The sequence below is a fragment of the Paenibacillus sp. CFBP 13594 genome, assembly GCF_014842675.1.
Classification (GTDB): Bacteria; Bacillota; Bacilli; order Paenibacillales; family Paenibacillaceae; genus Paenibacillus; species Paenibacillus amylolyticus_B.
Map to the genome: position 1 here is coordinate 114,187 of NZ_JACYVQ010000011.1, position 57,671 is coordinate 171,857.

Sequence of the window (57,671 nt, forward strand, 5' to 3'; positions counted from 1 at the left end):
GCCCTTTTAGGTGATCCAGATCCCCAGCTCGTTGTTGCGTTTTATGCAGCAGTTGGGATCGGTGCTATACCACTCGTGTCGTCTCCTTTGCTAACAGTACCTGAACTCGCTGCCATATTTCAGGACGCAGAACCACATATGGTTATTCATGATGACCAACATGCTGAAGCCGCTATCGCCACAGTAAAGCTTCTTGGTTATTGTCCAAAACTGTTCACGACTGAAGAAGAAGGGACGAATAGCAGTTCGCTCGCTGCTCTTTTACAGCAGGAACCCGCGTTCTATCCAAAGGACCATTTCAAACGAAGTGTGGACGATACGGCAGTCCTGATTTATACGGGCGGGACAACTGGTTGGCCAAAAGGGGTCATGCATTCGCATCGTGGTATGGCTGCTTGGAATCAACTTACGCCTTCTGCAGGCTTCGGTCATGATCTCAAGCGTCGTGTGTTAGTGCTCAACCTATCCCATCTGGTGGGCCAGTTCCAGTTGTGGGCGACCATGGCTGCGGGAGGTTGTCTTGTATTCCTAGACGAATACCCGGCGGATGTAAACCGCATTATGGAAGCTATTGAACGTGATCAGATTACACAACTCAGCACAGTAGGCCAACTGCTTCGGGATCTTACTCGTGAGGCATCTGTCGGGGGGAGAAACTTGAAGAGTCTATCGCTTATTGGCTGCGGAGGGTCCATTATTTCCCCGGATACACTACAGGAAGTCGTATCGCAATTTCCTGAAGTTATCATTGTGAACAACTACTCACAAGCGGAATGTGGAATGTCTATAAGCCGCCTTTTTCCTGCTCAGCATATAGGCGATCCTCATCGCCTTCGATCCGTAGGTCGTCCTGCTGACTTGGCTGCCCAAGGTGAGCAGGCCTTCGAAGTTCGGATATTAGATACGGACGGAAGTGAGACAGTTACGGGCGAGGCTGGAGAAATCGTTGTTCGAGGTGCACAGACCATGCAGGGGTATTGGCGCCAGTTGGAGGTTACTGCCGAGACCATGTCCGATGGCTGGATTCGAACTGGGGATGTCGGTTGTCTGGATGTCGAAGGTTATCTTTATGTGTTTGATCGCTTGAAGGATATGGTTATTGTGGACGGTTCCAATGTGTTTTGTGCCGAAGTTGAGCATGTTATTGTGAGCCATGAGGCGGTAAGCGAGGCGGCCGTAATCGGACTTCCTCTTCCTGACGAAGGCGAGGAACTCGTTGCTTTCATAGTATTACGGGAAGGTGACAGTTTGGATCTGACGCGGGTGCGGGCGTTTTGTGAGCTACACCTTGCTCCGTACAAATGGCCGACTCAACTGTTCATTGTGGATACTTTGCCGAGAACAGCCGTGGATAAAATAGACAAAAAGCAGTTGCGCAAGCATCTATCTTCAATTTTATCCGAAGGACTATGCTAACGGGAAATGCTGTTTAATAGGCTGTTGGGTAGAATATTTATTGTTAGATCAACAAGAACAGCCCTTCAACTTCCTTTTGGAAGTGAAGGGCTGTTTGTTTTCATTACTGTTATCCTGATGTATACAAAAAATACTTTGCAGTATTACCTCAGAATCGTAGTAGCCTGGTTACCTGCGTAATCCTCAATGACCAGCTTCAAAGAGCTGTTGCTGGACGCTGGTGTGAAGGTCAGTTCACTTAGCTTTGTTCTTCCCCGAATGATATACGGGAATTTCTGCGAAACGTAAGTGACTCCGAACTCGCGTGCCACCCCATTTTCATATACATAGATCTTGTACCAATCCTCCAGATCCGGCAGGGCAAGCGTGTACTTCCCATCTTTTACCGTGACCTTATCCTTGGCATATGGTGTAATCTGAAGATCTGCGAGCTGTCCGGTATGGGTAACCGGGTTCTGCCCGCCAATAGCAATGTTCAGCACGTAATGCTCACCATTGGTCGGAAGCCCGGTCAGAACGGCAGACTGTTTTCCTTTTTTGACTTGAATGGACTTAGTGAAAGGTTCTTTCGTGTATTCGGTTTGTAGTGTGAGTTGAATAGACTCATTACCTTTACCTTTATCTTTATCTTTATCTTTATCCTTGTCCTTATCCGTATGCTTATCTTTGTCTTTGCCCGAATCGTTTACTTTTTTCGGGTTTTTCCAGCTTACAATAGCATCGCCATTCTTTTTGAATTTCACATCGATATTCTGAACGGCTGCATTCAGATCATAAGGCAGGACCGCTGCTTCACTCTCGGTACCATCTGCACCAACAGCACGAATGGACAGTTCACCAGAAGGCTGTTTTAACGATTTGATATAAAAAGTAGAATCATACACGCCGCCAACATAGGCGCCATTTTCATATAAATTGTATTGCTTGACCTCTGAATAGTCCTTCATGTTCCATGCAACAACCAGTTCGTCGGTGTTGGTCAGTGCTTTGGCAATATGGAATCCGGTAGGTGCATCCGGTACAGCCGCTGAACCGTCGGAAATGCGGATCTCGCCAATATTCATCTGGTAATTCTCAATCGCTTTGCCATTCGGGTCAAAGGACAATCCCATAGCGGCAATGGTTTTGCCTTGATAGGCGCTCAAATCCAGCGAAGTTGTCTTCCAACCTGTAGTATGCTGGCCTGACTGAGGCACTTCCACATTGACCACGTTGGATGGATCGTCTTCGAAGATTAACCCAACATACAGGGAAGAAGCATCGCTAGTGGACGGTTTGTTATACGTCAGCTCCAGTTTGGATTGTACGTTGACGGACAGGTCGGTCTTGTACAGGCGAAGGAAGTTGTCCGTGTTCAATGTACCGTTCACCACGAGAGAGCTGCCGCCATTAAACGCACCGATGGAATTATAGTTGTACCTTGCGCCTTTCTCATAAGATGGACCGTAGTCAAAATCAACACTGAGCTTGTCACCTTCACTATCCATCCACCATTGCCAAGTGACAGGGATATCCTGAATGTTGATATTGGACCATTCCTTGTCGTTCGAGACAGCGCCATCTTCATAATATTTCAGACCGTGACCTGTATTGAAGCTGGTCGCAAAATTAGAGCCGTTGATGACGGATCGCTCGGTGAGATAAGCGGCAATCCCATCCCAATTCGCACCGGAAGCATACACATCCGACAGATCGGCAGACGCATTACGACGTGCATCTGTCGGGTCTTGATTTGGACCAGACCACCAGGCACGATCACGTACAAAGGTCATCCACTGGTACTCATCCTCAGCTCGGTGATTGGTACTGCCATCGCCCATCTCTTCATCCAGGGCGTTGTGGGTGAAGTCGGCACCCAGTGTCGCGATGCTGTTCATCGGTTGACCGTTCTCATCCAGGTTATGGCGCAGGTCATAGGATTGCTTCCAGCGGCCGAATTTGTCATGTCCACCTTCGACACCAGCAAATACGGTTTCCAGTGGATCCAGTCCCAGGCTAAGGGCATGATCACGGGAATCGCGGAGCATCTTGTGGTTCCATACATAATTCAGGAAGATGGAATCGGAGACTCTGCCGAGAACGGAATCTTGTACAAAGGGGCTGTTGAGCCCATTGAATTGGTTCTGGTATTGAATTTTGCCTGTTGTATTGATGGTGGAGTCATACCATTGAACGTACAGTCCCTTATCTCTTAGATACTTCATGAATTTCTTGTAGGAAGCGATATCCTCAGGGGCTACACCCCGGGCAACCTCTTCCTGATTGAAGAAATATCCATCGTAGTTGTAGTATTCCGCCATCTCGGCCAGTTTCTCGGCCACAGGGAAATTACCGTTTTCATCCTGGATCAGCATTTGTTTGTACGTCTGTGGTCCACGGTCATTGTCTGAGAAAAAAATGTTGGCAATGGATTTGACGCCATTTTTGTGGGCTGCGTTGGTATAGGCCGGATTCGGAATGTTCAAAATGCCAAACTCGAAGTATTTCTCCGTCCATTCTTTACTCGGATCGTACAGCTCCTCAGGTACTCCCGCAGAAGCCATGCCGTGCCAATAACTGTAGTAGTCTGTATATTGCCAATAATTAAACAGATACTGGCTGAATTCATTGGTATAAGGTGTGCTATCAAAGAATGCATTGCCGTAATCGCCGCTCATCGTGAATAGCTGGGTATCCGGACTAAGCTCAGGATAAGCCTGTGTTGCAGCGAACGCTTCATTACGGGGCTGCAAGGGAACATGGGCACGAAGTAAATCGCCATGGATATCACTTTCCGGTGTCCAGTTCAGAATCTGGGCCGAGGTGTATCCATGTTGATAGGGCTGATTCACCCCTTTGGCACTTTCACCGGTGTAAGGGAGCGTGTCTCCGGCATAAACGGATGATGCAACAACTTGTCCAAGCAGAGCCGTAGTCAGGACCATGGCGGTTACCTTAGGAATGATGCCTTTTGGTTTGAGTTTGCGTGTCATGCTGTTCCTCCTTGAAGTGGAATGAATGTAAGGTATTCTTTTACACAAAGCTAAACTTATGGTTAACGATAGTGGATGAAAGCGTTTTTAAATAGGGTGAAATTAAAGAAACACAGATATAAACTAAAGAAAAGTTGCAGGTGACAAGTTAATGTCAGAAGCCTAATGATATAATTCAAGTTAGGAAAACAGCATCGGAGGGAACATGCGATTTGAAAATTGTTAGCGTTTACAATAATTTCTTCAAAAATAATATGTTTATGAAAATGCTCCTGATCTTCTCGATGATATCGATTGTCACGATCATTACATTGTCTTATATCATCTTCCTGTCGGTGTCCGACTCCACGATTCGCCGGGAACTGGCGATCCAGAAAGCGGCGATGGAACATGTGGATCGGTACATTCATCAGCAGTATGAATCGGTGCAAAACATGGTGAGGGATATGCATCAGAATGAGGCGCTGTCCGCCAACATTACTTACCTGATGAATCATTCGTACGCTGAATATGTTCAGCATATGACAAATGGATATTACGCCAATCAGGATGACTATTCGGCCGATGTGTTGAAACATTTTCAGAACATTATGGATCGCAATTCGCAGATTAACCAACTCATGTTGTATAGCGCCGAACAGCAGGATCTGTCTACCTTTAATCAACACAAGCAGTTCCGCAAGCTGGACGCCAATGTAGCTCATTCCTATATTCCGGACGTGATGGCGATGGAAACGCCCAATATCAGTGCACCCAACTACTGGATACGCAAAGAGATTAATCAATGGGACCCTGCGCTCTACTCCATCCGCGTACCGATTAACAATACACAGACTCTACGGAATCTGGGCCAATTTCTTGTCTTCTTTGACTCAGAAGGAATCGGTAACGCGCTGGACAACTACGAGAGTAATCTCAAGGGAGAAATCGTGGTGTTATCGGCCAAAGGAACAGTCTTGTTCGACTCCAACAATCAGTATTACGGGAAAAAGTACCCTTACGTGAATGTGGCCGATTCCCTGTTTGATCAGACGGATATGGATTCGATGAAAAAGGAGCAGAACATGTATGTGAACAAGTTTGTCTCCGCGGATCAGGGTTATGTGGTCATGGGTACCGTTCCGGTAGAAGAGATGGCTGAAACCTATGCGGGCATTCGCAATACCATCATCTCGATCAGTATCGTCTGTATTTTATTTGCCGTGCTGGTTCCGGCATTTTTCATTATTAACTTTGCCAAGCGAACCCGTCGAATTATTCGCTTCACCCAAAAAGTGAAATACGGCAACTTCACGGCTCGCATCGACGATCCGCGTGATGATGAACTGGGGCAGATCTCACATAGTTTCAACGATATGTTGGACGAGCTAAATCTCTATATTGAACGAGTCTACAAAGCCGAGATCAAACAGAAGGAGACCGAGCTGGTCGCATTACAGGCGCGCATCAACCCTCATTTTCTCTACAATACGCTTGAAGTGATTCGGATGAGGGCGATATCCCAAGGGGCGAGAGATGTTGGCGAGATGATCTATAGTCTATCCGTATTGTTCAAGAGCCTGGTACAGCAGAAGAAAAATTATACGTTGAAGGACGAGATGGAAGCTTGTCGCTTGTATCTGGAGTTATTCCGAATCCGCTATAAGGATATTTTCATATATACGATCCAGATCGATGCTGCATATTATCAACATCCTGTGGTCAAACTTTCGCTGCAACCCATCATTGAGAATTATGTCGTACACGGCATTCAGACAGAACGTTCGGATAACCGATTATCGATTGTTGTAGAAGAGACAGATGATGTGGTGCAAGTGGAAGTTAAAGATAATGGCAAAGGCATTGAACCGGCACGCCTGACGGAAATCCTTGAAGAACTGGAACGTCCTGAAGAATCTGGTCAGATGTTTGGGCTGCGCAGTGTCCATAGTCGATTGCGCTTCCTGTATGGGCCAGAGTTCGGTATCACCATAGATAGCACCCTCGGAGAAGGAACACGGATCAGGGTGCGTTATCCACATACAGAAGGGACAGGTGTGTAATATGTACAAGGTGTTTATTGTGGACGATGAGCCATTCATCATTGAAGGGTTATACGATATTGTGGACTGGTCTTCGTTTGGAATGGAAATTGTGAGTCATGCGGGCAATGGGCAAGCAGCGTTACAAGCGCTCTCTTCTCAGCCTGTGGACATCCTGATTACGGATATATCCATGCCACTCATGAATGGTCTCGATCTGATTCGGGAAGCAAGGCGAGTACAACCTGAGCTTAAGGTCATTATCCTCAGTGGTTTCAATGAGTTCGAATATCTGAAGGAAGGCATGCAGCTGGGGATCGAAAATTATCTGCTTAAACCGATTAATGTGGAGGAATTGGAATCTACGCTGAGCAACACCGCGTCCAAGCTGGATCATACGGTATCACCTCAAGCCGATGATGCTTATGGCATTCAGATTCTGAAAGATAACATTCTTCATCGATGGCTTACAGGACAGATTGCAGCTACCGAATTTGAAGAACGTGCCCAGTTTATGGACCTTTCGTTGGATGCACCAGACGTTGCTGTGGCCATTCTGCGTGACAAAGGGCAAGTATCCGGCATGTTTGAACGCGTAGAAGAGATGCTCAGAGACAGACGACATCTGAACGTATTTCATGATATCGATGGAGACATCGTCATTATTGCCAATATTCAGGGTACGAGTGAAGAGGAACAGAAGTTGATGGATGGCTTGCAGGCATTATCTGATGAGATAACCGTAACCCATCCGGGGGCACGCATTGGAGCAGGCAGATTGATGAAGGGACTGTACCATGCGCCGACCAGTTATTCGGAGGCCAAAAAAGCACTCCAGTATGTGATGATTTATCCCGACCTTAAAGTCATCGACCATGCCATGCTGGAAAGGTGCGGAAATTCAAACGCGACCTTTTTCATTGAATGGAGGGAGTATGCCAAACTCATTCTGTCCCGCAATACAGAACAACTTGCCGACCGGATTCGTATGGATTTTGAACAGCATCGCGATGGGCTTACACCTGGGGAGTTACAGAATACCGCACTGGAAGTGGTGATTCGCTTCAAGATGGAACTGGAGAGCATCAAACACTCGGATGAGTCTGCGATATACCAACAAGGGCTTCAACTTGTCCTGGACAGTGGCACTTTTGATGAACTCGTGCTGGCACTTCAGCAGGTTGGGTCTCAGACGATCCAATCCCTATTGCAGGATTTGAAAAATCCGATTGTAAACCAGGTGCTTCAGCATATCGACAAACACTACGCAGAAGAGCTTTCTCTGAAACTGCTGGGTGCCCACTATCATCTGCATCCGGTGTATTTGGGACAATTGTTCCATAAGGAGACCGGAGAGACGTTTGCCGAATATATCAACAAATACCGGATTGAACGTGCGAAGGAGCAACTGCGCAATTCCAATCTGAAGGTACATGAGATCGCCCGAAATGTGGGGTATTGGGAGACGGGATATTTCTATAAACAGTTCCGCAAATATGTGGGGATTTCACCGACTGATTACAAGGTGTTTGGTTAATTCGGTGACGGGTAGATCCAACCATGCGGACAGAGAGCCAAGAGACATATCGGGAACAGGAATGGCATGGATGAAAATCATGGCATACGTTACCCGGCATGTCTCTTTCATGTAAGCGATTTATTTAAACAGGTACAAAATAGATGCCCAAGGAAGATTTCTCTTTAATTTGTACCTCGAAAACTTAAGTTTATCTTCTTTTTGTAAATGCTTTCATTCGATAAGGTTAAAGCAGTTAGTAAGTAGAGCCTAAGGGAACACGAAAAGGGAGGATCAAAGAAATGAGTAAACAAAGAAAACGCTTCTCACTCGTTCTTGCATTGTTAATGGCCGTTACACTTGTTCTTAGTGCCTGTGGAGGAAGCAAAGATGCTTCAGAATCCGGGGGAGCTGGAGATGACGCGGTAGAGTTGATCTGGTATACCATCGGTACCCCTCAGAAAGACGTCAACAAAGTGATGGAAGAAGTGAGCAAGTATACCAAAGAGAAAATTAATGCCACGGTAACGATGAAGATGGTTGACTGGGGTGACTACCCGCAGAAGATGCAGGTTAACGTAGCATCCGGTGAGCCAATGGACATTCTGTTCACCTCTTCCGGTGGATTCGATTATGTACAAAATGCCAGAAAAGGTGCATTCCTTGAACTGGATGACCTGCTTAATGAATACGGTCAGGATCTTACCAAGACCATTGATCCTGCATTCCTCAGCGGTTCGAAGGTAGATGGACACAATTACGGAATTCCAGCCAACAAAGAGTTGCCACAACAAGAGGTATGGCGCTTTAACCAAATGCTGGTTGATAAATACAAGTTGGACATCTCTGGCGTTCGTACGTTAGACAGTCTGGAGCCTCTGCTCAAAACAATTAAGGAAAACGAGGCGAGTGTAACACCATTCGCCATGGATAAAAACTATGTTCCTTACGTGCCTTATGACTATGTCATTCAGAATCTGCCCATGGCAATCAAGCTGGATACAACAGACTATAAGCTTGTAAACATACTGGAAACACCTGAAATGAAAGAAGCACTTACCACGATGCACAAATACTACAAGGCTGGTTATGTATCAGCAGAAGCGGCAACAACAGGTTCAACGAACGACCTGACAACATCGGGCAACTGGTTCCTGGACCGTGCACAGACTCAGCCGCTCGCGGACAATCAATGGTCTGCAAGTTACGGTTATCAAGTCGTTTCAACACCTGCAAGTGAAGCAATTATAACGAATACATCTGTACAAGGTTCCATCATGGCCATCTCGGCCAACTCGGAATATCCGGAGAAAGCAATGGAATTCCTGAACCTGCTGAATACAGATCCTGTGCTGCGTAATATGGTGGACTCCGGCATTGAGGGCACACACTACAAAAAAGTGGATGACACACATATGGAAAATCTGCCTGAATCGAAAAACTACGATATGCCTTCATACTCCCTTGGGAACAACATGCTGCTCTATCTGAACAGCAATGACCCGGATAACAAATGGGATGAGTTCAAGAAGTTTAACGCTGAAGGTGTCAATTCCCCGATCCTCAGCTTTAACTTTGATGCAAGCAATGTATCGTCCGAACTGACAGCGGTACAGAACGTGAAAGAGCAATACTGGGCAGCACTGATGACAGGTACACTGGACCCGGCAGCCAATCTGGATCAAGTGATTGAGAAGTTCAATCAAGCCGGACTGGAGAAAGTAATGGCTGAAGCCCAAAGCCAGCTGGATGCCTGGAGAGCAGAGAACAAGTAACAGTACATCGTAAGGATCGGGCGGCTGCTTATCGCGTCCGGTCCTTTTTCATTCAAGCCTGAAGGAGGAACTCCACAATGACTACATTTTTGAAAAACCTGCTTAGAAACCGGGTCATGCTGCTCATGGTGCTGCCAGGCGCCATCTGGTTCTTCTTCTTCTCCTACTTGCCTCTTGTGGGTACAGTGGCTGCCTTTAAGGAATATCGCTTCAGCCGTGAAGGGTTCTGGGCAAGTCTGATGAAGAGTGAATGGGTTGGCTGGGACAATTTCAAATTCCTGTTCAGCACAAGTGACGCATGGCTCATTACACGCAACACCCTCTTTTATAACATCGCGATTATCTTCCTGGGACTGGTATTCTCTGTAGCATTGGCAATCCTGCTCTCGGAACTAGTGAATAAACGACTCGCCAAACTGTATCAAACCGGTATGTTTCTGCCGTATTTTCTATCCTGGGTTATCGTTGGTTACTTCGCATTCAGCTTCTTGAGCATGGACCGCGGGATGTTGAATCAGATTATTGGCTGGTTCGGGGTGGAACCGATTCAATGGTACTCCGAGGCAAAATATTGGCCGTATATTCTGGTGTTCGTAGCGTTATGGAAAACCATCGGTTATAGCAGCGTTGTCTATCTGGCTTCCATTCTGGGGATTGATAAATCGCTGTATGAAGCAGCCATGATTGATGGAGCAAGCAAATGGCAGCAGATTCGTAACATTACGATTCCGTTACTGTCGCCCATCATCACGATTATGACTTTGCTGGCCGTAGGCCGCATTTTCTATGCCGACTTTGGACTCTTTTATCAGGTGCCAAGGGACTCAGGTACGCTCTATTCCGTTACGAATGTTATTGATACGTATGTATATCGTGGTTTGAAAACGAGTGGTGAGATTGGCATGAGTACAGCTGCGGGATTGTATCAATCCGTCGTAGGCTTTGTTCTCGTTATCATCTCCAACTATGTTGTGCGCAAAGTAGATAAAGACAGTAGCCTATTCTAGAACAGGGAAAGGAGTGAACCACCATGGCTCAAGCAGGGCTTGTTAAAAAACGCGACTTCCACCACGTATCCAGCGGATGGAACGTGATCATGAACATTATCGCCGGTCTATTCGCTCTGATCTGTGTATTTCCTTTTATATTTGTAGTTATTATCTCGTTTACAGACGAGAAAGCACTGGCCCGTGATGGGTATCGTCTGATTCCGGCAGAATGGAGTCTCGCGGCATATCAGTTTGTCTGGCAGAGTGGGGACACGCTGCTGCGTGCGTATGGAGTTACCATTCTGGTGACAGTACTCGGTACCATTATCAGTTTGATTCTCATGTCGCTGTATGCGTATGCGATTTCTCGCAAGAGCTTCAGATATCGGAGATTTTTCTCCATCTTTGCGATTCTGACCATGTTGTTTAACGGCGGGATGATTCCAACCTATATGGTTGTATCCCAGCTGCTTGGATTGAAAGATACGTTATGGGCACTGATTCTGCCGCTGGCGATGAATGCCTTCTATATTATGATCCTGCGTACATTCTACTCCACCAGTGTGCCGGATGCAGTCATTGAATCTGCGAAAATTGATGGTGCCGGTGAGTTCTATACCTTTATGAAAATCGTGATTCCACTCTCCTTGCCGGGACTGGCAACCATCGGGTTGTTCAGTACACTCGGTTACTGGAATGATTGGTTCAATGCGCTATTATACATCGATAATCCGAATCTGGTACCGCTGCAATCCATGTTAATGCGGATTGAGTCGAGTATCCAGTTTATCCAGCAGAACTCTGCTAACAGTTCGATGAGTCTGGCAGCCATGCAGTCCATTCCGCAGGATACGTCCCGAATGGCGATGGTTGTGCTTGCTACGTTGCCAATTATATTCGCTTATCCGTTCTTCCAGCGTTATTTCGTACAGGGTCTGACGGTGGGTGCGGTCAAAGAATAACCGGATCACGTTATAGGATTGGAGAGATGTAGAGTGATGACTTATAAGGATCAAAGGAAATCCGTAGAGGAACGGGTGCAACACCTGCTGAGCCTGATGACTACGGAAGAAAAGGTAGGTCAACTTACGCAGCCATTTGGCTGGCAGACCTATACGAATGATCAAGGGAACATCATGTTAAACGAATCCTTTAAGCAGCAAGTGGAAAATGGGGGCATCGGTTCGCTTTACGGTGCGCTTCGGGCAGATCCATGGACTGGCGTCACGCTGGAAAATGGACTATCGGCCAGAGAAGGCGCTGAGGCGGTCAATCTGATTCAACGTTATGTGATAGAACATTCCAGACTGGGGATTCCCATTCTGATTGGGGAGGAGTGCTCGCATGGTCATATGGCCATTGACGGAACGGTCTATCCTGTTCCCCTCTTGTTGGGGAGCACCTGGAATGTGGATCTGTATCGGGAGATGTGCCAGGCAGTAGCGCGGGAGACACGTGCTCAAGGCGGTGCGGTCACCTATTCTCCGGTACTGGATGTTGTGCGTGATCCGCGCTGGGGACGTACCGAGGAATGTTTTGGTGAAGATCCGTTTCTCATTGGAGAGCTGGCAGTTGCTTCCGTAGAAGGACTTCAGGGTGGAAGTCTTGACGGTGGAGATACAGTAGCGGCAACGCTGAAACACTTTGTTGGTTATGGCAGCTCGGAAGGTGGACGTAATGCAGGGCCTGTACATATGGGCTGGCGTGAACTGCTGGAAGTGGATCTCTATCCATTCCGTAAAGCGGTGGAAGCTGGCGCTGCGTCGATCATGCCAGCGTACAACGAAATTGATGGCACGCCTTGCACCGTGAATACAGAATTGCTGGAAGATGTTTTGCGTAAGGATTGGGGCTTTGACGGTCTGGTCATTACAGATTGTGGTGCGATCAACATGCTGGCAAGTGGGCATGATGTCGCGGCAGATGGAATGGAAGCTTCCGTACAGGCGATTGAGGCAGGCATCGATATGGAAATGTCCGGTGAGATGTTTGGGCAATATCTGGTGCAGGCGGTGGCAGAAGGCAAGCTTGATGTGCAGGTTCTGGATCAGGCTGTCTCTCGCGTGCTGGCGTTGAAGTTCAGACTGGGTTTATTCGAACAGCCTTATGTGGATGCCGATCGGGCAGCGGAAGTGATTGGCAGTGAAGCGCATGTTCAACTGGCACGGCAGTTGGCGGCGGAAGGGGTTGTACTTCTCAAAAATGAGGCTGACACGTTACCTCTATCGATAGCAGATGTGGGACAGATTGCCGTTATTGGTCCTAATGCAGACCAAGCTTACAATCAACTGGGCGATTACACATCTCCGCAACCGAAGTCCAAAGTGGCAACGGTACTGGATGGGATTCGCAGTAAGCTGGCTAATCATGTGAATGGGCAAACGGAGAAGAGTTCTGTTGGTCCTTTGACTGGTGACAGCAGTACAGATCAGATTCTTTATGCACCGGGCTGTCGGATTAAAGGTGATTCAAAAGAAGGATTTGAGCGTGCCATCGAAATTGCCAGCCAGGCGGATACGGTCATTATGGTGGTTGGCGGCTCCAGTGCACGTGACTTTGGAGAAGGAACGATCGATCTGAAAACGGGCGCTTCCAATGTCTCGGATAACTCATGGAACGATATGGAGTGTGGCGAAGGCATCGACCGGATGACGTTGGGTCTTGCCGGAGTACAGTTGGAACTTATTCAGGAAATTCACAAGCTCGGCAAGAAACTTGTCGTTGTTTACATTAATGGTCGTCCGATCACTGAACCTTGGGTCGATGAACATGCCGATGCAATTCTGGAGGCGTGGTATCCGGGTCAAGAGGGCGGTCGTGCCATTGCAGATATTCTATTCGGTGATGTGAATCCGTCAGGCAAATTGACGATCTCCATTCCAAAGCATGTCGGCCAATTACCGATCTATTATAACGGCAAACGTTCCCGAGGCAAGCGTTACCTCGAAGAGGATTTGGAGCCACGTTATGCATTTGGATACGGACTGAGTTATACCACATATGAGTACAGCGAACCGAAGCTGAGTTCTTCGTCCATGACAACTGATGATTCAGTTAAGGTATCGGTGAATGTGGCCAACACCGGCCGTTATGCAGGTGCAGAAGTTGTACAAATGTATATCTCTGACGTGGTCAGCTCACTGACTCGTCCCGCCAAGGAACTGAAGGGGTTTGCAAAAGTTAACTTGGAGCCTGGAGAGACACAGACCGTGGAATTCCGAATCGGAGCCGAGCAACTGCAGTATATTGGTCGTGATTTGAAACCTGTTGTTGAACCGGGACAATTCCATATCCATATCGGCAGCTGCGTTAACGATACGCAAATGGCCGAACTGACCGTAAGGGAGGCGTAAGACGTTGGAACGTATCAGACGATTTATTCGCGAGTTGTCCGAACATCAGTGGCTGGAGCAATTACAGCTGCGTAGCTGGGACATTACCCGCGCTTATTATAATGTGCCAGGACAGTATGAGGATCATGGTGAGTACCCCGAAGGGCAAGATTTTGAGCGTTTTCCGAGCAAACAGGGAACGACTTATTTTTTTAGAACACGTTTGGAGATTCCTGCTACATGGCAGCAAGCACCTTATGGGCTTGTATTTGAGACAGGCGGAGAAGGTTTGCTTCGGGTAAATGGTCACTCTTATCAGGGCCTTGACCGCAATCATACCTACGTCACGCTTGATCCATCCAAAGTCGGAAACGCTCCGGAACTTGAGATTGAGATGTTTGATCCGGTACCTGAACCTGTGGACCCCTTGAATCAACAGGCGGTTATTCAGCCGCCGATAACATCCATTACGAGCCTGCTGGTGAGACCAAATGAAGCGGTTCGTAGTCTGATGTATACCGTCATTATTGTGCGTGATTCGGCTGTGTTGCTACCGGAAAGTGACTTTCGGCGGGTTCGCCTGATAGAACTGGTGTATCGTGCGATGGATCAATTTGTAGGCATGTCAGCAGAAGAGATTGAGCAGGGAGAGGGTATTCGTCAGATTGAGAATAATCTGAAGCATCATGTGCGTGAGATTGGCGGAAACGGGGAAGGTCTGGAGCATATGGTAGGACAATCCCATATTGATATTGCCTGGCTGTGGCCTGTGCGCGAGACCGTACGTAAGACTAGCCGTACCTTCTCCACCGTGGATGCACTCATGAATGAATATCCTGACTATGTGTATTCGCAGAGCCAACCCTTGTTATATACATTTGTGAAAGAGCATGACCCTGAGCTGTACGCGCGGGTGAAGCAGCGGATTGTAGAAGGTCGCTGGGAGCTGGTGGGCGGCATGTGGGTTGAGCCGGATCTGAACATCCCGAGCGGGGAGTCCCTGATTCGCCAGATGTTATATGGTCAGCGTTTCTATATGGAGGAGTTTGGCAAGACATCACAGATTGAATGGCTGCCGGATACATTCGGGTACTGTGCTTCCCTGCCGCAGATTTTGAAGCATGGCAATGTGGAATATTTCATGACAACAAAGCTCGGATGGAATGACACAAATGTGTTTCCATATGATCTCTTCCACTGGGTGGGCATTGATGGAACACCCATTCTGTCTTACCTCAATCATGGTGTTAACGAGCATACGTTGCCGAAGGACATTCATGATCACTGGCAGTCCTACCGTGAGAAAGCAGCGCATCCGGAGCATATGCTTCTATACGGACACGGAGATGGCGGCGGTGGCGTAACACGCGAGATGCTGGAGTATGTGGATCGCGCAGACCTGATGGTAGGTCAGCCTGCGAGCCGTTATAGCACAGCTGGAGCTTTCTTTGCCGGAATTGAAAAGGAGCAACCTGTACTTCCGAAGTGGCATGGCGATCTGTATCTGGAGTTACATCGGGGAACCTACACGACCCATGCGCGTAATAAGCGCAACAACCGGAAAGCGGAAGTTCTATATCGTGAAGCTGAATTGTGGAATACACTCGCTCTGCCAGATATGGAGGCGAATACCGAAGCTGAAGTGCGTTCAGCACTGCATGACGGCTGGAAATTGATTTTGCTGAATCAATTCCACGATATTATACCGGGATCGGCGATTACGGAATCCTACGTCACTTCGAATGAGGAATATGTACAGGTATTTGAATTAGGTAAGAACGGATTGACCCAGGGTGTTACAGCATTGACAACGGGTATCAACACAGAGGGACCGGAAGGTTCATTAGCCTATGTTGTATTCAACAGCCTGGGCTGGAAACGCAGTGCAGTTGTTCAATTGGCTGTGCAGGATAGCTTGGATCGCTACGGCATCGATGAAGAAGGCCAGCGCTTGCGGATGGATCGGGAGGATGGAAGTATGTCTATTCTCGTGACAGACATTCCGGCGTTTGGATATAAGACGATTTGGCTGGTACCGGAAAACACAAGGGAAACGAATGTACGGGAAATGACCACCCTTGCCGCACAACCAACCTTTAATGATACATGGGATACTGCCTTTTATCATGTGCAGTTCAATGAACGTGGGGAGATCACCCGTCTGTGGGATAAAACCGCAGAGCGTGAGATGTTGAAGCCGGGTGAACGTGGCAATCAACTTCACTTCTTCCACGATCGCCCAACGCTCTGGGATGCATGGGATATCGACAGTCGTTATGAGGAACAGATTGCTGGCGAAGTGGAACTGTTGGAGAAAAAGCTGGTGCTGGCGGGTACAACGAAAGATGTCCTGCGCTTCCGGTGGAAGCTACATCAATCGGAAATCACACAAGATATCGTCTTTTATCATGACTTACGGCGAATTGACTTCCAAACACAGGTGAACTGGAACGAAAATCACAAACTTCTGAAAGTTGGTTTCCCGATGGATGTGGTGACCTCCAAGGCCACATTTGAGATTCCATTTGGCGCACTGGAACGTCCAACGCATCGTAACACAAGCTGGGAACAAGCCCAGTATGAGGTCTGTGGACATCGCTTCGCGGATGTATCCGAATATGGATACGGCGTGAGTTTGCTCAACGACTGCAAGTACGGGTATGACGTGCAGGGAAGTACCATTCGTTTGTCCTTGCTGCGAGCACCAAAATGGCCTGACCGTACGGCTGATCTGGGAGAACATGAATTCACCTATTCCCTGTATCCACACGACGGAGACTGGAGAAACGCACACACCGTACGCCAGGCAGCTGAACTGAACACGGAAGTGGTCGTGCAACAAGTAGAGCAAAAACAACAGGCACAACAAGAGCAATCGATGGAACAGATGCAGCAGAGGGATCAATCACAACAAAGCGCAGAGTCTGAAGCAACCGCAGATGCAACAGTAACTGTTGCTCACTCACGTCCAGCAACTGGCTCATGGATTAACTTCGAAAGCCAGCATGTCATTCTGGATACCGTCAAACTGGCAGAGGATGGACACGGCACCGTGCTGCGTTTCTATGAATCCTCAGGCAAACGCGAAAACATCACATTGCAATGGCCACATGCGTTCGAGCAAGCGTACCATTCCAACGCACTGGAAGAACCAATCAAACCACTGGCCCACACGAACGGCCAGATTACACTATCTTTTAAACCCTACCAAATACAAACCGTGCTACTGCGGTAAACCTTTTTGAAATATTTTTGAGCTATACATGTTCAACTAAAAATTTACACGATAAACGGAGAGGACAGAAAGAATTCGAAGAAGCGAAGCGTTCGCCTTTATCCCCAGATTTCACCCTTTAAAAAAGGGAATCAAAAAAATCTGGGGATAACAGCGATCGGAGGATATTTCTGACCGCGCAGTGGTCCCGTGTAAATTTTTTGTTTCATCCTGTACAGCTACACCATTCAATTTGTTTAAGGAGTTGCACTCATCCATGGAACAGTTCAGATTACCCAAAATACCTATGCCACCTGTTGCTTTGCCACAATCCATTCAGGCCGTGCTCGAAGAAGCAGAACAGAAACTGGCTCACCGACCAAAACTGCTTCAATTATTCAAAAACTGCTTCCCCAACACTATTGAAACAACAACGAAGTTGATGGAGGACGGTACGACTTTTGTTATCACAGGAGATATTCCGGCTTCCTGGTTGCGTGATTCCGTGGAGCAGGTTGTACATTACATTCCGTTTGCAAAAGAAGATGAGGACCTGCAACGCATTATTGGCGGGCTGATCAAACGTCATATCCAATATGTTCACATCGATCCATATGCCAATGCCTTCAATGAGACTGCTAACGACTGGCATTGGAATACCACGGACGAGACCGAGATGTCACCTTGGGTGTGGGAACGCAAATTTGAGATTGACTCATTATGTTTTGTTGTACGTTTGGCGTATTTATATTGGAAGGAAACCGAACTGACTGACATTTTCGATTCAAGCTTCAAAGCAGCGATGCGTAAAATCGTGGACCTGTTCAAAGTCGAACAGCATCACATGGAACAATCTCCATATCGCTTCACTCGCAATAACGGTATCCCAACAGATTCCCTGCGCAATCACGGAAAGGGTATGCCAGTCAACTACACGGGTATGATCTGGTCCGGTTTCCGTTCCAGTGATGATGCGTGTGATTTCCACTACAATATCCCTGGCAACATGTTCGCGGTGGTAGCTCTGCGCCAAATGCAGGAGTTTGCCGAGTGGGTGTTCCGGGATATGGAACTTTTGCAGGAATTGAAGGATCTGGAGCAGGACGTAGATCACGGCATTCAGTTGTACGGTATTTATCGTCATCCGGAATTTGGACCGATCTATGCGTACGAGACGGACGGTTATGGCAACCACTGTCTTATGGACGATGCGGGTACACCGGGACTCATGTCCATTCCATATCTGGGTTACGTCACAGCGGATGATCCGATCTACCAAAATACCCGCCGCTTCGCTCTGAGCAAAGAGAACCCGTTCTATTATGAGGGCAAGGTTGCCAAAGGAATCGGTAGCCCGCACACACCACCAGATTACATCTGGCATATGGGATTGTCCATGCAAGGTCTGACTGCGCAGTCTGCCGAGGAGAAACTGGAGATTATTCGCATGCTCGAAGCGACAGATGCGGATACAGGTTATATGCATGAAGGCTTCCACGCTGATGATCCAACGATTTTTACACGAAAATGGTTTGCATGGTCCAACAGCCTGTTCTCCCAGTTGGTCTATAAATCCATGAAGGATGGCCTGTTATGAGTATCCAACCTAATGATAAAAAGCTGATTATCTTCGCTGATCCTGCGTTTCCAATGGAAGGTGCTTTTCCAACCGAGCAGGCTCTGAATACATGGAAAGCAGTCAAAGAGATCACCGTTGTAAACGCTGATGAACTTGCAGAGGCGTTGAAAGCGACGGCTGGTGAAGGATGTTTCGTCAATCTGCACGCCCCGTATTTCCCAAAATCGGCTTGGATGGAGATTGCAGCTTATCTGCATCAGGGCGGAAGCCTGATCAGTGTGGGGGGCGCACCATTTAAACACCCGGTTCGATATGAGAATGGGGCATGGGTCGTAGAATCCGAGCAGACCGCGTATCACCAGGAACTCTATATTCATGAAGCGTTGAACGTATCTTCTGCCAATGTGCAATCGTACACGTCATCCGAACAGATCCCGCTTCTCACTGGGAAAGAAGGACTGTTTGAGAAGGCAGATACATGGAATCTGGTTCCACATACAACCAAAACAAGTGATCTGCCCCACCAGATGGGTTCATCTGGTCCCATGAGTACGCAGATTTATCCATTACTCCGTGGCATGAGCAAGGATGGACGTAGCATCGCCGCTCCGGTCGTTCTGTGGGAAAACTCCCGCGGGACTTTCGTTGGTTCACGATGGATATTTGTGCATCTGCCGCTGACCACCTCATTCTGGACGCAGGATGGCGCTGACGAGATGGTGAAGTGGGCGCAATTCTGTGCGCAAGGTGTAACTGAGTTATCCCTGAAAACCAATTATGCTTCTTATGAGCCAGATGAACGGGCTGTACTCACACTTCAAGGCCAGATTTTACAGCGTGCAGGCAATAGACTTACCGAGTCCGAGCTGTGGACGTTTGACATAACGGTCGAGCATGAGGATCGCATAAGTGGAACGACGGAGAAGGTATGGAGCCATCAACTGGAGATGGAACTTTCCGGTGATCAGCGTTTCGAACGTATACTTCTCCCGGTTTCCATTGAAAGTGGGCTGTATAGGATCGTATGCCACGCGCAGACACCTGACGGGGAAGTTCGGACCTTGCGTCAGGGCTTCTGGGGACAAGATGCAGCATTGCTGGCAGAAGGGGAAGTGATTACCCGCAGCAGGGACTACTTTGTAAAAGACGGACGTCCTCTACCCGTTGTAGGCATGACCTACATGACCTCCGATGTGGCACGGAAATTTTTATTTCTGCCCAATGCGGATGTCTGGGATCGAGACATGGCTCAGATGGCAAAAGCCGGCATTAACTGGATTCGGACGGGAATCTGGACCGCCTATCGCAACATGATGCAGGTGGACGGACATATGGCAGAGGATGTGCTTCGTGCCATTGATGCATTTATTTTAACGGCGAAACGGCATGGCTTACAGGTCACGTTTACCTTCTTCTCCTTTACACCGGAGACATGGGAAGGCACGAATCCGTATTTGGACCCGCAGAGTGTGGAGGCTCAGAAACGTTTCATCCGCAGCATCGTCAGTCGTCACACGCATACAACCCATGTGGACTGGGATCTGATTAATGAGCCATCCATGTTTGATCCGGTGCGCATCTTCTCAGCTGGTCCACGCTCGGCGAGGGATTCATATGAACAGCAAGCCTTTGTCGAGTGGCTTCAGCAGCGGCATCAGACGATAGAAACGTTGCAGGAGGCATGGAACATGTCACCGAAGCAGCTTCCCGACTTTGCAGCCGCGGTCATCCCTGAGCCGGAAGAGATTAATTTTGATGTACAGGATATGCACAAGGCCAAAAAAGGAACACGCTGGCTCGATTACTGTCTCTTCTCTATGGAGATGCACAATGTTTGGGCAAGAGAGCTTGTAGGTACGATCAAGGATCTGGTACCGAATCATCTGGTCACTGTGGGACAGGACGAAGCCCTTGGTGCACAGCGTCCTTCACCTTTCTTCTATGAGCGTGAAGTGGACTATACAACGGTGCATTCCTGGTGGTTAAACGATGATCTGATCTGGGACGGTATTTTCGCCAAAACGCCACATAAACCAAATCTCATTCAGGAGACAGGCATCATGTATGTGGAAACCCCGGATGGGCGAGCCAAACGTACGGAAGAAGAGCTTCGTGGCATTCTCGAACGAAAGTACGCCTATGCTTTCTCGACAGGCGGCGCAGGCGCCGTGCAATGGATCTGGAACACCAACTTTTATATGGATAATGCCAATGAGTCCCATATCGGAGCCCTTCGTGCAGATGGTACGGAGAAACCAGAGGCGGATGTGTCTTATGATTTTGGCCGATTCATGCATGGCATTCGTGATCTCTTTGAAGACCGTGAGCTGGAAGATATTGCAGTGGTGTTCCCTTATTCCAATGACTTTTCCAACCGTGCCCTCGCCTATGATGCCACAACAAAGCTAACTCGTGTGATGTCCTATGATCTGAAATTGCCATTCCGTGCGTTATCCGAATATCATTTGGAAGCGTTGGAGCAGCAACCACCGAAACTGATTATCCTACCGAGTCCGCACAATATGGACAGCGATGCACTGCATCAATTGCTCACGTTTGCGGAGAAGGAAGGCACGAGCCTGCTCATTACAGGGCCGCTGGGACTGGATGCGTACTGGAAGGCAACTGACCGGGCAGATCATATCGTCGGCAAACGCAGTCTGGGTAACGTGCAGCGGGAAGAGCTGCTGAATATTAATGGCGTGAATCACCGGGTGACCTATGGACGGCGTCGGATCGCCGAGGTGGCAAAGGAGACTTTGCTTCATGGGGATAATGGTACAGCAGATGAAGTACACGTTCTGCCTTTGGGCAAAGGGAAATTAATCTGGACTCCACTGCCGATCGAGTTAAACGGACGGGATGAGCCACTTGCTGAATTGTATCGTTATGCAACCGAGATTTCGGGCATCGAACAGGAGTTGAAATGGATATCTGGCGGAGATATCGCAGGGATCTACGGCCGGAAGCTGAGTTTTCCAAAAGGGAATCTGTATGTATTTGTATCGGAGTTTGCCTTGAACCATGAAGTTCATGTGAGAGATCAACGTACAGGTGTATCGTACTCGTTCCAATTGGAGAAAAATCGTTCGGTGCTGTTTGCGACAGATGTTTCCGGAAAGCTGACTGCGGTGTATCGCCCTGATGAGGTTGAGATTGTACAACAAGATGAAAGAGGTGGGATCACACGATGACTAAGAAGAAGAGAGCACATATTATTTCGCATACCCACTGGGATCGGGAATGGTACTTGCCGTATGAGAAGCATCATATGCGGCTCATTCAGCTCGTGGATTCACTATTGGATCAGCTTGATGAGGGATCGGACTATAAAAGCTTTTATTTGGATGGACAAACGATTATCATCGAAGATTATCTTCAGGTTCGACCGGAGCAGAAGGAACGACTGGAGAAACATATTCGCAATGGGCGAATTGTGATTGGACCATGGTACATTTTGCAGGATGCGTTTCTGACGAGTGGAGAAGCCAATGTGCGCAACATGCAGGTTGGACATAAGGATGCCAAACGTTACGGTACACCTTCGAAAATTGGTTACTTTCCCGATACATTCGGATTGGTCGGGCAGACTCCGCAGCTGATGCAGCAATCGGGCATTGATAATGTGTTCTTTGGACGTGGTGTGAAGCCTACGGGATTTAATAATACGGTTTCGGATGCCGGATATGAATCAAGCTTCTCGGAGCTGATGTGGGAAGGACCAGACGGATCGAAAGTGCTCGGCGTATTGTTTGCTAACTGGTACTCCAACGGGAATGAGGTTCCGGTAGACGAGGCTTCGGCTCGCAAGTTCTGGGAAACCAAGCTTGCAGACGCTGAGAAATATGCATCGACCAATGAGTTGTTGTACATGAACGGATGTGATCACCAACCGATTCAACGAGACCTGCCAGAAGCCATCCGTATGGCTGAGCAATTATATCCCGATATCGAGTTTGTTCACTCGAACTTCCCGGACTATCTGACCGCCCTGAGAGTATCGGCTGAACATGAGCTGTCCACGGTCAAAGGAGAGCTGCGCAGCCAGCGTACCGATGGCTGGGGAACTCTGGTGAACACGGCCTCGGCTCGTGTGTATCTGAAACAGATGAACCAACTGGGCCAGACCATGCTGGAAAAAGTGGCCGAACCACTGGCATCCTCTGCCTATCTGCTTGGTCATGTTTATCCACATGATCAACTGACGTATGCATGGAAAACGCTGATGCAAAATCACCCGCATGACAGCATCTGTGGATGCAGTGTGGATGAGGTACACCGTGAGATGGTGACACGGTTTGATAAGAGCCGTCATGTAGCAGAAGCATTAATTGAGGACAGCACCAACCAGATTGCCACAGCCGTGGATACCTCCATCTTTGCACGCTATGGCGAGCATGCCCGGCCTGTTGTGGTGTTTAATACAACAGGGTGGGAACGAAGCGGTGTGGTTCAGATGGAACTGGATGCGGCTCGGTTGTATTTCCGGGAAGGATACACGCTGGAAGAGATGGCGGCGCAGATGAACGCCGTTGATCTGTCAGGTCGTATCCTTGTAGATGAAGAAGGTACGCAGATTCCATGTACGGTGGAAGATCTGGGTCTGCAATTTGGCTATGATCTGCCGGATGACCGCTTCCGTCAGCCGTATAGCTGTCGGCGCGTTCGTATTCGTTTTGAAACAGAGAATGTAGCTGCATTTGGCCTGAAAACCTATGCATTGGTCAACTTTGCGGATGATGCCAAGAGTGGTACTCCGTCGAAAACGACTACGCTGTTGCGTGGTGAACGTGGCATGGAAAATCAACATATGATTGTCACGATTGCAGACAACGGTTCATTCACAATTACAGACAAACGAACAGGCCGGACTTATAAGGACCTTGGCGTGTACGAAAATGTGGGTGATATCGGTAATGAATACATGTTCAAGCAACCAGAGAATGAAGTTGCATTGACAACACAAGTACTTCAGGCCGAAATTCGGGTCCTTGAGGATACATCATACTTGGCCTCGTTCGAGGTGATTCATCATTGGGAAATACCGGAGTCAGCGGATGAGATGCTGGATCAGGAACAGCGGGAACTGATTTATTATCCACATCGTAAAGCCCAGCGTTCAACTAAAATTATTCCACTTCAGATCCGTACGGTTATATCACTTAGTCGTAGTGGAAAAGGAGTACAATTGGAGACAACCTTCAACAATCAGGCGAAGGATCATCGGGTACGTGCTCTTTTCCCGACGGATCTTGTATCTGCTGTTCATCATGTGGATTCCATGTTCGAAATTGCAACACGTGATAACAAGCCTGCACCAGAGTGGCAAAATCCAAGCAATACACAACATCAACAGAATTTTGTGGATGTGAGTGAAAAGGACGCCGGATTGGTCGTTGCCAATCTGGGTCTGAATGAATATGAAGTCCTTCAGGATGGGCGCAATACTATTGCGGTTACGCTCCTTCGTGCTGTGGGTGAACTTGGAGACTGGGGTTTGTTCCCGACACCTGAAGCACAATGTCTTGGTGAACATACGTTTAAAATCGAGATCATTCCGCATGATGGCAATGGTGCAGCGTCAGGCGCATATATTGAGGCGTATCAGTTCCAGGTCCCTTGGACGCTGGCACAGACTGAAGTACACCCGGGTTATCTGACACCTAGCAACACACCGTTTGCATGGCAAGGAGACGGTTTAGCATTTTCTTCGCTCAAGGTAAATGAGGATTCCGGTGATGTGATGCTCCGCTGGTTCAATATGACCACTGACTCTGCCACGTTGAAGCTTGCAACATCACAAGTGATTCCACAGCCATTCGAAACGGCATACAAAAGCAACATCCTGGAGGAAGAGGGCGAAATGCTTCATTCCCACAACATAGAAGAGGCGTCGACATTATCATTTGCCAGCAAGGAATGGAACATACAGACAGGTTCATGCGAGATCGTTACTGTCGGCTTGCGCCGCTGATAAAAGTTGTTTAAAGAGTCGAAAAACAGACTTTTGAACACACACTAAAAGGTACAGGACTGCAAGTGTGCTCTAAACTAGGCATTACGTACGGTGGTGGAAAGGTTACGCTATTTACCAGATGTATCTGTTGAGTTATTGGTTGTTTTTCTATAGAATGAACAGTAGAATTGCAAATGATCGAAAGTTCCTATGCCATCAAGATGGTCAGGGGTACACTTCAATTGTTTATTCTATATTGAAACATTAAGGGGGCTTGAAGCCATGGAATCCTTGGGAGGACTGCTTCAGCAGCTGAACCCTGCCTTTCGTGAGCAATCGCGGCGGATTGCGGCGGAATTGATGGAAAATCCGTACGTACGCGAATTCCGCGCAGGTCATCCTGAACTGCAAGATGCACAGCTCATGACCGATCTGAGCAAGCTGTTTCAGTACGCCAAAGACTCTAAGAACTGTGCGAATTGTCCGGGACTCGACAACTGTCCTAACGATTTTCAGGGCCACTTTTGCAAACTGGAAGTAGAACATTTTAACGGTAAACCCGAAATCATAGATATAAAAGCGCCTTGTTCCAAACATATCGCCCGGCAAAATGAACATATCATTAAGCAACGTATTCGCAGTTTCTATGTGGACGAGCGTGCACTCAGTGCCGGATACAACGACGTTGAGATTATGGGCAAGGATCGGATGCGTGCTCCGGCAGTGAATCAGGTGCTTCGTTATATTAGGGAGACCAAGGAGAATGGATTATCTCCGCAAGGACTGTTTCTGGAAGGAACATTCGGGACAGGCAAGACGTTTCTGATGTGTTATCTGCTGCATGAACTGGCGGTTGCAGGCCATACGGGTGTCATCATCTATATGCCTGACTTTGTGGAGGATCTGAAATCCATGATCAGTGAAGGGCAGAAGCTGAAGGAAATGACGGATATTTTGAAAAGTTGTGATCTGCTCATCTTTGATGATATCGGGGCAGAGAATCTGAACCCTTGGGTTCGAGATCATGTGATGGGGTCCATTCTGAACTATCGGATGAATCGCAAACCAACGTTCTATACGTCCAATTACAATCTGGATGGGCTGGAGAAACATCTTAGTTTCACCAATCGGGACGGCGAGGAAATGAATAAAGGGCAGCGTCTCATGGACCGGATTCGTCCATTTGTGGATGTCATCTCCGTTCGGGGTGAGAATCAGCGCGGCAAACGTTGAACCGATCTAATTGAACGAAATGGTTCTGGACAAGGTTAATCTTCAAATTAATCTGTGAAGTTTACCATTTAGAAGCTGAGCTGATTGCAATCAAAAGCTAAAGTAGTCCCAAAAAAAGCCTGGCTTTCGCATTGTCGCGAAAACCGGGCTTTTCTGGTCCTGCGTGAGACCTGTGAGTGTCCTATTCGGTGAGGAATTTGAAGATAACCATACCGAAAAAGATCACTGTCATCAGGCCGGCCATGCCGGCAACACCCGCGATCAGATCAAATAGATCGTTGCGGGGTTCCTCGTTCACATGTTCACGCGGGTCGCTGATCCGCACATTTGCATCCATGTTATTGCCTCCTTATGGGGAAACAGCTTGCCCGTATGGGGGCTGAAACCCGGAGTAATTTTAGTATACTTGGAAAAGAAAGCGTTTGTAAAGATTTTGAAGTTGGTATGCCACATCCTGTAATTGTGAAGATTTGATGTTGGGAAGATGAACATTGCAGCGTTCAATTCACAAGTTTGACGTACCTGTGTTATACTGGAAGTGTCGTTCACGACGTTACAGGTTAAAATAAAACCGTAAGTATATATAAGGAGGACAATTTCATGGCTATTGTTAACGTATCCGATCAATCCTTCAACGCTGAAGTAGAAGGCGAAGGAACGGTTCTTGTTGATTTCTGGGCGCCTTGGTGTGGTCCTTGTAAAATGCTCGCTCCAATCCTGGAAGAGCTGTCCACAGAAGTTGGCGATGCAGTGAAAATTGCTAAAGTTAACGTGGATGAAAATCCGGAATCTGCTTCCCGCTTTGGCGTAATGAGCATTCCAACTTTGATCTTCTTCAAAGACGGTCAACCGGTTGATAAAGTGGTTGGTCTGAACTCGAAAGATGCGCTCAAAGGAATTATCGCAAAACACCAATAATTTACAGGCTTACACATACGCCTCCGGTTTATATGCCGGGGGCGTTTTGCGTCGAATACCTTTATATAGGACAATATAAAGTATACTATTTATATAAAATGAAACTGGAAATTTACATGATAACGGAGAAGACAGAAATGAGCTTTAAAAGCATAGCCGTTGCAATTTTTATCCGAGTTTCACCTTTAATATGTTTTGGACTAATTACTCACACAATAGCGGAGAGAACAGAAAAAACCTGAAAAAGCGAAGCGTTCGCCTTTATCACCGGATTTTCCCTTTTAAAAAGGGAATCAAAAAAATCTGGGGATAACAGCGATTGGAAGGTTGTTCTGTTATCGTAGTGTTCGTGTGAATTATCTTTAGTTTAACTGATATAAAGGTATTAAAATTCTTGTATTACGGCGATCAAAAGATCATTTTGTCATCGGAGTAACTCATGTAACGTGAGGATGTCAGCTTTTTCGGGAAGGAGGATTCACCGAATTATGGACCAATTCATGAATGATTTGCAGGATCAGGAGAAGGCATTGGAGCAGATTCGTCACAAGCTCGCTTTGCTGCCAGATATGTCTGGATGTTACCTGATGAAGAATAGTGAAGGCACGATTATCTATGTAGGTAAGGCTAAAGTTCTGAAGAACCGCGTACGCTCTTATTTTATCGGTAGTCATAACGGAAAGACTCAGCGACTGGTCTCCGAAATCCGTGATTTTGAATATATCGTGACGGGCAGTAACATGGAAGCACTTATTCTGGAGTGTAACCTGATCAAGAAACATATGCCGCGGTACAACGTGTTGCTTAAGGATGACAAGACATTCCCGTATCTTAAAATTACAAATGAAAAGCACCCCCGGTTGGAAGTAACCAGGCGTGTGCTGAAAGATAAAGCCAAATATTTCGGACCTTATCCGAACTCATATGCGGCACATCAAACGAAAAAATTGCTCGACCGCATGTATCCTCTGCGCAAATGTGGTGTAATGCCCAAAGAAGTGTGCCTGTACTATCACATGGGACAGTGTCTTGCCCCTTGTGTGAAGGAAGTGGAGAAGGAGCAGTACGACCAGATTTCCCAGGAGATTGGTTCATTTCTGAGCGGTGGTCACGAAGAGATCAAGAAGGATTTGCAGCGTAAGATGCAAGAGGCTGCGGAGGATCTTTATTTTGAACGTGCCAAGGAACTGCGCGACCAAGTAATAGCCATTGATGCGATGATGGAAAAACAGAAAATTACGATGGCCGATGCCAGAGACCGTGATGTATTTGGTTTTGCCATTGATAAAGGCTGGATGTGTGTCCAGATTCTATATATGCGTCAGGGTAAAATGATCGAACGCCATGTCTCCACCTTCCCGTTTTACGGTGAGGCGTACAGTGATTTCATGTCCTATGTAACACAGTATTACAGTGATAATCCGGCATTGCCACAAGAAATTTTGTTGCCGGAAATGCCCAAGGATCTTGCAACGGATAACGACAGTTTGGATACGTTATCTGATGCTGATGGATCGGTGCCTGCCGCAGTTACGATAGAGTTCGAACAGACGCAACAAGTGGAGCAAAGTACCGCTAACCAGCCACTGGTTGCTGAGACCCGGGCACCTTATGGAAGTGCCGCTGAGTCAGAAGTTGAACAGCCTGATAGTATGCAAGAGGATGCTCCAATAATGGATACAACTACTTCAACTGAAAAGCTCCCATCAGGACTGGAAGACCCCACTCAGGTTGCTGCTGCTTTACAGGAGTGGTTGGAGATCAAAGTGCTCATCCCGCAACGTGGATTGAAACGCCAGATGATCACCATGGCTGTAGATAACGCACGTGTAGCACTGGAAGAGAAGTTCCGCCTAATTGAGCGAAATGAAGAACGGACATCCAAAGCTGCTGAAGGGCTAGGCCGATATATTGGACTGGATCAGCTTCACCGTATTGAAGCGTTTGATAACTCGAACATCCAGGGTACGAACCCGGTATCTGCCATGATTGTATTTACCGATGGTAAACCGGATAAGAAGGAATATCGGAAATACAAGGTCCGTTCGGTTGAAGGACCGGATGATTATGAAACCATGAGAGAAGTTATCCGTCGCCGTTACGAGCGGGTATTAAAAGAAAACCTGACCCAGCCTGACCTGATTGTGGTCGATGGTGGTAAAGGACAGATCTCGGCTGCGGTTGATATTTTGGAAAATGAGCTGGGGCTGTTTATTCCGGTATGTGGACTGGTGAAGGATGCGAAGCATAAAACTTCGCAGTTGATGATCGGTAATCCACCGGAAGTCATCTCCCTGCCACGGGATAGTCAGGAATTCTACCTGTTGCAGCGGATACAGGAAGAGGTCCACCGTTTTGCGATCTCGTTCCACCGGGAACAGCGTGGCAAATCGATGGTGACATCACGTTTGGATGCCATTCCGGGTATTGGAGAAAAGCGGCGTAAGTTGCTGTTGAAACATTTTGGCTCTTTGCGCAAAATAAAAGAGGCCAGCGTTGAAGACTTCCGGCCTCTATCTATTGGTGACAAACTGGCAAATCAGATTATTGCAGCACTTCGGGATGAGGAGTCGTAACATACGGCTTCTCTTTTTGTTTTGGATTGAATTTGTAGATCACATATCCAACGATGGCTGGGAGTACAATCCAGAAGAGTCCGGCAGCCATATTCAGGGCATCTCCCATAAAGACCAAGCTGAGTCCCATCAGCAAGCTGTCGAAGATCACATGGGCGAATACAACGGCAATGAAGCCGTGACGCAGCATGATCAGACTGAACAGCAATCCAATCACTAACAGCTCAATGGGACGGGTGATTACTGGATAGATCGGATACAATGTGTGTCCAAGTGCCCAAATGATGGTTGGAATCAGACAGGCAATAAACGTGTTACGCACAATCTTTTGCATCATACGAATGCCGAACAGTCGATAGACGGCTTCTTCACCAATACCGGCCATCCAGGCCATGATCGGGAAGAGCCAGGCATAGGTCATATTAAAAGTAGATTGATCTGCTGACGTTGTTGACCATGTGCCGATGCTTCGCTCCAGAATGAAGAACAGGATGGATTGCACACCCAGTAGAATGAATGCCCACAGGTAACCAGCAACCATGCTGTGAAGTACATATTTCCCATATCCCGGTTCTTTGGCACGAGGCCATGGGTTCAGACCTATTTTACGCCACATGCCGTCACCGGCAACAAGGGATAGATAGATGGTTGCACTCATGACCAGTGTAATACCTATCTGAAATAACATCAGGAACGCTAACATGAAGTTGGAGAATCCCTGTGCCTGAAGCAGAGGAATCATGTTCAGCGTGCCAATTACCGAAGCTGCGAAATACACCAGCGAGAGAATGATCCCGCGTTTGAAAGACGTATGTGTTCGGGTCAGAATGCTATAGATAATGGCCAGCACGCCCAGAACAAGGGTCAGGAACGCATAGCCGCCATAGGTCATCCAGTTGGCTTGTCGCGTCTGAGCTTTCACATAATCGGTATGGGATTCAGGGACCGAGAAGCCAGGATCGAACGATCGTACCGCACCCTCTTCAAACGTAAAATTCAGTTCAAGCTTGGAGTCTCCAATGGTTTTTTCAGAATCTGTATACTTCAGTCCCGCTTCACCATCGCGAGTCTCCAGTTGAAGTGCTGGCACTTCATAACCGAATTCGGTCAGAACGCCAGCCGCAAGCTGTTGTTTCTCGTCCAAAGATATATTGCCTTCAGCAAGTACTTGCGATGTGGTCACTTTCCCGGTGCTTTGTTCCGCCTCAATGGCGGTGTAGAGGGAAGAAGGCAGTTCCCGTTTGAAGCCGACCACTTTTCCTGTTTTCATATGTACGTCAACATGAAGATAACCGCCTTTGTCCTGATCAGGCAAACGAACGCGGAATACATCGTAAGGATAGCTTGTTTCCCATTTCTGGTTATAGGTATCAAGTTGTTTGGTTTTGGCCATATACCCGTAGATATCCGAATGTGTCTGGTAGGTTACCAGGGTTTTTTCATCATCATTTGGCAGTGTATAGTCATTCACAGAAGCTGCGAATGATCGTGCGGATTGCGTCGCCTGCTCCTTGGTTATGAAGGACGTAGACGAAATTTCTGTTGTTTGCGATGAGGTGGCAGGAAAGATCTGAAATACAAAAAATAGAATCAGGCCAATCGCCGCAAGCAACCCCAGCCGCTTGAAGTTAGCCTTAAGTTGCAAAGGCTGCCCTAAGGGATTCATGTAATGTTGTTCCTCCTTATTTAATAGAGGTTGTTCAAAAAGTCTCTGGCTTCATCCCATCTTCTTGGTACTGAAAACCGCCCTTTTTGAACACGCACTAATATGGATATTAAAGTTAACATAGCACAGGCCAAGCACCGAATGCCAATGATGTAACGAAAACTGGTGTAAATCCTTGAAAATGAATGAAAAGGACCGAAAGAATCTGATCCATCCGTCGCCATATCTGAGTTTTTCCCTTTTTGGCTGAATACGATGCTATTTACACAAAAAACGTTTTGTCTACAAACGTCGCAACGCTTATAATTTTGAAGCAAATGTGCAACGATTCGCATGTCTTTCGCACAACAAGGGAACGAATAGAATATATTCCAACTTCATTATATATGTCGTTTTAATCTGATTCATACATGTTTAACGTTTGGCAATAGCATTACAAATGAAGAAGGCTCCACGGGTGTGGAGTTATTTTCATTGTAGAAGAGGTGGAAGATACTCAAGTGAAACTGAATGTTCAATGGATGCGATTATCGCCGCCCCGTATTCTTGTGTTAGGGTTTGCTGGCATCATATTGGTAGGCACATTGCTGTTAATGCTTCCGGCATCCAGCCGTAACGGTGACAGTCTTGCATTTATTGATGCGCTCTTTACAGCAACTTCGGCTGTTTGTGTCACTGGTTTGGTAGTGGTCGATACAGGGACTCACTTCTCGGTGCTGGGTCAGGTTGTGATCGCGTTTCTGATTCAGATTGGCGGACTGGGCTTCATGACAATGTCCACGTTGGTTGCCATTGCGTTCAAACGGCGGATCTCGCTCAGAGAAAGGTTGATTCTACAGGAAGCGATGAACCAGAGCACGATGGAGGGCATCGTCCGGCTCATTCGTAAAGTTGTGATCTACTCACTCATTATCGAAGGCATATGTGGCACACTGTTTGCCATCCGCTGGTCATTCGACATGCCAGTCGGACAGGCGATCTATTATGGCTATTGGCATGCGATCTCCATGTTCAACAATGCGGGCTTTGATATGTTTGGGGATTTCCGCAGTCTGACCGGTTATGTGTATGACCCGTTGGTTAATTTTACAGCGATGTTCCTGATTGTCTCTGGTGGTATCGGTTTTGTAGTGCTGTCAGACCTGGTGGATTACCGCAAAACGCGGAAGCTGTCTCTGCACTCCAAAGTTGTACTGTTAATGACTGGATTGTTGATTGTGTTTGGTGCACTTGTCATTTTCGTATTTGAATTTAGCAATCCACGGACACTGGGTGGCCTGAACTGGGGTGGCAAAATTCTCGGTTCATTCTTCCAGTCCGTTACGCCGCGAACAGCAGGAGCCAATACCGTAGATATTGCCGGACTCAGACAGGCAACACAGTTCTTTATGATCATTCTGATGTTCATTGGTGCTTCGCCGGGTTCTACCGGAGGCGGGATCAAAACAACGACATTTATGATTATGGCTGGCGCGGTCATCGCCATGATGCGTGGACGTGAAGATATCGTGTTTTTCCGCTATCGGCTCGTACAGGAACGGATTTTTAAGGCGCTTACCATTACATTGTTGGCGCTTTTATTCATCATAGCTGTAACGATGGCACTGAGTACCACAGAAGACGCCAGTTTTATGATGATCTTATTTGAAACAACATCGGCTTTTGGTACTGTCGGATTATCGCTGGGACTGACGCTGAAGTTGACTACATTGGGCAAACTCCTGATCTGTTTTACGATGTTTGCAGGAAGGCTTGGACCGATCACATTAGCGTATGCACTTGGGCAGAAAAAGGGTAAAGAGTTATACAGGTATCCGGAAGGCAAAATGATTATTGGATAAATCTATTTTTAGTGATTGAAAATGATTTGGATAAGGGGTTCGTGAAGAACAATGAAAACACAGCAGTTTGCGGTGATTGGGCTTGGGCGGTTTGGCTCCAGTCTGGCACAGGAATTAATGGAACTCGGCTACGAGGTACTCGGGATCGATAAAAATGAAGAAGTCGTCGAAGACATGAGTGAATTGGTCACCCATGCCGTTGTAGCCGATGCCACAGATGAGGAAGTGTTGCGCTCTCTGGGTATTCGTAATTTTGATTGTGGTATCGTAGCCATCGGAGATGATATTCAGACGAGCATTCTCACCGCGATTCTGTTAAAAGAGCTGGGCGTCAAGACGGTCGTGGCCAAGGCCATATCCGTCCTTCACGGACGAGCATTGGATAAACTGGGGATTGATCGTGTCGTTTATCCTGAGCGGGATATGGGCATTCGGGTTGCCCATCAGCTGGTTACCCCGAATTTGCTGGATTATATTGAATTATCCAATGATTACAGTATTGTCGAGATGAAGGTTCCCGCCTGTCTGCACAACAAGACCCTTTCGACCCTGAATGCACGTGTACGTTTTGGTTGCAGCATTGTAGCGTTACAGAAAGAAGCCGGGGTCATTATTGCTCCGACGGCACTGGATTCGCTTCAAATGGGGGATATCATGGTCATTATTGGTAATAATGCAGATATCGACCGATTTGAAGAAGAGGTTATCAGCCAAGAGAGCTGATAATTAAGAGGAGTTAAATATGGAAGCCAGGCGTTAGAACCTGGCTGGTTCAGATCAAGGCAAAGGCGTCGTAGTCCTCCTTGAGGGTAATGGCGCCTTTGCTGTAAAGAGTGCAGCCGTCTCCTTGACCCATTGTCTGGAAGTCTCGCTGAGGTCCTCTTTTTCTCCATAGATCATACAGGTTGTTCTGCGGGTCTGCTGTAATTGAGGCAAATGAACAGAAACAAGATCATTGTCCGCGAGTAATTGTGGACGAAGATATGACTTGGGCAATAGAGCAGCAGCTTTGGCGGAAGGCAGAAGTCGTATGATCGCTTCGAAGGAATCAATCTCCATGCGAATATCCGGCATCACGGCACAGCGCTGGAAAAGATCGTCCGTTAATTTGCGGTACCAGGTGCCTTTGGAGAACGTGATCATCGGCAGATCCTGCAAATGCTCCATCCCGGCTTCCTTACCGGACAAGGGGTGTGTAAGCGGCACAACCAGTTCCAGGTGATCGTCAAAGAGCGGCACACAGTTAAGCCCCACTTCGCTGATGGAGGAGGCGACAATGCCCACATCGGCTTTTTTGTCACGCACAAACGACACAATTTCATGTGTTTTTCCCGTCAACAGTTTCAGTTCGGCATTTGGATGTTTCTCCATAAAGGCATTGACGAGAGGTGGTAACGTAGTTTGAAGCGTCGTCAGACTGGCTCCGAGTGTAATGGTGCTCTGTTCTTCGTCTTTATACTGGGCCAGCATGGTGAGGAACTTCTGTTGCTGCTGCTTCTGTTCTACAGCGTAGGTATAGGTGAACTGGCCCACACTGGTTAACTCCAGCCGTTTGCCACGGCGGTGGAACAGGGCAACCCCGAGTTCATCCTCCAATTTGGCAATTTTGCGTGAGAGTGCGGGTTGGGACAAGTTCAGTAACTTGGATGCGCGGTTTAGGCTGGATTGCTCCACGACCGCCGCAAATGCATTTAACTCCTCAAACATGAACAATAACCTCTTTTCCATGAATGTGATTCTTGCCCTTGCTTAATCGTTTTCCATGTTGTATAGCCTGTAAACCCAATGTTTCACTGCTTATACCTATAGGTTATAACATTTAATAATTATATTGCAATTCCCTTATAAGAAAAAAAGGAGTAACATGGTTCGTGACACAAGTTGTTCACACCTGGGGAAAACGGAACAATTTGTCGAACCTTTTCATGGAAAAGGATTCGTGTCATGATAAGTGAAATCATTTATGAAAACGTTGTATTTAGCGAAAGGGGATCGACATTTTATGAAAGGGTTTTACTCCAGAAAGCTGCACTCCTTGCTTGGCGTCATTCCGCTCAGTCTGTTCTTTGCTGAGCATTTGGTGACAAACTTCACAGCAGTTGAAGGCGGCAAAGAAGCTTTTTACGGTGCCGTTGCATTTCTGAACGGTTTGCCTCTTGTTATTGTGATCGAGGCGTTACTTATCTGGCTGCCGTTGTTCTATCACGGTGTATACGGTCTTTATATTGCCTATCAGGCCAAGCCTAACGTGGGCCGTTTTGGCAATGAGCGCAACTGGCGCTACACGTTACAGAGGGTAAGCGGTATTATTACGTTTGTATTCGTCATCTGGCACGTATGGGAGACGCGAGTACAGATTGCGCTGGGGAATGTATCCCATGAAGAGATTGGCGGCGTCATACATGATGCGGTGACGAATCCGATAACCTTTGCGATATATATGATCAGTGTGGTTGCGGCGTCATATCACTTTGCCAATGGTCTGTGGTCGTTCCTCGTTAGCTGGGGAATTACGGTTGGTCCGCGTGCGCAACGTGTATCCTCTTACGTATGTATGAGCTTGTTCGCTATTGTTTCCATCATGTTTATTGCTTCACTATTTGCTTTCCGGAGCATTGATTTCCAGACAGCTACTTCGATGATTGACGCAGTAAAAACAGTTCTAATTTAAGCATTTAGCGTATAAATGCTGACTTATAAGGGAGTGAACAGCAATGGCATCAACGAATGTAATTATTGTGGGCGGCGGTCTCGCGGGATTGATGGCGGCGATCAAATCGGCTGAAGCCGGAGTCCATGTTCATTTATTTTCACTGGTTCCTGTTAAACGATCCCACTCTGTATGCGCACAAGGCGGCATTAACGGAGCGGTAAATACCAAGGGTGAGGGTGACTCCCCATGGGTACACTTTGACGATACGGTATACGGCGGTGACTTCCTTGCGAACCAACCTCCTGTTAAAGCGATGTGCGAAGCAGCACCTGGCATCATTCACTTGATGGACCGTATGGGCGTAATGTTCAACCGGACACCGGAAGGTTTGCTTGATTTCCGTCGTTTTGGAGGAACGAAGCATCACCGTACAGCGTTTGCCGGAGCGACAACAGGACAACAATTGCTCTATGCATTAGACGAGCAGGTACGTCGCTGGGAAGCAGCTGGCCTGGTTACGAAATATGAGAACTGGGAGTTCCTGCAGGCGGTTTTGGATGATGAAGGCGTATGTCGCGGGATCGTGGCTCAGGATCTGAAAACGATGAAGGTACAGACCTTCCCGGCAGAAGCGGTTATTCTGGCGAGTGGTGGTCCGGGGATCATCTTCGGTAAAACGACCAACTCTGTAATTAACACAGGTACAGCGGCAAGTGCGGTGTATCAGCAAGGTGTAAATTACGCCAACGGGGAGTTCATTCAGATTCACCCGACAGCGATTCCGGGGGATGACAAGTTACGTCTCATGTCTGAATCCGCGCGTGGTGAAGGTGGACGGATCTGGACGTACAAAGATGGAAAACCTTGGTACTTCCTTGAAGAAAAATATCCATCCTACGGTAACCTGGTTCCACGTGATATCGCGACTCGTGAAATCTTCAGCGTCTGCGTAGATATGGGTCTGGGTGTAAACGGTGAGAACATGGTTTATCTCGACCTGTCGCACAAAGATCCAAAGGAACTGGATGTTAAACTCGGCGGAATCATTGAGATCTATGAGAAGTTCATGGGCGATGACCCGCGTAAAATCCCAATGAAAATCTTCCCGGCAGTTCATTATTCCATGGGCGGCATGTGGGTAGATTATAACCAAATGACTAACATTCCGGGGCTGTTCGCAGCTGGTGAATGTGAATATCAATACCATGGTGCGAACCGTCTGGGTGCAAACTCATTGGTATCTGCGATCTATGGTGGTATGGTGGCTGGACCAAAAGCGGCTGAATATATCAAAGGACTTAAAAAATCGTCCGCTGACATCCCATCTTCCGTATTTGAGAAACACACCAAACAACAAAGCGACAAATATGAAGGCATCTTGAAAATGCAGGGCACGGAAAATGCCTATGTCATTCATAAAGAGCTTGGCGAGTGGATGACAGCCAACATGACGGTTGTGCGATACAACGACAAGCTTGAAGCCACGATTGGCAAGATCAAGGAATTGAAAGAGCGTTATGGAAAAATCAACATGTATGACAGCTCCGGTTGGAATAACCCGAGCGCAGCATTCACTCGCCAACTGTGGAACATGATTGAACTGGCAGAAGCGATGACACTAGGCGCACTGCTGCGTAACGAAAGCCGCGGCGCGCATTACAAACCGGAATTCACGGAACGTAATGACGAAGAGTTCCTGAAAACGACTATCGCAAGCTGGTCGAAGGAAGGCCCGAAAATCTCGTACGAGCCAGTAGACGTATCCTTGATCCCACCACGTATCCGGGATTACTCCAAGGATTAAGAAGTACCACACTATTCATGTAATGAATAGTTAAACACCTGAACGAGAGGCAGGAGAACTTTGAAGAAGCAAAGCTTCTTCAAAGTTACTGCCATCAACGTGAGGGAAATACCCAGAAGAAGCAAACCGCCTTAGCGATGTTTCAGAACTTCAATACTGCCCATCCAGCATGAATGGAGTGCAGTTTTCCAGCAAAGTGACCCTGCATGCACGACGTAGCGGAGGAAGCGGAAATGCCCAGAAGAAGCGCTCGCCTTTATCACCGGATTTTAACCCTGGGAAGGGTTGATCAAAAAAATCCGGGGATAACAGCGATCAGAGGGGCATTCCGCTGACGAAGCGTCTCCCGTGCACCAAAACATTTTGCGCATCAGCAATACAATCATCGTCACCAGAGGAGGGGACTACGATATGGCGGAACAAGCTACAGCCAACAAAACCGTCAAGTTTATCATCACCCGTCAGGACAGCCCGGAGTCATCTTCGTACAACGAAGAATTTGAGCTTCCGTACCGTCCCAACATGAATGTGATCAGCGCCCTGATGGAGATTCAGCGAAACCCCGTCAATACAGATGGCAAATCCATTGCACCCGTGTGCTGGGATTCCAACTGTCTCGAAGAAGTCTGCGGTGCCTGCTCCATGGTCATCAACGGCAAGCCACGTCAAGCATGTGCAGCCCTGATCGACAAGCTCGAACAGCCTGTTCGTATCGAACCGATGAAGACATTCCCAGTGGTTCGTGACTTGGTCATCGATCGTAGCCGGATGTTTAGCGCCCTGAAACGCGTAAAAGCATGGATTCCGATCGATGGTACCTATGACCTTGGTCCAGGTCCACGAATGCCTGAGAAGAAGCGTCAGTGGGCATATGAGCTGTCCAAATGCATGACATGTGGTGTATGTCTGGAAGCATGCCCGAACGTCAATGAGAAAACAGACTTTATCGGTCCAGCAGCACTGTCCCAAGTGCGTCTGTTCAACGCTCACCCAACAGGGGAGATGAACGCCGACGATCGTCTGGAAGCGTTGATGGAAGACGGAGGCATCGAGGGCTGTGGTAACTCACAGAACTGTGTGCAATCCTGTCCAAAAGGCATTCCGCTGACAACCTCCATTGCCGAAATGAACAAACAAACGACCAAGCATATGTTCAAACGCTGGTTGGGTGTATAATCTCGCCATAACATGTGCAGAAGTGTAATCTGCACCTTAGAAGAAGTCGTGATCCCGTGCAGCAACATGCCGGAGATCCCGGCTTCTTTTTGTAATGAAGCAGAGGAACCGGGCTACACATGCAGAATATGATATACTAAGGGGATGGATTAAGAGCGTAGAAGGAGGGGGAGATATGGCAGAGACACCGCGTCAGGGCAGTAACAACTCGCCGTCCCAGCGCTCGTACAAAGCACCAGGGACAGAAGAGTCTGTGTTTCCTGGAGAAGAAAAGGATCATGATCCCTCTCGCCGAAGTTTCTTATTGCGCATGGTTTTGATGACAGCGGGTGCCAGTTTGCTTACAGGAGGTTATGCCTGGCTATGGGAACCGCGTCGTCTGGAGATCAAGCAAGTGGAGCTGAAACTTCCGAAGTTTCCAAAGGCATTTGACGGTTTGCGTATAGTTCAGTTCAGCGATGCCCATCTTGGTTTTCATACCGGGGTGAAAGAGCTGAAGAAGCTGGCAGCAACGATTGAGGAGCAGCAACCGGACTTGATTTGTTTTACCGGAGACATCGTCGAGAGGGAAGCAGAGCCGATGCGTGAATGTATTCCGGTACTCGCCTCCATGCAAGCGAAGTATGGCAAATTTGCAGTTTTGGGGAATCATGATTATCGGGGCGGGCAGCAGAATGAAGTGACAACCATGTTCCGTGAAGCCGGATTCACTTTGTTACGGAACGAACATGTGGTGATTGAACAAGGAGGCGAACGTCTGGCCATAGCTGGCCTGGATGACGCACTTACAGGCAGGCCTGATCCTGCCCAAGCTATCAAGGGATTGGATCATGATGTGTGGAAATTGTTACTTATGCATGAACCGGATTACGCCGATATTGCCACTCCCTATGGTTTCGGATTACAACTTTCCGGTCATAGCCATGGTGGACAGGTACGTTTTCCCTGGATCGGGGCACTGACAACTCCGCGAGGTTCACACAAGTATGTTCAAGGATTGTATTACACGGATGTCCAGGGGGTATATTACAGCACCCAGACACAGATGCCTGTGTATGTGAATCGTGGTTTTGGCATGACTCAACTGCCGATTCGTTTTCTGTGCAGGCCGGAATTAACGGTTTTTGAGCTTAAAGGATCAACCACATAAAAGAATATAAGATGAATATACAACATAAAGGATTCAACATGAATGGAGGTTATCCAGATGGAAAGAATTGCGATTGTATCCGACATTCATGGCAACATGACTGCTTGGGAAGCAGTGTTAAAAGATATCCAAAGTCGTGGCGTGGAGCGAATCTTTTGTCTTGGTGACCTCGTGGGCAAGGGGCCAGAACCGGTACAGGTTGTGGATCAGGTGAGAGCAACGTGCGAACTTGTCATCCGTGGCAATTGGGATGAACTGGTTGCGGTTAACCAAGACAACGAGAACTTTACGTGGCAAGCAGAACGGTTGGGTGAGGAACGATTGGCGTACTTGGCAGGCCTACCCTTCAGTCATCAATTTCAACTGAGCGGTCGCACCATCCGTCTGGTCCATGCTTCACCTCAAAGTGTGTACCATCGTGTACAGCCGTGGGACGCGATGGAAAAGAGGTTGGCAATGTTTGATCCTCCGGTTGATGAGCCTGAGCAAGGTATTGCAGATGTTGTAGGTTATGGGGATGTGCATAACGCATACTTGCAGTATATGAACGGCAAGTTACTGTTTAATGCAGGCAGTGTTGGTAATCCACTCGATCTTCCCCAAGCTTCCTACTGCATTCTGGAGGGTGAAGACAGCAACGATAACAATACCTCATTCAATGTTCAATTTGTGCGGGTGCCTTATGATATTGAGCGAGAAGTACAGGTTGCACAGTCGGCGAATGTTCCTGCATTGGATTTCTATATTCGTGAGATTCGTACGGGTATCTATCGCGGGCTGCAGGAGTAGTCAGCATCTGGACCTTTTAGCGTGAGGAATTGAATGTTGCAATATATTAATACTAAAATGCGAATACTAAAGTTCGTGGATCAGTTCAAATGGTATTACGCCGGATCATCATCAGAGCATGCTTGTCTTACCGGACTAGAGCCCGTTTAGGCAAAAGGAGCGATTGTCATGCTTACCCGAAAAATGCTGGTTCAAGGTCTGCCGGCTTTATGGACAGAGCGTCTTGTCCTGCGATCATTACGTCAAAGTGATTACAGCACATTATCGGAACTATTTTCCGATCCTCAAGTCATAAGATATGTGAATAGGGGAAGCCAGCCCACGCCAATCAGGGCGAGACGGTTATTGAACCAGATACGGAGCAGCAGCACCAAGCTGGATTCGTTACATTATGGGATCTGCTGGAGAGGCAAGGAACAGGTGATTGGGATCACCTCATTCCAACACTGGAATGATCAGAATGGTACCGCACAGATCGGTTATATCCTGAACAGGTCCTGTTGGGGCAGGGGTGTGGCTACCGAGGCGGTACAGAGGCTGCTGCAGTTTGGATTTGACGATCTTCATCTGGGGAGGGTGGAAGCACGTTGTTATGAGGCCAATGTTTCTTCACAACGGGTGCTAAACAAAATAGGGATGTCCTATGAGCGGAGTCTTCCCTCGTTCGGACTGCATGATGAGGATGACGAGGGATCAGAATCCCTGATGGATGTTAAAGTGTACAGTATGTACCGGGAACAATACGTCAGACCGCTTCAGGAAAAAGACCTGCAAACCCTGGTATCTGACAAGCCGCAATGACATAGAGTAAGAGTAGTCAAACGTAAATGAATCGAACTTCAATCATTTGTTACACAATTGAAATATAGCTGCAATTGAACTCTAACAGACAGGGGGTAAACTTATCTCATGACCCCCTTTTTGATAATAGATAATGCTGTTGGGACCCGCGCGAGCGGGTTCATTTTTTTTGCCGATATGTTAACTGTGGAGTATTTACACTGGCCACTCCGATGACAGAATAACCTTCCGATCGCTGTTATCCCCAGATTTTTTGATTCCCTTTTTGAAAAGGGAAAATCCGGGGATAGCGTATGCTTCCGATGCAGATTTCTTTCAGAAAGCTTTTAGGCGAACACTTCGTTTCTTCACGTTATTTCTGTCCCCTCCGTTATCGTGTGAAATTTAATTATATTTCCTAATATAGGGCAATAAAAGGCCCCACGGCGTTTACAAGCGCGCTGTGGGGGCCTTTGTGTTTGCTCTATTTTACAGTGGTACAACCTGCATCTGTTTCTGCTTGAAGTATACCCAGTCGGTGAATCCGATCTCCTTGAGACGTGTACGAACGTCATCCAGCTCGTCTGCAACGCGCTGTGGTTTATGAGCGTCCGATCCAAATGTCACCTTCACTCCATAATGATGGGCGCGTTCCAGAATGGCATCCGAAGGATACCAGCCACCGCTGAGTTTGGTTTTGCCAGATGTGTTAATTTCGATCGCTACGTTGGATTCTGCAATGACCTGCAACGTTTCATCAATGGCCTGATCAGCGATAATTTCGGAGAAAGGTGGATAGTTTCCTTTCATCGCATCAATGTGTCCAAGGATCTGGAACATACCGCTGCGAGCCGATTCCCGGATTAGTGAATAATAGCTTTCTTTCACTTCAACTTTGCGAGCATTGCTCAGTCCGTTCCATCGGGTTTTGTTGAAGATACTTACATCCTCAGTATGATGAACTGAACCAATAATATAGTCAAAAGGATACTGTCCCAGTGTGGTACGGTACAATTCTGCATAAGCAGGGAAATAATCGGATTCAATGCCGAGCAGTACATCGATTTTACCCGCGTACTCTTCTTTCAAAGCAAGGACTTCTTCCACATAATGCTGCAATTCAGACTTACCCATTGCGATCCGGGGAAATGCTTGCTCAAGCTCACTGCCAAAGTATGGCGTATGATCCGAGATACCGATGGCCTGAAGTCCTGCCTTAATACCTGCCTCTATATAATCGCGGATGTTGCCGTCTGCGTGACCACAACGAAAATGATGTGTATGAAGATCAAATTTCATATGGAATCCTTCCTTTCTCATGGCTCATTGTCATTCTGAACTGATGAATTGGGTTTCCGGCATGCCTTTGAGGTCACTTATAAATTGCTGCATCGCTGAGTTAAGGTAACGACTGGACTTATAGATGACACCTACAGGGTGACTGACCTCCAGCTCACTTAAGGGTATCATTCGCAATGTACCTTGACGCAACTCATGCGCAACAGATTGTTTGGAGATGACAGCTGCCCCGAGATCAATCTCGACCATCCGTTTCACTTCTTCGCTGCTCGATAACTCCATTACAATATTAGGTTCAATATTATGTTTCTTGAAAATGGTTTCCGTAAACCTTCGTCCTACTGTATCAGGGGACAGCAGAATCAATGGTGTACTCCGGAGCACATCTACTGCAGCATGTTTTTTCTTCGCCAGTGGGTGGGAAGGAGATACCACGAGTTCAAATGTGTCATAGTACAGCACAGATGTATTCAGGTTGGGATTACGCTCCGTGAGATAACCGATACCAATATCAACCAGACCATTTTCGACCTGGGTATAGATCTGTGATGAAGGAAGGGATTGGATACTGGTTTTGATCAGCGGGAATTGATCTTGGAAATAGGATAACACCCTTGGCAAGATCTGAATAGCAATGGAAGTTGTTGTGCCTAACACGATACGTCCTTGGGGCGTTTCATCGAGATCGGACAATTTTTGTTTCAACTCATCGACGATGTCGAGCATCCGTTCAGCGTGCTCCAGAAATACCTGTCCACGGTCTGTCAGGGTAACGGGTTGGTTACGATCCACAAGAACGGTGCTGAATTCGTCCTCCAGACTTTTGATCTGGGCCGAGACGGCAGGTTGGGTCAGGTTCAGAAGTTCTCCCGCTTTGCGGAAGCTCATCGTTTTGGAAATGGTAATTAGTGTCTCCAGTTGGCTTATGTTCATAGGTGACCTCCTTGCAGGCAAAGTATCTTGATTATGTAGTGTTTGGTGTGATGTAATCCCGTAACTGGTTATTGTTCCGTTATCTTAAATTATAGGTGATTCAGGACAGCAGAGCAATGAAGGTAATTATCAGGATCAAAAGTAGTTCAAGAGACTGTGAAAAAAACGCGAATACAAGAATTTGATTTTTTTAACAGTTGTGAGAAGCAGTAATAAAGTCCTAAATGCCTTTTGCCACGCACAATGAACGAAAATCTTTCTTCAAAAGAAGTGAAAAGCGCTGTTTATTCGCTAGAATCAGCTATAAACATTTGCCCCACGGATGACGATAAATTATAGTACACATGGTTTAACGAATTCTTAATGAATTCTTGTACGTGATAAAGTATAATAAATTTAATGAATATGGGACTTTTGGTGTGTGACCAATAACCCAGTGCGAGGGGGACATAGACAGTGAAAGCGGAAGTGATTAATCCTTTCCTGGAATCGGCACGGAACGTATTCGAACAGCTCATCCAGGTTTCGCCTTCCACCGGGAGTCTTGGCGTGAAAAATGTAGAGTACATTGCAGACCATGTCTGGATCGTGATCGGAATGACCGGGCAACTTAGCGGAAACATTGTATTTGGAATCAATGAACAAGTTGCATTGAAAATTGTATCTGCGATGATGGGCGGTTTTGTCATTACAGAAATGGATGAAATGAGTAAAAGTGCTATTTCGGAACTGGGTAATATGATCAGTGGTAATGCCAGCACCATCCTGTCGAACCAAGGTGTTGTGGTTGATATTACACCTCCACAAGTGATGAAGTCCGAACATCTGACTACATTTAGTGCAACGAAAGCACTGAGTATTCCTTTGCTGATGGATGGCATTGGTGAGATGGATATTCAGGTCATGATCTCGTAGAATAGAGCCATATGCCTCAAGAGGCAATATGTGTTTCAATACGGGAGGACATCGGGTATGCTGAAAGATCAGGTAGTGTTTATTACAGGTGCATCGAGTGGTATCGGTGCGCTGTGTGCGCAGATGCTGATAGAAGAAGGAGCCATCCCGATTCTGGCTGCCCGTTCACGGGACAAGCTGGAAGAGATTGGTGCCTCGCTGAAAGGGCAGCATGAATTACTCACACTTGATGTTACGGATAGTGAGCAGGTTCAGGCAGCTGTGGATGCGATATTGCATAAATACGGACGAATCGACATTTTGCTGAATAACGCAGGTTACGGGAAATTCGCAGCGATGACAGAGATGTCTGTACAGGAATTCGATGAGATGATGGACGTTAATTACATGGGCATTGTCCGCTGCACCAAAGCAGTGCTTCCACAAATGCTGGAACGTGGCAAAGGTCAGATTGTGAACGTGGCCTCCATGGCTGGCAAAATTGGTACAGCCAAATCCGCTTCCTATACAGCTACGAAACATGCTGTACTTGGATTTAGTAATGCGCTGCGTCAAGAGCTTCGCAAGACTGGCGTCATGGTGACAACGATTAATCCAGGTCCGATTGATACACCATTTTTCCATCGGGCTGACCCATCTGGCAATTATGTGAATAATGTACGTTGGATGATGTTGAAACCGGAAGATGTTGCGGGTCATATGATTCGGGCAATGAAAAAGCGCAAGGAAGAAGTGAATCTGCCAAGACTTGCTTCTGCTGGCATATGGCTGTACCAGCTATTTCCTCGTCTTGCAGATCGATTGTCGCACGGTGTAATGAATCAGAAGTAAATGTGATACGAGGCATCATATACGGAATGAAAGAAAGGCTCCGCCGAGGGGCTTTTCTTTTTTTTGGCGTGTATACATACAATTCTGGAATAAGATTTGGTGCACGGGCTTTTTTCGCATATAATGAAAGGTAATGTGATGACAGGCTTCGGTTCTATACAAGCAATTTATACGTTCCACTAAACTTTTACACAATAACGGAGAGGACTGAAATAACCTGAAGAAGCGAAGCGTGCACCTTTATCTCCGGATTTTTTCCTTTAGAAAAAAAGGAATCAAAAAAATCTGGGGATAACAGTGATCGGAAGGTTGTTCTGTCCTCGAAGTGTCAGTGTAAATAATCATTAGTTGAACTTATATAACATCAAAATGAATAAATTAAAAGGATGGACATACATGACGAATCAAACATTTGCTTCAATTGGCGTGGAACAGGATCTGGAGGCCGTTCTGGCGAAACATGGCATTAACGAACCTTCGCCTGTACAGGCTCAGACCATACCGGTTATTTTGGAAGGCCGGGATGTCGTATCCAAATCCCAGACGGGAACAGGGAAAACGCTGGCATACTTGCTGCCACTGTTACAATCCATCAAAATGGATATCAAAGGCACGCAGAAACTCATTATTGCACCTACACAAGAGCTGGCGATGCAAATTGTACGTGAAGCGCAGCGTTATGCGGAAGAACGTAAGATTGGCGTATTGGGTCTGATTGGTGGCGCAGCGGCTAAACGTCAGATCGAGAAGCTGCGTGAGCATCCACAATTGGTTGTGGGTACACCAGGACGACTGAAGGAATTGATTACACTCAAAAAACTGAAAATGCACAACGTCTCTACGATTGTTATCGATGAAGCGGACCAAGTGTTCCAACTTGGCGGTGTAAGTGACGTGAACTTTGTACTCAAGAGCGCATTGCGGGACCGTCAGCTGATCTTCCTGTCCGCAACGATTGATGAGCATACGGCTGGACTCGCGAAGCGTGAGATGAAAGAGCCTGTTCAGATCGGAATTGAACCGGATCGCGCTACGGCTGCGGGCCTTGAGCATTATTATTTTGTAGAAGAAAACCGTAACAAGATTGACATGCTGCGTCGTCTGGTTAGACAGTACAATCCGGATCGGGCAATCGTATTTGTGAATGCAACCGAAGATATTGGTGAAGTTGAAGCAAAAATGAATCATCTGGGTTTGTCTGCTGCTGCGCTGTATGGGGATGCTGACAAAGTGACCCGCAGTAACGTATTGTCTGCCTTCCGTAATGGCAAACTTCAGTTGCTGATCGCCAGCGAAGTAGCTGCCAGAGGACTGGATATCGAAGGATTGCCAATGGTCATTAACTATGACCCTGCCTTTGACTCGGAGCACTATGTTCACCGTGCAGGTCGTACAGGCCGAATGGGACGTTCGGGTATTGTGCTATCCATTGTGGATGAAACACAGATCTTTATTATGCGTAAATTCGCACGCGAACTCGGAATCGAACTGTCAGAACGTGTACTCTTTGGCGGTAAAGTATTGGAGGCTGATCCGCGTCCGGACACGCGGCCTGAGGGACATTCCTTCTCCAGAAAACCAGGGCAATCCAGAGATCGCAAACCAGGTCAGGGTAATCGTAATGGGGGAACCCGAGCTACAATCTCCAATTCACGCCCAGCAGGTAGCAAACCTACTGGCAATACAGGACGCACGGAGCGCGATCAGGATCGTAAAAACAAGGGAGCACCCAAGTGGAGTAAAGACAAAACGCCACGCTCCGAAGAATAGAATCTGACGAAAGGGGTGCAGGGATAGATGGAAAATGTTCAATCGCCTGTTCTGCAAATCAGCGGGCTAAGCGGAGGTTATAGTGCCAAACGGCCGGTCCTTCACGGCATCGATCTGGAAGTCGGACGTGGAGAGATGGTTGGACTAATCGGCTTAAACGGTGCTGGCAAAAGTACAACCATGAAACATATCCTCGGCTTGATGACACCTCAACAGGGTGAAGTACGAGTGATGGGCAAGAAACGGGATGAGGATGCGCAGATCTACCAATCGGCCATGGCATTCGTACCGGAATCACCCGAACTGTATGATGAGATGACGGTAATGGAGCACCTGGAGTTTACGGCAAGAGCGTACAATGTGTCGGAGGCTGACTTCAAACAACGTACGGAGAAATTACTGCAATTATTCCGTATGAATGAAAAAAGTACAAGTCTGTCGACTCATCTGTCCAAGGGCATGCGGCAAAAGGTCATGATTATGTGTGCTTTTGTGGCAGGACCGCCACTGTACATTATTGATGAGCCTTTTCTGGGGCTGGACCCGCTGGGTATTCGCTCCTTGCTTGATTTTATGCTGGAGATGAAAGCTTCGGGATCATCCATCCTGCTCAGTTCACACATTCTGTCCACGATTGAAAATTACTGTGACCGGTTTATTGTACTGCATCGTGGACAGGTTATTGCTCAAGGGACGCTGAATGAACTGCGTTCCCAATTCGGGGAATCGGATGCCACGCTGGAGCACATGTTCTATTCCCTCGTACAAGGAAGGGATTGAGCATGGATCTCAAGCTGCTATGGAAGCAAAGACGCACAGGATTCTGGAACGGAATTCTTCCTTATCTGGGATATGTCATCCAGAGCGGTGTAGCTATGGTCTTTTTATTTCTCGTCATTGCGTTCTCCGCCTGGTATACATCGTTTGTCCAGAACATTCCCGCAGAATTCCCGATTCGCTGGATTGCATTGCTGCTGCTGGCGCCACTGGTGCTGTTTAGCAGTTATCGTACATATCTGCTTCCAGCAGATATTGTATTCCTGCGGCCACAGGAATACCGGATGCAGGAATATTTGAAGAACAGCTTTGCCAGGGGCATCATCTATAAAAGTCTGGGCCTACTGCTTGTATTTGTTACACTGTGGCCTCTCTATGTCAGAGCAGATCTGGATGCACGGCCATTTGGCTGGTTCATCGTATTCCTGCTGCTGTGGAAAGGGCTGTCCAGTTATGGAGCATGGCAAGAGCTAAGAATGGTTCAGGTTGGCGCGGCAAGAGGATACCGTCTCTTGCGTTGGGCTTCGGCAGTTCTGGCAGTTGGCGCATGGTTATGGCAACCACCTCAGCGCAGCGTATGGTTCCTGCTGTTACTGGCTGTCGTTTATATCGTTGCCTTGCGTATCCCGGTAAAACATCGGGTGGCGTGGGAACGTCTGATACAGGTGGAGCAGGGGCAGGCTGGCAGGGTTATGCGGACGCTCGGCTGGTTCGTGGATGTGCCTTCATCCGGACAGAAAGTAAGTTCGCGTCGCTGGCTTAGCAAATTGGGGAGCGGTCTTCCCTGGAATGCAGGGAAAGCTTACCGATATCTGATTACCAAAACGTTTATTCGAACCGAAGTGTTTTCCATTGTATTTCGTCTGGTTGTACTGGGTATGTTACTATCCTGGTGGACAGCAGGCAGCTACTTTGGTGTAGGGGTGTATCTGTTCTTCCTGTTGCTTGCAGGTGTTCAGTTGGGTGCGCTGCGTCGCAGTCATAGTGAATCGTTCTGGATTATGATCTACCCGATCTCGGGAGAAAGTCGTCGTTCTCAGGTGTTGGGATTCATATTCCATCTACATGCACTGGCTGCGTTACTCATGTGGTTGCCTATGCTGGCTGCCGGAGCAACCGGACTGACTGTCACCGGAGTAGCCCTTATTTTGGGTATACTGGTGATTGTGATCATGCGGCGTTCACAAGGTAACAAGTGGTTGAAGGAAGAAGAGGACGAGTAAACAATCGATCGGACACCTGACCAACTTGGATTATTACATTGGGTTCATCAGTGAGAGGTACAAAAGATAACAAAAGAAGGGTATGCCGGGCTGTATCCCGGTATACCCTTCTTTGTGCTGTAATGGAATCATGCAATCAGATCACTTGGTTCTCGCGCAAGTGTGTATTGGTACTAACAGAGGAACGATTTAGTGATAATTACGAGCAAGATGAACAGAACGAGAATGGCACCTGTGTTAGTAAATCCTCCGTAACCGCCGCATCCATAACCGCCTCTTGTATCTTCAACTCCAGACATGGTCATTCCCCTTTCAAGTGGTTGTTTGGCACGCCCTTGCGTACATCGTATATTATGTGCCTTGGGGTTAGGCTGATTGGGCCGATGCCCGGAAAAGTTGGAAATTCGAGTTTTTGGGCAGCTGTCCCGGTGTGGTAAGTGATATCTGGTGAGTTGTAAAACACCAAAAGAACCCGCTGTATATTCGGAGACATGTAACGTCGTCCCCGCATACAGAGGGTTCTTATATCATTCAGGGTTCAGACATGATCCTCTTTCCCCTGAGCTATTGAGATTGCGTTAATTCGTTACTGTCTGTTTTAACTAAGTCGTCCGCAGATCCTGAACTCCACGATAGATGGTTTCATACAGATCTTCCAATCCGGATTCTTCAATACAGGAGAAGGCGATTCGAAGATCCGATTCACCCAGGGCGATTGTACCCACACCGTATTTGTGAAGTAAGTGGCTTCGAAGTTCTTCAGCGCCAACTTCTTTCAGCTTCAGACACATGAAGTAACCGGAGTTGAACGGATAATAATCCCATGCATCTCCATACTTGCCACTATCGAGAATGGCTTTTACCTTATTGGCGCGGCCTTTCATAATTTCGAACTTCTCCTGTTTCTGTGCTTCAAACTCCGGTGCTTTGAGCGCATCCAATACAAAAGTCTGGGAAGGATGCGGGCCACTGGAGATCGTTGCCCGGATAATACCGAGTGTTTTTTGTTCCAATGCATGCAGAACGGCTGCATCTTCATGGGCATACGTAATGAATCCAACGCGGAAGCCCCATACGAATTCTTCCTTGGTTGCACCATCCACTTTTACAGTCAACACACGTGGATGAATGTTGGCAAGTTTGCCAAACAGGGATTCATGAATGGAATCTTCGAAGAACAGTCCGAAGTACGCATCATCTGTTACAGCAACCACGTTAACGCCGGCTTCAGCTGCCTGAAGAATCGTGTTTACAATGGCATCTGCTTCTTCCGCTCCAGGCGTATAACCTGTAGGGTTATTCGGGAAGTTGAGCAGAACGATCGCTTTACCTTTGTCCTTTTGATCAAGCAAAGCCTGAAGCAGACCATCACTGTTGAAGTTCAACTGATCATCGAACAGGGGATAATGAACTAACTGGCCATGACGACGAATTCCGAAGGTCAGCTCGTAATTTTCCCAGTTTTTATCCGGATATATGACAGCGTCCCCTTCATCGGCGAACAGGTCGGCTACGATACTTAGTCCATGGGTTAAAGCATTGGTTACAATCGGATTGCCAAACGTTTTGCCTTCCAGAGAAGGCGTTTCCTTCAGCATCTTGTCTCTCCAGACGGTCCGCAATTCAGGTTTGCCTGCAGGTGGAGCGTAAGGATACAGATCCTTTGGCTGGAATGCAGACAGCTTCTCCTGAATAACCTGAAGATGCATCGGCACACCACCCTCCAGGGCGATACCAATCGTGGCATTATGGGTCTTGGCCAAGCTTGCTGCTTCAGCAGATTGACTCAAAATCCCCTCTTTAGGAAAATAAATTTCTTTGCCAAGCTGTGACAGCATGGAGTAGACGTGACTGCTGCCTGTCTGAATACTTTCGTTCAACTGTTCAGCCAGTGGATTCATTCTTTTCATCCTTCCAAGTCTTTGTGATTCAACTGCCTAACATTATATCACCTTGACATGCCCCCGTCACGGAAATTACGCAATATGACAGTTATATCGCTTTACCGCGTTGTTGCAGAGGGTTTTCGGGTAGGTTATCGTTGAATTCAACCTTGGAGGAATACTTATAAAATGAAATTTATTGCTGATGAAATGGACAATATTTCCGCATCATTTCAGCAGTTTCGGTATCCCTTCCTTCATTGCGCTGTTCCAACTGACCACTGATATGATCGAATCGTTCACTGGAGAGGTTTTGTCCAAATTTAAACTTGGCGCTGATCCGTTCTGGAATAATACGGACTACGGCTACAGCTTTGAGGTTACCTGTGTAACGCGAGTCAGTAGCGTCAATGGGTACATATCCGCCTTGCGGCTGGAGTTTCTCCATGAATCGTTGCAGCACCTTACCTTTGATGTCCAGATCCTTAACCGGTTCTGCCTGACCGAAGGCCATGACACTTTTGAAGAATGAAGTCGCCGGACAAGCAAGCTCAGGATCACTGAAATAGGATGGAATCAGGGAGAATTCTTCAGCCACCGTGAAACTGACTGAGGAATCCTGTTTGATCTGTTTCATCTTCTCGCCAGCCAGACTGCCGTGGAAATAAAAGCAACCGTCCATATAAACGAAATTCAGCGGTGTAACCCGTGGTTGTCCATCCGGACTGACCGTTCCCAGAAACCCGAAGGAGCACTGATCCAGAAATGCCGTAATTTCCTGTTCTTCATCTACTGTGAATTCTTTCCGTCTCATGTGTATTCCCCCATCATTGAATGTATAATAGAACGCCATCTCTTATGCATAACCATAGTTCATACATTGACAATGAAATAGATCCAATTTACATTCACTTTAGTAGGCCAATTAGTCAGGGATAACAGATGAAGACAAATGAAGAGAGGTGCATGATGGAATTGTGGCTGCCGATGGATACCTATGAACTTCAGCATCGATACAAGTATGAGGCATTGTACCATGCGTTACGTGATGCCATTCATGCAGGTACATTGGTGGGAGGCACGCGGCTTCCTTCCACCCGTGAGTTGGCAAGGCAATATGAGATGTCACGTGGTTCGGTAGCTCAGGTATACGACATGCTGCTTGCGGATGGTTATGTCCATGCACATCGGGGAAGAGGTACATTTGTCACCGAAACATTATCCACTCAGGAAAATGAGAAACAGGAAGCCGTTCTCGAGCTGTCTGCCTGGGGCAAACGAGTACAGAGGTTGAACACACAACATGATGTCCTGCGGACTCAGATGTCTTCACCGAAGCCGTCCGTCATTAATTTTCAAATGCAACGCATGCCTGCCGAACATTTCCCGTTAGGGGAGTGGAAAAGTGCACTCGCTGCAGTTCATCGCAGCGGTTGGCGAGAATCAAGCGGTGTAGCCGGTGATCCGGAACTGCGTGAGGCCATCGCCTCCCATCTCAGATGGACACGTGGTATCCAGGCTGAACCCTCTCAGATTGTATTGTTCAGTGGTTCAATGCAAGGTATCACCTTGCTATCTCAATTGCTGATTACGGAGAATACAGCAGTTGTATTGGAGAATCCGGGGTATCCGGGCATCGCGCATGCCGTCAAGTCCTGTGGTGGGCATATCATCCCGGCAGAGGTGGATACCGCAGGCATTATACCTCTGCCTTGGGAGGCACAGACGTTATTTGTCACTCCTACCCGGCAGTTTCCAACAGGGGCCGTATTGGGATTGGACAGAAGACGTGCCTTGCTTGCGTGGGCCTCAAAGCGGAATGCGGTCATTATTGAAGATGATTACGACAGCGAATTCCGATGGGGCGGAAGACCGATTGAACCCCTCAAAGTGCTTGATCGTGAACAGCGCGTCATCTATGTCGGTTCATTCTCACAAACGATGGTGGCTTCGTTCCGACTTGGTTATGCCGTACTGCCACCTGGTCTGGTAGAACCTCTCCTTGCCGCCAAGGCGCTGTATGAACCGGTACCTCCGGCGCTGTTAGAGCAGCGCGCACTGGCAAAATTTATGACCAGAGGAGGTTATCTGAGGCACTTACGACGGTTAACCCGGTTATATGGGGAACGGCATGATTTTTTTGTCCGAGAGATGGAACTACAGTTACCGGAAGCATTCACAATGCAGCTTGGTGATGCAGGACTGCATATCTACGCTACCTGGAATGGCGATGTGGACAGTTATCAGCGGTTTAAAAAGCTTGCTGAGGAGGATGGCATACTGTTTCGTGATGCAGAGCGATATCGGCTGACTTCAGGTCATCCTGCGGCCTGTTTTGCTTTTGCACATCTGGAGAAAGAAGAGATGACAGAGGGAATCCGGCGAATGCGGTTAGCCTGGGAGAAGTGCACATTTTCGTTTCGGTGAATTCCGCTGTATAATGGGATAAGACATTTCGCTCCTGTAAGAGCAGAGATCATATATGAGCAAGTTGTATTGAATGATGCTAGATGCTTAAATACATATGGCCTTGATTGAAGAAGTGAGATTCAGATCAGAATGATGCCATATGCAGAGAGATTAACTATCAAGGGGGAGTGGCGACATGCTGCAGGCATCGCCGTCATCATTTGTTATTTTGCCCGCTGTCGCCAAAATTGTCTGTGAACCGGGCTGGAAGTGGCAGAAGCGGGAAAAACCGATGCAAAACTATGATTTATTTTATGTATGGAGTGGTGAAGGAACGCTTGTACTAAATGACCAGTCGTATGAGGTTGGCAAGGGTAGTTGTTTTTTGTTCAGGCCAGGAGATCATCCTACTGCAACACATAATAAACAAAAACCGTTGGTACTTACGTATATTCACTTTGATGTGGACGGACCTGTGACTGATGTGCCTCAGTCCTATCGCGAGGTACAGGAAACGGTGGAGTTTGAGCACTTGCTGGCACGTTATGTAAGACTGTTCTTATCGGATGTGTACGGACGTGATGAAGAGAGCCGATTGATTCTGAAGCAATTGATGATTCATTTGCTGCGGGCTGATACGGAAGAACCTGTGGAGAAAAAGGTAAGCAACCAGTTGTCTGATGTCATCCAGGAGGTCGCCAATTATGTGCGTCAGCATCCGGGGATTACACATCGGGTGGAAGATCTGGCTGCGCGGGCTGGCTTATCGCCCCGATACTTCTCAATCAAGTTCAAGGAATTGGTTGGATCATCGGTGCAATCTTATATTATCCGCATGCGTATTGAACGGGCGGAACATCTGCTGGTGCATACCGGCATGAATGTGACCGAAGTGGCAGATGCTCTGGGATACCGGGATATTTTCTTCTTCAGTCGTCAGTTCAAGCAGTATACAGGCAAAAGCCCGTCCGAGATTCGTTGAAATTCTGATGAGAAGAACAGGAAACCGTTTCAAGTCTGGAACGCAAGGGTAATTATCTAGCATTCCAGATGACCAAAAGGGGGAACTTGTGATGAACGGAAAACGTCGGGTCCGCAACCGGGGATGCTCTACGAAGGGATGCAATATTTTCCGAAACCGTCTGCGTCGCTTCAAACCGGCAGAGGACTTGCAAGATGTGTGGTTTTGAGGAGAACTCAGCAGACCAATAACGACGGAGCGAAGCTTCGTATTGCATGTATATATGGATGAATATGAATTCATAAAGAGGATGGCGCAGTACCTGGTTACAGGTGCTGCGCCATCCTCTTTATTTGCGTATGGACTCATTAGTTCTTCGGTTTCAAACGACCAAGCAATGCGCCCATTTTGACCGAATCGCCTGGCTGTAAGCCGGGGTTTGGTTCGAATGTGCCACTTTGCGTCAGCAGAACAACGGTGGAACCGAATTCAAAATAGGCCAGATCATCGCCTTGTGCCCAGGTACTTGTGTCCGTATCAGCATACTGTATGCTACTCACGTTCATTGCACCTACTTTGACAACCGCCACTTCACCGTAATCGTGTGCGATATACGTAATGAGCCGTTCGTTTCGACTAAGCACGGATCTCATATGGGTCAGGCCAAAGTCATTCACGGGATAAACTTTGCCTTTGATGTGTTCGCTCTCTATTTTGCGGCCGCTGACAGGTGCATGAATGCGGTGATAGTCGCGAGGGCTGAGATAGAGGACGAACCCGTACCCGTGCTTGTACTTCTCCAGATGGGGAGAATGGTTTAATAATTCAGCAAGTGTATAATTTTGTCCCTTAACATTCAGGAGTGTCCCTGCAGATATTGGACCGGCTGCCGTAATCTTGGCATCTACCGGGCTGATCAGTGCATGCTCTGAAAGTTCCAACGGGCGCATGCCCGGCTTTAATTTGCGGGTAAAGAAATCGTTCAGTGAACGGTATTCTTTCCAATCTTTCTCGGCCTCTTGAACAGGGATGTCGTAGGTCCGGACAAAATAAGGGATAAATGCCTTACTTCCCCGGCTTTTGGAGAAGGCTCCCACGGTCCGGGAGATCCATTTGCGCGAAGAAAGCTCGGTCATTAATCGCAACAGCGTTTTTGCCATGAATATCCCCCTTAGGGTTAATGCGAACTTCAAGGCCGGCAAGACCGGCCGTTCTGCATAATATTGACACAGAATGCACACGAAATCAATATAGTCTCCTATCGTATGTCTGCGGTTGTCTCGGAATCCTCGAATTCTGTTCCAGCAGCAGACGCCCATAAGCCATTGGTTTGCTGTACGTTGCCTTCCAGTGTTCCGACATTCCCGCCTTGCGGAAACCGTAACGCTGATCCCGTCCATTGCATTCAATAAAGTAGATCTGGCCGCTGCGCGTTATCCCGAGATCAAGACCCAGATCAGCCAGATGTGGCAGACTGGCCGCCAGATTCTGGGCAATTCGAAGTGCAACGAGTCCGATTCTGTATTCCAGCCGAGCCAAGTCAAAGCCAGATTCTCCTAATCCAAGGGCCTCTGCGAGCTTCATGACTTTACCGCCCTGGGCAATGTTGCTTACAAACGTATGGGCAGGAGCCGCTTTGGCAAACATGCCTGTTATTCCCCAAAGACCATCGCCGCCACGTTGTACAGATACCCGTAAATCTACCGGTCTGCCCTCATAACGTACCAGCGGGATACGCTCTTCAATGAGGTAGGCATGGCGAAAGATCCGCCTTAGGGTAGCGGAAGGAAGCTGTCCTTTGCTCAATCGGAAGGTAGCCCACCCTTTGCGTGCAGCCTTCGTCTCACAGGTTAGTTTCCACTGTCCATCTCGCTCAAAGACTCGCATAATACCATGACCGATGCTGCCGCTGCATGGTTTGATGACGAGGTCATCATATTGTTCCATCATATAGGCCAGAGACTCTGGCGTAGCTTTAACTGCATGGGGCAGGTGTTCTCGCAAGGCGAGGTCCTGATGAAGCATGTCATGAATGTGATCTTTACGGTACCGGTTGCGAACGTTGAATACCTGGATACCCTGCAACATCAGCTTGGTAATCTGATGCTGTTCCGTCCGGCGAAGCTGGAGTGAGCGGTTATGAATGACGGGGGGCAGTGGCATGCGCTCGCGAACATATCTGCCTTCTTTTTTTACATAGGCAAGACATGTTTTTTGATCCGAATCGATATCTTCCAGCCTCAAAAAGCAGGGAGTTAATCCATAACTGGCCGCTGCCTGTTCATAATTCGCGAGTGATTCCTGACCGGTCCTTCCGGCCGGTATCCCCCGGTACATGCGTGAATCGAACATAATGCCGATCGTTTCTTGGAGCATGACCGTTCCTCCTTCGATGTTATCGCGACCATGGATCGTCCATTCATGGAATGCCGGCCTGTCACCGCATGGCTCAGACATCGCGATAACGCAGACCGGTGTGTAAGATGCATCGCCAAGCACTAGTGCTTGCTCAGGGCGTGTCTAAAACTCCGAAGGAAGCAGGTTTGCCAAATCTTTGTTCCAAGCAAGGAAGTTTTCCGCAGGCGTGCCGGGGCACGTCAAGGGAAAATGACACAGCAGGGGGCGAAAAGACGTTGAAAGATGCACTTCAGCGAGTTTTCAGACACGACCTAAACATAATATCCTATGACATGACTGGGACGGGGGCGTGGACAGCCGCCTTTCCTCTGCTGCCCTGACACGCCTATTTCCACGAAGATCATCGAACCTTCCTGTCTTGACGCCTGTACATTCGTGCTTTGGAATCCGCAAAAGTCATAAATGAAGTGGCAGATGCCCATATGGAAGCATATGATGCCGGAGACGAACGTTAGAGGAAGGAGCAAGCTGCATGAGTAAAAATGGCAAAAAGAAGGTTCCAACGCCGAAACTGCGGCATGTGAGCCCGAAATTCAAGGAATTGGAACTGACTGATCGCCGGGCAGACAAGATGAACTCAGGTTTCACTGTGAATAGGGAAGAACGCTTGAATACGAATAAAAGGGATTCGAGGGCTGTTCAGGAGTCGGAAGAATTCCTATTTGAATCAACGGAGTTACCTTCTTCAACAAACGAGCTGGAAGAGCTAGAGATCGAAGCCAAAATCAAGACGGAACCCGTAGAGTCTGATAGCAAGGAAGTTGAGACACAAGATAGCTCGGAAAAGCAGATTCAGGTTAGCAGCTTGGCTCCGCTTGCTCTGGAAGAAGAGCAGGACATCAACAAACAGGAGATAACAAGCAAGGACCGGCTGCAGATCCTGAACCAAAACCAGA

At 47.6% G+C, this 57,671-nt stretch carries 41 protein-coding genes (2 of these 41 only partly in view); 30 read left to right on the plus strand and 11 right to left on the minus strand.

Features of this window, described 5'->3' with window-relative positions:
- Nucleotides 1-1,416 carry the 3' portion of a class I adenylate-forming enzyme family protein gene (locus IFU39_RS27370; RefSeq protein ID WP_192135911.1) on the plus strand. The gene continues 162 nt to the left of window position 1, outside the view, so 1,416 of the gene's 1,578 nt are visible here — the last part of the coding sequence; the start codon falls outside the window, past its left edge; it ends in the stop codon at nucleotides 1,414-1,416.
- A gap of 143 nt (nucleotides 1,417-1,559) precedes the next feature.
- Here IFU39_RS27370 and IFU39_RS27375 read toward each other — a convergent pair whose 3' ends face one another.
- Entirely contained in the window at nucleotides 1,560-4,388 is a 2,829-nt protein-coding gene (locus tag IFU39_RS27375; protein ID WP_192135913.1) for an endo-beta-N-acetylglucosaminidase, read from the minus strand.
- Between the two features lie 212 nt (nucleotides 4,389-4,600).
- Between IFU39_RS27375 and IFU39_RS27380 the strand changes: the two genes are divergently transcribed.
- From IFU39_RS27380 to dnaI, 11 genes are all read left to right on the plus strand, one after another.
- Entirely contained in the window at nucleotides 4,601-6,430 is a 1,830-nt protein-coding gene (locus IFU39_RS27380; protein ID WP_091020837.1) for a sensor histidine kinase, read from the plus strand.
- Nucleotide 6,431: 1 nt separating this feature from the next.
- A complete protein-coding gene (locus IFU39_RS27385; RefSeq protein WP_192135915.1) occupies nucleotides 6,432-7,946 on the plus strand; it encodes a response regulator transcription factor in 1,515 nt (504 codons plus the stop codon).
- Nucleotides 7,947-8,227: 281 nt separating this feature from the next.
- Entirely contained in the window at nucleotides 8,228-9,700 is a 1,473-nt protein-coding gene (locus IFU39_RS27390) for an ABC transporter substrate-binding protein (RefSeq protein ID WP_091020839.1), read from the plus strand.
- A 77-nt stretch (nucleotides 9,701-9,777) separates the two neighbouring features.
- Entirely contained in the window at nucleotides 9,778-10,707 is a 930-nt protein-coding gene (locus tag IFU39_RS27395; protein ID WP_091020840.1) for an ABC transporter permease, read from the plus strand.
- Nucleotides 10,708-10,730: 23 nt separating this feature from the next.
- Nucleotides 10,731-11,651 carry a carbohydrate ABC transporter permease gene (locus IFU39_RS27400; RefSeq protein ID WP_062837930.1) on the plus strand — a complete coding sequence of 307 codons (921 nt, stop codon included), beginning with the start codon at nucleotides 10,731-10,733 and terminating at the stop codon, nucleotides 11,649-11,651.
- A 36-nt stretch (nucleotides 11,652-11,687) separates the two neighbouring features.
- Nucleotides 11,688-14,042: a glycoside hydrolase family 3 N-terminal domain-containing protein gene (locus IFU39_RS27405; RefSeq protein WP_192135949.1), complete on the plus strand. Its 2,355-nt coding sequence runs from the start codon at nucleotides 11,688-11,690 to the stop codon at nucleotides 14,040-14,042.
- 4 nt (nucleotides 14,043-14,046) lie between these two features.
- Nucleotides 14,047-17,256, plus strand: a complete 3,210-nt coding sequence (locus IFU39_RS27410) for an alpha-mannosidase (RefSeq protein ID WP_192135917.1) — start codon at nucleotides 14,047-14,049, stop codon at nucleotides 17,254-17,256.
- A 256-nt stretch (nucleotides 17,257-17,512) separates the two neighbouring features.
- The gene (locus tag IFU39_RS27415; protein ID WP_074096344.1) at nucleotides 17,513-18,832 is read left to right on the plus strand and encodes a glycoside hydrolase family 125 protein; all 1,320 of its coding nucleotides are present in this window, start codon (nucleotides 17,513-17,515) and stop codon (nucleotides 18,830-18,832) included.
- The gene (locus IFU39_RS27420) at nucleotides 18,829-22,008 is read left to right on the plus strand and encodes a beta-galactosidase (RefSeq protein WP_192135919.1); all 3,180 of its coding nucleotides are present in this window, start codon (nucleotides 18,829-18,831) and stop codon (nucleotides 22,006-22,008) included. Before IFU39_RS27415 ends, IFU39_RS27420 begins: the two co-directional genes overlap by 4 nt.
- On the plus strand, nucleotides 22,005-24,788 hold the full coding sequence (locus tag IFU39_RS27425; RefSeq protein ID WP_192135921.1) for an alpha-mannosidase: 2,784 nt from the start codon (nucleotides 22,005-22,007) through the stop codon (nucleotides 24,786-24,788). The genes IFU39_RS27420 and IFU39_RS27425 overlap by 4 nt, the downstream gene beginning before the upstream one ends.
- A gap of 264 nt (nucleotides 24,789-25,052) precedes the next feature.
- On the plus strand, nucleotides 25,053-26,003 hold the full coding sequence (gene dnaI / locus IFU39_RS27430) for a primosomal protein DnaI (protein ID WP_076319793.1): 951 nt from the start codon (nucleotides 25,053-25,055) through the stop codon (nucleotides 26,001-26,003).
- Nucleotides 26,004-26,184: 181 nt separating this feature from the next.
- On the opposite strand, the gene IFU39_RS27435 is transcribed toward dnaI, so the two are convergent.
- A complete protein-coding gene (locus IFU39_RS27435; RefSeq protein ID WP_017692450.1) occupies nucleotides 26,185-26,340 on the minus strand; it encodes a hypothetical protein in 156 nt (51 codons plus the stop codon).
- A 263-nt stretch (nucleotides 26,341-26,603) separates the two neighbouring features.
- Between IFU39_RS27435 and trxA the strand changes: the two genes are divergently transcribed.
- Both trxA and uvrC read left to right on the plus strand, forming a co-directional pair.
- Complete coding sequence (gene trxA, locus IFU39_RS27440) at nucleotides 26,604-26,921, plus strand: thioredoxin (RefSeq protein ID WP_017692451.1); 318 nt, start codon at nucleotides 26,604-26,606, stop codon at nucleotides 26,919-26,921.
- 488 nt (nucleotides 26,922-27,409) lie between these two features.
- A complete protein-coding gene (gene uvrC, locus IFU39_RS27445) occupies nucleotides 27,410-29,497 on the plus strand; it encodes an excinuclease ABC subunit UvrC (RefSeq protein ID WP_192135922.1) in 2,088 nt (695 codons plus the stop codon).
- Here uvrC and IFU39_RS27450 read toward each other — a convergent pair.
- Complete coding sequence (locus IFU39_RS27450; protein WP_192135924.1) at nucleotides 29,466-31,163, minus strand: CPBP family intramembrane glutamic endopeptidase; 1,698 nt, start codon at nucleotides 31,161-31,163, stop codon at nucleotides 29,466-29,468. The genes uvrC and IFU39_RS27450 overlap by 32 nt on opposite strands.
- 521 nt (nucleotides 31,164-31,684) lie before the next feature.
- Here IFU39_RS27450 and IFU39_RS27455 point away from each other — a divergent pair.
- Both IFU39_RS27455 and IFU39_RS27460 read left to right on the plus strand, forming a co-directional pair.
- The gene (locus IFU39_RS27455; RefSeq protein WP_197997941.1) at nucleotides 31,685-33,004 is read left to right on the plus strand and encodes a TrkH family potassium uptake protein; all 1,320 of its coding nucleotides are present in this window, start codon (nucleotides 31,685-31,687) and stop codon (nucleotides 33,002-33,004) included.
- A 51-nt stretch (nucleotides 33,005-33,055) separates the two neighbouring features.
- A complete protein-coding gene (locus IFU39_RS27460) occupies nucleotides 33,056-33,727 on the plus strand; it encodes a potassium channel family protein (RefSeq protein ID WP_091020848.1) in 672 nt (223 codons plus the stop codon).
- A gap of 54 nt (nucleotides 33,728-33,781) precedes the next feature.
- Here IFU39_RS27460 and IFU39_RS27465 read toward each other — a convergent pair whose 3' ends face one another.
- Complete coding sequence (locus tag IFU39_RS27465) at nucleotides 33,782-34,711, minus strand: LysR family transcriptional regulator (protein WP_091020849.1); 930 nt, start codon at nucleotides 34,709-34,711, stop codon at nucleotides 33,782-33,784.
- A gap of 295 nt (nucleotides 34,712-35,006) precedes the next feature.
- Here IFU39_RS27465 and IFU39_RS27470 point away from each other — a divergent pair, with 295 nt between their 5' ends.
- The 6 genes from IFU39_RS27470 (at nucleotide 35,007) to IFU39_RS27495 (ending at nucleotide 41,377) form a co-directional block, all read left to right on the plus strand.
- A complete protein-coding gene (locus IFU39_RS27470) occupies nucleotides 35,007-35,675 on the plus strand; it encodes a succinate dehydrogenase cytochrome b558 subunit (RefSeq protein WP_091020850.1) in 669 nt (222 codons plus the stop codon).
- Between the two features lie 43 nt (nucleotides 35,676-35,718).
- Entirely contained in the window at nucleotides 35,719-37,461 is a 1,743-nt protein-coding gene (sdhA, locus tag IFU39_RS27475) for a succinate dehydrogenase flavoprotein subunit (RefSeq protein WP_036673387.1), read from the plus strand.
- Between the two features lie 411 nt (nucleotides 37,462-37,872).
- Nucleotides 37,873-38,637: a succinate dehydrogenase iron-sulfur subunit gene (gene sdhB / locus IFU39_RS27480; RefSeq protein ID WP_036605794.1), complete on the plus strand. Its 765-nt coding sequence runs from the start codon at nucleotides 37,873-37,875 to the stop codon at nucleotides 38,635-38,637.
- Nucleotides 38,638-38,812: 175 nt separating this feature from the next.
- Complete coding sequence (locus IFU39_RS27485) at nucleotides 38,813-39,787, plus strand: metallophosphoesterase (protein ID WP_105601261.1); 975 nt, start codon at nucleotides 38,813-38,815, stop codon at nucleotides 39,785-39,787.
- Between the two features lie 57 nt (nucleotides 39,788-39,844).
- Nucleotides 39,845-40,576 carry a metallophosphoesterase family protein gene (locus tag IFU39_RS27490; RefSeq protein WP_192135926.1) on the plus strand — a complete coding sequence of 244 codons (732 nt, stop codon included), beginning with the start codon at nucleotides 39,845-39,847 and terminating at the stop codon, nucleotides 40,574-40,576.
- A gap of 168 nt (nucleotides 40,577-40,744) precedes the next feature.
- Nucleotides 40,745-41,377, plus strand: coding sequence for a GNAT family N-acetyltransferase (locus IFU39_RS27495; RefSeq protein WP_091020854.1), 633 nt, complete (start codon nucleotides 40,745-40,747; stop codon nucleotides 41,375-41,377).
- A 468-nt stretch (nucleotides 41,378-41,845) separates the two neighbouring features.
- Here the strand turns inward: IFU39_RS27495 and IFU39_RS27500 are convergent, their stop codons facing one another.
- Both IFU39_RS27500 and IFU39_RS27505 read right to left on the minus strand, forming a co-directional pair.
- Nucleotides 41,846-42,655: a histidinol-phosphatase gene (locus tag IFU39_RS27500; RefSeq protein ID WP_091020855.1), complete on the minus strand. Its 810-nt coding sequence runs from the start codon at nucleotides 42,653-42,655 to the stop codon at nucleotides 41,846-41,848.
- Between the two features lie 30 nt (nucleotides 42,656-42,685).
- Nucleotides 42,686-43,588, minus strand: coding sequence for a LysR family transcriptional regulator (locus IFU39_RS27505; RefSeq protein ID WP_036605798.1), 903 nt, complete (start codon nucleotides 43,586-43,588; stop codon nucleotides 42,686-42,688).
- A gap of 456 nt (nucleotides 43,589-44,044) precedes the next feature.
- Here IFU39_RS27505 and IFU39_RS27510 point away from each other — a divergent pair, with 456 nt between their 5' ends.
- The 5 genes from IFU39_RS27510 (at nucleotide 44,045) to IFU39_RS27530 (ending at nucleotide 49,104) form a co-directional block, all read left to right on the plus strand.
- Nucleotides 44,045-44,503 (plus strand): chemotaxis protein CheX, encoded by a 459-nt coding sequence (locus IFU39_RS27510; RefSeq protein ID WP_036605799.1) that lies wholly within the window; start codon nucleotides 44,045-44,047, stop codon nucleotides 44,501-44,503.
- Between the two features lie 57 nt (nucleotides 44,504-44,560).
- Complete coding sequence (locus IFU39_RS27515; RefSeq protein ID WP_192135928.1) at nucleotides 44,561-45,334, plus strand: SDR family NAD(P)-dependent oxidoreductase; 774 nt, start codon at nucleotides 44,561-44,563, stop codon at nucleotides 45,332-45,334.
- A gap of 396 nt (nucleotides 45,335-45,730) precedes the next feature.
- Nucleotides 45,731-47,104, plus strand: coding sequence for a DEAD/DEAH box helicase (locus tag IFU39_RS27520; protein WP_047841268.1), 1,374 nt, complete (start codon nucleotides 45,731-45,733; stop codon nucleotides 47,102-47,104).
- 27 nt (nucleotides 47,105-47,131) lie between these two features.
- Nucleotides 47,132-47,884 (plus strand): ABC transporter ATP-binding protein, encoded by a 753-nt coding sequence (locus IFU39_RS27525; protein ID WP_091020857.1) that lies wholly within the window; start codon nucleotides 47,132-47,134, stop codon nucleotides 47,882-47,884.
- Between the two features lie 2 nt (nucleotides 47,885-47,886).
- On the plus strand, nucleotides 47,887-49,104 hold the full coding sequence (locus IFU39_RS27530) for an ABC transporter permease (protein ID WP_192135930.1): 1,218 nt from the start codon (nucleotides 47,887-47,889) through the stop codon (nucleotides 49,102-49,104).
- A gap of 173 nt (nucleotides 49,105-49,277) precedes the next feature.
- On the opposite strand, the gene IFU39_RS32690 is transcribed toward IFU39_RS27530, so the two are convergent.
- The 3 genes from IFU39_RS32690 to IFU39_RS27540 all read right to left on the minus strand — a co-directional run bounded on the left by IFU39_RS32690 (nucleotide 49,278) and on the right by IFU39_RS27540 (nucleotide 51,801).
- A complete protein-coding gene (locus tag IFU39_RS32690; protein ID WP_206759599.1) occupies nucleotides 49,278-49,403 on the minus strand; it encodes a YjcZ family sporulation protein in 126 nt (41 codons plus the stop codon).
- A gap of 303 nt (nucleotides 49,404-49,706) precedes the next feature.
- Nucleotides 49,707-51,005 (minus strand): aminotransferase class I/II-fold pyridoxal phosphate-dependent enzyme, encoded by a 1,299-nt coding sequence (locus IFU39_RS27535; RefSeq protein ID WP_091020859.1) that lies wholly within the window; start codon nucleotides 51,003-51,005, stop codon nucleotides 49,707-49,709.
- A 178-nt stretch (nucleotides 51,006-51,183) separates the two neighbouring features.
- Complete coding sequence (locus IFU39_RS27540) at nucleotides 51,184-51,801, minus strand: pyridoxamine 5'-phosphate oxidase family protein (RefSeq protein ID WP_036673405.1); 618 nt, start codon at nucleotides 51,799-51,801, stop codon at nucleotides 51,184-51,186.
- A gap of 152 nt (nucleotides 51,802-51,953) precedes the next feature.
- Here IFU39_RS27540 and pdxR point away from each other — a divergent pair, with 152 nt between their 5' ends.
- Together pdxR and IFU39_RS27550 are read left to right on the plus strand one after the other, a co-directional pair.
- The gene (gene pdxR / locus IFU39_RS27545) at nucleotides 51,954-53,414 is read left to right on the plus strand and encodes a MocR-like pyridoxine biosynthesis transcription factor PdxR (protein WP_342345682.1); all 1,461 of its coding nucleotides are present in this window, start codon (nucleotides 51,954-51,956) and stop codon (nucleotides 53,412-53,414) included.
- A gap of 178 nt (nucleotides 53,415-53,592) precedes the next feature.
- The gene (locus IFU39_RS27550) at nucleotides 53,593-54,378 is read left to right on the plus strand and encodes an AraC family transcriptional regulator (protein ID WP_105601246.1); all 786 of its coding nucleotides are present in this window, start codon (nucleotides 53,593-53,595) and stop codon (nucleotides 54,376-54,378) included.
- Between the two features lie 347 nt (nucleotides 54,379-54,725).
- Here IFU39_RS27550 and asd read toward each other — a convergent pair whose 3' ends face one another.
- Entirely contained in the window at nucleotides 54,726-55,517 is a 792-nt protein-coding gene (asd, locus tag IFU39_RS27555) for an archaetidylserine decarboxylase (RefSeq protein WP_047841263.1), read from the minus strand.
- Nucleotides 55,518-55,602: 85 nt separating this feature from the next.
- Nucleotides 55,603-56,733, minus strand: coding sequence for a YheC/YheD family endospore coat-associated protein (locus tag IFU39_RS27560; RefSeq protein WP_192135934.1), 1,131 nt, complete (start codon nucleotides 56,731-56,733; stop codon nucleotides 55,603-55,605).
- A 514-nt stretch (nucleotides 56,734-57,247) separates the two neighbouring features.
- On the opposite strand from IFU39_RS27560, the gene IFU39_RS27565 reads away from it, so the two are divergent.
- Nucleotides 57,248-57,671 carry the 5' end (the start) of a WIAG-tail domain gene (locus IFU39_RS27565; RefSeq protein ID WP_192135936.1) on the plus strand. It continues 4,772 nt past the right edge of the window, so only the first 424 of its 5,196 coding nucleotides appear in the window; its start codon is at nucleotides 57,248-57,250; its stop codon lies off the right edge, out of view.

Excerpts from the sequence above, each read along its gene's own strand:
- IFU39_RS27465 (WP_091020849.1), bottom strand. The coding sequence starts at position 34,711 with ATGTTTGAGGAGTTAAATGCATTTGCGGCGGTCGTGGAGCAATCCAGC.
- IFU39_RS27455 (WP_197997941.1), top strand. The coding sequence starts at position 31,685 with ATGCGATTATCGCCGCCCCGTATTCTTGTGTTAGGGTTTGCTGGCATC.
- IFU39_RS27535 (WP_091020859.1), bottom strand. The coding sequence starts at position 51,005 with ATGAATCCACTGGCTGAACAGTTGAACGAAAGTATTCAGACAGGCAGC.
- IFU39_RS32690 (WP_206759599.1), bottom strand. The coding sequence starts at position 49,403 with ATGTCTGGAGTTGAAGATACAAGAGGCGGTTATGGATGCGGCGGTTAC.
- IFU39_RS27470 (WP_091020850.1), top strand. The coding sequence starts at position 35,007 with ATGAAAGGGTTTTACTCCAGAAAGCTGCACTCCTTGCTTGGCGTCATT.
- IFU39_RS27395 (WP_091020840.1), top strand. The coding sequence starts at position 9,778 with ATGACTACATTTTTGAAAAACCTGCTTAGAAACCGGGTCATGCTGCTC.
- IFU39_RS27495 (WP_091020854.1), top strand. The coding sequence starts at position 40,745 with ATGCTTACCCGAAAAATGCTGGTTCAAGGTCTGCCGGCTTTATGGACA.
- sdhA (WP_036673387.1), top strand. The coding sequence starts at position 35,719 with ATGGCATCAACGAATGTAATTATTGTGGGCGGCGGTCTCGCGGGATTG.
- asd (WP_047841263.1), bottom strand. The coding sequence starts at position 55,517 with ATGGCAAAAACGCTGTTGCGATTAATGACCGAGCTTTCTTCGCGCAAA.
- sdhB (WP_036605794.1), top strand. The coding sequence starts at position 37,873 with ATGGCGGAACAAGCTACAGCCAACAAAACCGTCAAGTTTATCATCACC.
- trxA (WP_017692451.1), top strand. The coding sequence starts at position 26,604 with ATGGCTATTGTTAACGTATCCGATCAATCCTTCAACGCTGAAGTAGAA.
- IFU39_RS27450 (WP_192135924.1), bottom strand. The coding sequence starts at position 31,163 with ATGAATCCCTTAGGGCAGCCTTTGCAACTTAAGGCTAACTTCAAGCGG.
- dnaI (WP_076319793.1), top strand. The coding sequence starts at position 25,053 with ATGGAATCCTTGGGAGGACTGCTTCAGCAGCTGAACCCTGCCTTTCGT.
- IFU39_RS27415 (WP_074096344.1), top strand. The coding sequence starts at position 17,513 with ATGGAACAGTTCAGATTACCCAAAATACCTATGCCACCTGTTGCTTTG.
- IFU39_RS27375 (WP_192135913.1), bottom strand. The coding sequence starts at position 4,388 with ATGACACGCAAACTCAAACCAAAAGGCATCATTCCTAAGGTAACCGCC.
- IFU39_RS27390 (WP_091020839.1), top strand. The coding sequence starts at position 8,228 with ATGAGTAAACAAAGAAAACGCTTCTCACTCGTTCTTGCATTGTTAATG.
- IFU39_RS27385 (WP_192135915.1), top strand. The coding sequence starts at position 6,432 with ATGTACAAGGTGTTTATTGTGGACGATGAGCCATTCATCATTGAAGGG.
- IFU39_RS27425 (WP_192135921.1), top strand. The coding sequence starts at position 22,005 with ATGACTAAGAAGAAGAGAGCACATATTATTTCGCATACCCACTGGGAT.
- IFU39_RS27560 (WP_192135934.1), bottom strand. The coding sequence starts at position 56,733 with ATGCTCCAAGAAACGATCGGCATTATGTTCGATTCACGCATGTACCGG.
- IFU39_RS27525 (WP_091020857.1), top strand. The coding sequence starts at position 47,132 with ATGGAAAATGTTCAATCGCCTGTTCTGCAAATCAGCGGGCTAAGCGGA.
- IFU39_RS27530 (WP_192135930.1), top strand. The coding sequence starts at position 47,887 with ATGGATCTCAAGCTGCTATGGAAGCAAAGACGCACAGGATTCTGGAAC.
- pdxR (WP_342345682.1), top strand. The coding sequence starts at position 51,954 with ATGATGGAATTGTGGCTGCCGATGGATACCTATGAACTTCAGCATCGA.
- IFU39_RS27485 (WP_105601261.1), top strand. The coding sequence starts at position 38,813 with ATGGCAGAGACACCGCGTCAGGGCAGTAACAACTCGCCGTCCCAGCGC.
- IFU39_RS27515 (WP_192135928.1), top strand. The coding sequence starts at position 44,561 with ATGCTGAAAGATCAGGTAGTGTTTATTACAGGTGCATCGAGTGGTATC.
- IFU39_RS27400 (WP_062837930.1), top strand. The coding sequence starts at position 10,731 with ATGGCTCAAGCAGGGCTTGTTAAAAAACGCGACTTCCACCACGTATCC.
- IFU39_RS27505 (WP_036605798.1), bottom strand. The coding sequence starts at position 43,588 with ATGAACATAAGCCAACTGGAGACACTAATTACCATTTCCAAAACGATG.
- IFU39_RS27520 (WP_047841268.1), top strand. The coding sequence starts at position 45,731 with ATGACGAATCAAACATTTGCTTCAATTGGCGTGGAACAGGATCTGGAG.
- IFU39_RS27420 (WP_192135919.1), top strand. The coding sequence starts at position 18,829 with ATGAGTATCCAACCTAATGATAAAAAGCTGATTATCTTCGCTGATCCT.
- uvrC (WP_192135922.1), top strand. The coding sequence starts at position 27,410 with ATGGACCAATTCATGAATGATTTGCAGGATCAGGAGAAGGCATTGGAG.
- IFU39_RS27550 (WP_105601246.1), top strand. The coding sequence starts at position 53,593 with ATGCTGCAGGCATCGCCGTCATCATTTGTTATTTTGCCCGCTGTCGCC.
- IFU39_RS27490 (WP_192135926.1), top strand. The coding sequence starts at position 39,845 with ATGGAAAGAATTGCGATTGTATCCGACATTCATGGCAACATGACTGCT.
- IFU39_RS27405 (WP_192135949.1), top strand. The coding sequence starts at position 11,688 with ATGACTTATAAGGATCAAAGGAAATCCGTAGAGGAACGGGTGCAACAC.
- IFU39_RS27435 (WP_017692450.1), bottom strand. The coding sequence starts at position 26,340 with ATGGATGCAAATGTGCGGATCAGCGACCCGCGTGAACATGTGAACGAG.
- IFU39_RS27540 (WP_036673405.1), bottom strand. The coding sequence starts at position 51,801 with ATGAGACGGAAAGAATTCACAGTAGATGAAGAACAGGAAATTACGGCA.
- IFU39_RS27500 (WP_091020855.1), bottom strand. The coding sequence starts at position 42,655 with ATGAAATTTGATCTTCATACACATCATTTTCGTTGTGGTCACGCAGAC.
- IFU39_RS27460 (WP_091020848.1), top strand. The coding sequence starts at position 33,056 with ATGAAAACACAGCAGTTTGCGGTGATTGGGCTTGGGCGGTTTGGCTCC.